We start from the raw sequence: 57,671 nt of genomic DNA on the forward strand, positions 1-57,671 counted from the left end.
GGGCGGAGGCGGGGCATGCCCCGCCTCTTACACCACATCTCTGCGCGCTACCATTTCGACTTGCCATCTGGTCTTATTAGTCCAAAATTGCTGCGACCAAATCGGTAACAGTACTCATATTTAATGTTTTTTGACCAGCAGGTCTCCCCGCCTTAGCAAATCTAAGGCAAAACGGGCTCCAGACCGCTGAATCATGCCACATAGGGCACGTCCGCAGTCCGGAACCCGGTCCAAATTGAGTTATTGTGCCGCGTTAGCCCAAGACACCCGCCAGGATCTCGATCAGACTGTCCACGTCGGCTTCCTCGCAGACAAGCGGCGGCAGGAAACGCAGCGTGTGGGCACCAGTAGCGTTAATCACGGCGCCGGCGGCCAACGCGCGGGCAACAATATCATGCGCATCGCCCGCAGCGTCATCTAAATCGCAGCCGAGCATTAAGCCGCGACCGCGTACCTCGACCACGTGCGGCAGCTTGGTGAGCTTTGCCTCCATATAAGCACCCACCTTGGCAGCATGCTCGGCATAATCGCCGCGCACGAGCGCGGAGAGCGTCGCGGCGCACGCCGCGACAGCCAAGCAGCCACCGCCAAAGGTCGAGCCGTGGTCGCCCGGCTTAAACACGTCGGCGATCTCCTTCTTTGCCACCACGGCACCCATGGGCACGCCATCGGCAATGCCCTTGGCAAGGCTCATAATGTCGGGTTCCACGCCATAGGTCTGGAATGCAAACGGCTTGCCGGAGCGGAAGATGCCACACTGGACTTCGTCGGCGATAAGAACGGCGCCTGCCTCGTGTGCCAAGTCACGCGCCGCCGCCATAAACTCCTCGGTCATGGGGTGCACACCGCTCTCGCCCTGAATCGGCTCGAGCATGACAGCGCAGACCTCGCTTCCCAGCTGCTTAAAGATCGAACGCAGTTCGTCGACATCGTTGGGCGAGCAGGCCACAAAGCCACCCGGCAGCGGACGGAAGCTGTCCTGTAGCCAATCCTGCATGGTGGCGGCAATGGTCTCGAGCGTACGGCCGTGGAAGCCGCCGCGCATGCATACGATGGTGTTGCCGCCGTTACCGGCACGCTTGGCGTACAGGCGCGCGAGCTTCATCGAGCCCTCGTTGGCCTCGGCGCCGGAGTTGGCAAAGAAGGTCTCCCACACCTGCTCGTCCGCAGCCGGGGCACCAAGAGCAGCTGCCGTGGTCTCATCGCCGGCGGCAATGGCATCGGCAAGCACGCGCGCACCATCTGCGTCGTCGTTAGCAAGCTTGGACAGCAGCGCCGCGACCTGTCCACGCTGCTCGATGTAGAAGTAATTGGAGACATGCATGAGCTTTTTGGTCTGTGCCTCGAGCGCCGAGAGCACAGCCGGGTCGCCATGACCTAGGCTGCACACGCCGATGCCGGCAAGAAAGTCGAGGTACTCACGACCATCGTCGCCGGTGAGCTTCATGCCGTGACCCTCGACAAACTCGACCGGAGAGCGGCCAAAGGTATGCATAACGTAATGGGATTCAAGCGATTGCTGAGCTGCAAGTGACATGGGATGCCTTTCGTTGAGCGCCGGACGGCGCAGGCCTATGGGTGCAGAAATGGGGCGGCTGCGGGTCAGTTAGACCGTCTGAAGCTTCTCGACCTCGTCGAGGTTCTCGGTCAGACGCGCAGCAAACGTCGAAAGCGGATGCGGATGCGTATCGAACTCGTAAGCCGTCTCGGTGGAATGGATCACGGTGCCGACGCCGGCATCGGTCAGCAGCTCCAGCAGCAGCGAATGCGGCGTGGTGCCGTTGATGATGTGAGCGCGAAATACGCCGCCGGCAAGCGCATCGACGGCCGCGCGCAGCTTGGGAATCATGCCCTTATCGACCTCGCCGCCGTAGAGCATTTCGTTAACCTCGTCGAGTGTTAGGTTGGAGATGAGTGAGTCTTTATCGCTAAAGTCCTTGTACAGGCCGTCGACGTCGGTCAAAAAGATCGCCTTGTGCGCGTGGAGCGCTGCCGCAACGGCACCGGCGGCGGTATCGGCGTTGATGTTGAAGAAACCGCCGTCCTCCCCCGCTGCGACCGTGGCGATAACGGGAATGTACTCGCTGTCGAGCAAACGCTCGATATAGTCGGTGTTGACGTGCGTGACCTTGCCTACGCGGCCGAGCTCTGGGTCGAGTGGCTCGGCGATAAGGGTACCGGCGTCGCTGCCGGACACGCCCACGGCCAGGTTGCCGTGGTGGTTGAGCGCCGCGACCAGCTCCTGATTGACCTTGCCGCCCAGTACCTCGCGCACGATATCCATGGTGGCAGGCGTGGTCACGCGCTGGCCGTTCTTAAACTCGACGGGGATGTCGTAGTGGCCGAGCGCCTCGTTGATGGCCTTGCCGCCACCGTGCACGATAACAGGGCGCATGCCGATAATCTTGAGCAGGACGATGTCGCTCATCACGTCACGGCGCAGCTGCTCGTCGACCATGGCGGCACCGCCGTACTTGATAACGACCGTCTTACCGGTCAGGTTCTTAATCCACGGCAGCGCCTCGAACAGCAGCTGCGCGGTAACTTCGTTGGATTCGCTCGAGCGACAATCGCGTGCGAACTTCATAGTCTGCCTCGTCTTTCGTGTAGCTATCGCGCCGCACCTCGTTGCCCGCGATTGCAGCGGGACGCGCGGCACATCGGGAGTCTAGGAACGGTAATCGCCGTTAATGGAGATGTACTCGTGCGTGAGGTCGCAAGTCCACACGGTGGTCGCCGCGTCCCCTGCGCCCAGGTCTGCCGAGATCACAATCTCGGGCGCCTCAAAACGTCGCAGGGCCTCGTCCTCGTCAAAGGGAACAGTCAGGCCGTCGCGACAGACAGGCATGCCCATCATGTCAATGGAAACGTCTTCCTGATTAAACTTCACGCCGCACTTGCCGAGCGCCATGGCAACGCGGCCCCAGTTACAGTCGTGGCCGGCGATGCAGGTCTTGACGAGCGGTGAGTTGGCGACGGCACGGGCGGCGATATCGGCCTCCTCGTCGTTCACGGCGCCGGTGACGTTAACCGTCACGAGCTTGGACGCGCCCTCGCCATCTGCGGCGATGTTGCGCGCCAGGCTCTCGCACACCTCATGCACGGCAAAGGCCAGCTCGTCGAAGGCGTCAGAGCCCTCGACAATAGGCTCGGCATCTGCGGCAGCGGCGCCGGATGCAAGCATGATGCAGGTGTCGTTAGTCGAGGTGTCGGAATCGACCGTTACCTTGTTGAAGGTCTGCTTGACGGTGGAGAGCAACAGGGCGTGGAGCGCCGCAGGCTCGACGGGGGCATCGGTGGTGATGACTGCGATCATGGTGGCCATGTTGGGCATGATCATGCCCGAACCTTTGCACATACCGCCCACCGTATAGGCATTGCCTGCGTGCCCCACGGCCTCGCTGCGGTAACACACGGCATACTCCTTGGAGTGCGTGTCGGTCGTCATGATAGCGCGGGCGGCGTCGGCGCCACCGTGGGCGGAGAGCGCCTCGTAGGCGGCAGGAACGGCAGTCTCAAACGTGTCGATCGGCAGAATCTGGCCAATCACGCCCGTGGAGGCGACCAGAATCTGCTGGGGCTCGCAGCCGATGACCTGCGAGGCGATGTTGCAGGTCTCGCGCGCGCAGGCAAGACCGGTCTCACCCGTGGCGGCGTTGGCATTGCCAGAGTTGACCGAAACGCCGGCGATGATACCGTAGCCCTTGTCGGCACCGCCCAGATGGGCACGGCTCACCTGCACGGGCGCCGCGCAAAAGCGATTGGTGGTAAACACGCCGGCACCGGGACAGGGTTTATCGGGCACGACGAGCGCGTAATCCAGGCGCTCGGGATTCTTGCGGAACCCAGCGTGGATGCCTGCAGCTTTAAAACCAGCCGCAGCCGTGACGCCACCCTCGACGGCGCGAATCTTGATATCGAACTGCTCTGTATTCATCGTCCTTACGACTCCTTATATCAAACAAAAAACGGGCATCGGATGGCACGCCACACCAGCCGCAATCACTAGACCAGCTTAAAAGTGGCGCCCCACTCGATGCCCGACTGCCAAATCGTCAACAATCGAATGTGCTACACCGGGCACGCCACTGTGGGCAAGCCTCGTCGCTCGTCAAAACCAAAGACGATGTTGGCGCACTGGACCGCCTGACCGGCAGCACCCTTGCACAGATTGTCGATCGCTCCCGTCGCCACCAGCACGCCCGCGCGCTTGTTGAGTACAAGGCCGATCTGGGCAGCATTGGTGCCGACGACCGAGGCCGTCTTGGGCTGCTCGCCGGCATCGAGCACGCGCACAAAGGTGCGACCGGCGTAGAGCTGCTTGTAATGGTCGACGACATCCTCAAGAGCCAGCGTGTCGAGAGCCTGCGGCGCGAGCGGCAGCGTCACCGTAGAGAGCAGACCGCGCTTGAGCGGTGCCAGGTGCGGGGTAAAGACGACGCGATCGGTTAGACCCAAGATCTGCTCGATTTCGGGCGTGTGACGATGCTTGCCCACGCCATAGGCCTCCAGGTTTTCGTCCGCGCTGCAAAAATGCGTACGGGCGTTGCAGGACTTACCGGCACCCGTTACACCGCTGATAGCGTCAACGATCACGGGGCCGCTCTGGGCAACCCAGCCGGCGCGCACGGCAGGCGCGGCGGCAAGGCTCGTTGCGGTGGGATAGCAACCGGCGCAGGCGACCAGTACGGGCTTGCCGTCGGCGTGGTCGGATGCAGCGGTCTCCAAATCCTGGCAGAATAGCTCGGGCAGACCAAAGGCGCGGCTCTTGAGTAGCTCGGGGCTCGTGTGCTCGGCGGCATACCAGGCCTCAAAGGTGGCCGGATCGCTCAGGCGATAGTCGGCCGAAAGATCAAAGCAGGAGACGCCCGATGCAAGCAGCGCGGGCACCTGTGCCATGGCAGCCGTGTGCGGCACAGCAAGAAAAACCGCATCGCAGCTCTTGAGCTCGGGGGCGTCATGCGTGGTGAAAACCAGATCGCTCACGCCAGCAAAGCTCGGATACACCGCGGACAGCAGCTGGCCGGCATCGGCGTTGGACGTAATGGCAACAAGTTCAAACTCGGGATGGCCGAGCACGAGGCGAATGAGCTCGGCTCCGGCATATCCAGCCGCGCCGACGATTCCAACCTTCAAAGACATATCAGACTCCTTGTCTGCGATTTATGCACCGATGCGCATTTCGCAGCGGTCGTTATGAAGTGGGTTGAAACTTTAGCACCAAAAGATGCATTAACACGTAAATGGCTTGCATATTCATGCATTGAAACAATCCCGACACATTCGCTTGAAGGAATTGACAAATGGAGCGGGCCCCGTATTGACCGGCGCTCCTAACGGCGCCGGGCAATACGGGGCCCGCCCATGCGAAAACCAAGTTGTTAGGATGAGCCAGCTGGCTAGAGCTCGACCGGCACCCATTCGTCGTGATTGCAGATAAAAGCCTCGGGATCCTCGACGCTAAAGAAGACGAGCGTGGGGTCGTTAGGCCCCTCATAGTGCTCGCTCAAGCGCTCAAGATGTTTCCATCCCGCCTCGCGCATATCGGGAGCGGCCTGGTCATCCAAGCCGGCACGCCCGCGCAAGATGAGCCAGCCATGGCCCGGCCACCAACTCGTGGCCTCAAAGCGCTGATTTTGCAGCAGCTCTTGCCACACGTCTTTGGTGCGCGCCGTCACAAACCACAGCTTGCCGTCCTGAATCTGTGCAAACGAGAACGGACGCACATGTGGCTGCCCGTCCACGCTCGTCGCCAGATACCACGCCGGCACCGACGTCAGATACTCCAAAACCGTATTCAATCCGTCCACGTTTCCTCCTGTCGCCTGACCAGTCTTTTTGGAATGGGTAGTCAATTTGGGAAATTAGAGCTCCAGGCGCTCCTCGCTGCCGTCGATATCACAGAAGCGCGCGGCAATGTTGCGGACCGAAAAGAAAGCAAGGCGGCCGTCGTTGGCACTCTCGTGTTCCTCGCCGATGCCCACCATGTGCTTAAAACCCGCTTGACGCACCTTGTCGCTCGCAACCGCGTCGTCCTCAAGTGCGGCCTCGCCGGTCAACACGATCCAACATTCCCCCGGCTTCCAGCCCGAGAGCTCAAACTTGGGATTCGCACTCGGCTCCGCCCACACATCCTTGTCGCGCGACGTGCAAAACCACAGCTTACCGTCATCGACCATGGCAAACGAAAACGGCCTCACGCGAGGCTGATGCCCGTCGGTCACATCGGTCGTGGCCAGATACCACGCCGGAATGCGCCTGAGATACGAACAGGCGCGCTCAAGCTGAGCCGTGCGGTCGTTGTCGGTCATAGGGGCCCCTTTCTTGCGCTCGAATCGCGCCTAAACAAATTGAAGGTTGACGACGATGACACACGCAAGCAGCAACGCCGTCACCACCACCGCCAACGCATCGCCGCGGCCAAACGCAAGCGCATGCAGACGCGTGCGGCCCTGCTCGCCATGATAGCAACGGGCATCCATGGCGGCAGACAACGTCTCGGCATGACGGAACACACCCGTGAACAGCGGAATCGCCACACTGCCAAGCATACGAACGCCGCCGAGCGGGCCTCCCGTCACGCGCGCGCCGCGGCTCGCCTGCGCATCGGCCGTCTGCTTCATCTCGGTGGCAAACTGCGGCATAAACCGCAGCGCGATACCCATGATCATGCCGAGCTCGTGCGCAGGAAGTCCCACACGCGCAAACGGCGCGAGCAGGCGCTCAAAGCCCGCGGTGAGGTCGAGCGTCGGTGTGGTGAGCGTGATAGCGCTCATGCCGGCCATCATCAAGGTCAGGCGGCACGCCATAAAGGCGGCGGAATGCAGCGAGCCCTCGCTTATCTGCAAAAAGCCGAGCTGCCACAGAATGCGCCCGCTCTGGTCGGAAAACAGGTTGAGCACCGCAACCACCACGACAATCGCCAGCAGCGGCGCCATCGACGACAGAACGCGACGAGCCGGCACCCGGGACACGACATAGATCAGCACAACGAAAATTGCGACAGGGGCCAGTCCGCGGAAGCCGCCGACGGTCAGCGTCGTGATTAAAAACACAAAGCCCAGGAGCAGCTTGGTGCGCGGATCCAGGCGATGGATCGCACTATCGCCGGGATAGTAGCTGCCAAACGAAAACGCCTCCATTAGCAGCCCTCCTCTCGCGCGACCGTCTTGGATTTAGCAATGTCCGCGACGTTAGAAGGACCGTCCGAGCGACCGATCAGCAAATCTGCCAGCTCGTCGGCCAGCGACTCAACCGTATAGAGCCCGCCGCAACGCAGCGGCACGCCCGCCTCCGCGAGCGCCAACGCCATGCGCTGAGCAGCAGGTACGCCCAAGCCGATCGACTTGAGCTCATCGGCATGCGCAAACACCTGCGCGGGGGTTCCCTCGGCAAACACCGCACCTTCGTTCATTACGACGATACGGTCGCAGCAATTGGCCAGGTCATCCATGCTGTGTGAAACCATGACGACGGTCAGGCCCCCATGGTGAAGTCGATCGATGAGCTCCAGGAAATCGCTGCGCGCCGCCGGATCGAGCCCCGCCATGGGCTCATCGAGTACCAGGACCTCGGGCTCCATGGCAAGCACGCCGGCAAACGCCACGCGCCGCTGTTGGCCACCCGAAAGCTCAAAGGGGCTCTTGTCGCCCACCGTGGCCAGGTCGAGGCCCACGCGCGCGAGCGATGACTCAACGCGGCGGGCAACCTCGACCTGCGACAAACCAAGGTTATGCGGACCAAACGCCACGTCCTGTGCCACGGTCTCGGCAAACAGCTGACGCTCTGGATACTGAAACACCACGCCGACCTTTGCCTTAACCGCGGCGGCATCTTTCTTGTTTGCCAGGTCGAGCCCCAACGCGTAAACGGAACCCTCCTGGGGACGAATCAGGCCGTTGAGATGCTGAACCAGCGTCGACTTACCCGAACCGGTATGGCCCGCAAGGCCCAGGAACTCGCCACGGCGCACCGTTAGCGATACATCACGCAGTGCCCACGGACTGCTGGGGTCGTTGCCCCAAAGGGCTTGCTTGTTCGATTTGCCCGCAACAGCTGAGCGCTTGTGCCAGCGACGACGCTCGCGGGCGCTCAGCAAATAGCTATACGAAAGGTGCGAAATCTCGATGACGGGCTCCAGCGCGTCTGCGCTATCGATTGCAGAGGAGACGTTGTCGGGAATACGAGGATCGGATGCGAAAGGCCGCCCGGCGATGTCTGTCCTACTCCGCTCGGCATAAGCCTGCGCTATATCGGCGACCATATCCGCCTCGCGCACCTGTGCGCAAATGGGCACGCCCTTCGCGCGAAGCGCCCTGCCAAGACAGCACGATGCCGGCATATCCAGGTTCAGCCGCGCGAGTTCGTCCGCCTGCGTCAAGATCTCCTCGGGCGCACCGAGCATGGCGACGCGGCCCGCTTGGAAGACGGCAACGCGATCGGCCTCAGCGGCCTCTTCCATAAAGTGCGTAATCATCACGATGGTCATACCGCGTTCGTGCAGCGCGTGGCAGGCCTTCATAAGGCCCTTGCGCCCGCGCGGATCGAGCATCGAGGACGCCTCGTCCAATATGAGCACGCGCGGCTCCATGGCGAGAACGCCGGCAAGCGCCACACGCTGCTTTTGTCCGCCCGAAAGCGCATGGGTCTCGTGGCGCTCAAAGCCCACCAGGCCCACGGCCTTCAGCGCCTCGCGAACACGCTGCGCGATCTGGGCCGATTCGACCCCTAAGTTCTCGGGACCAAACGCAACATCGTCCTCGACAAGCGTCGCCACAAGCTGGTCGTCGGGATTCTGGAACACCATGCCCGCAGTCGAACGGATGTCGTAGACCAGCTCGAGATCGGACGCGTCCATGCCGTTGACGCGCACCGTTCCCGCATCGGGCTGCAGCAGCGCGTTCAAATGCTTGGCAAACGTCGACTTGCCCGACCCGTTTCCGCCGAGAATGCAGAAAAACTCGCCATCCTCGATGTTCAGATCGATGCCATCGAGCGCCGGTGTGGCACCGTCATAACTAAAGGAAACGCCCCGACACTCAATCATGCGCGGCCTTTGACCTGGTCCTTCTTGGGTGTGATGAGGTTGGAGACCGCCTTGTACACCGCCAATGTCAACACCGAGTTGAGCACGGTCTTGATGAGGTTAAACGGCAGCACGGCAGGAATCATGAGCGGGGCGATCACATCGACCGAGCCATACCAGAACCAAACGCCGATGGTCAGATTCGCAACCATGGACAGCGCCGTGGCGGCAATAACGCCCAGCACCAGGCCAATCACGGCACCCTTATAGGTATGCATCTTTTGGTAGACGATAGCCGCAGGCAGAATATAGCCCAGCGTGGCAACCAAGTTCATAAGCGCACCGACCCAATCGCCCGTGGTAAGCGCATGGATAACGATCGCCATGGCGGCAACGGCAGTACCGGCACCAGGACCGTACGCAAACCCGCACACCATCGCCGGCACCAGCGACGGGTCATAGGTCAAAAACGGCGCCGAAGGAAGGATGGGCAGCTGCACATACATAAACAGGGCGCCCAAGGCGCACATGAGCGCCATGGTAACGAGCTGTTTGGTGCTCCACCTATTCGTGTTCTCAAAATGGATATGCTGCGACTGTTCAGACATAAGATCACCTGCCTCTTTCATCCGGACTCTAACCGTTGGTACTGGGATCTCACCAGTTCAGCCGGCATGCGAACCAACGCACACACGGGTCGCGGACTCATCGGCTCGGTCGCAGGCACTTTACCTGCGCCACGGCGCCCCTTTGACACCGCCCGATTTACCGCCAGTGGGGAATTCCACCCCGCCCTGAAACAGCGAGGAAAAGTGTAGCACGAGGGAAGACAGGTGCAAGTATGCCGAGGATAATTTATGACGGGGATCAGTTACCGCAACAACCACGTTCCCCACCCATCCCAAAGTAACGCGCCTTTCGCGCAAAGCGCGAAACAGCGACCGGGACACGTACCCCTATCAACCACGTCCTCCGCCCACGCCGACCTCAAGGCCGTAAACGCAGGGGATCCGGGGGCGTGACGGGGGTTTCTCTCCGGAACATTCCACAGGACGCAAAGAGGCTCCGCAGCGCGAAGCGCGATGCGGAGCCTCTTTGCATGTCCGAGGACGTTCCGGAGAGAAACCCCCGTCACGCCCCCGGATCCCCGGTGGGAGTTCTAGACCTTGTCGGCCTTAGTACATACCGCCGCCCTGCTGACCAGCGGTAGCAGCAGCGATAGCGTCCTCAAGCTGAGTGTTTTTGGGGACATCGGAGACGGTAGCCTCGGTGATGAGGATCAGGCTGGCGACAGAAGCAGCGTTCTGCAGGGTGACGCGGCTGACCTTGACGGGGTCGAGGACGCCCATCTCGATCATGTCGCCCCACTCGCCGTTGGCAGAGTTGAGACCCTGGCCGGCGGGCAGCTCGGCAACCTTGTCGACCACGACGGCACCCTCAAAGCCAGCGTTCTTGGCGATGGTGGCGACCGGAGCAGTCAGAGCCTTCTTGACGATGTCGACGCCGATCTTCTCCTCGGGGTCGTCAAGCTCAACGGCGCCGAGCGCAGGAGCAGCGTCCATGAAGGCGACGCCGCCGCCGGCGACAATGCCCTCCTCGACAGCAGCACGGGTAGCCTGCAGGGCGTCCTCGACGCGGTGCTTGATCTCCTTGAGCTCGGACTCGGTAGCAGCGCCGACCTTGATGACGGCAACGCCACCGGAGAGCTTGGCCAGGCGCTCCTGGAGCTTCTCACGGTCGAAGTCAGAGGTGGTGTTCTCCATCTCGCCCTTGATCTGAGCGATGCGGGCGTCGATGGCCTCCTTGGAGCCAGCGCCGCCGACGACGACGGTGTTGTCCTTGGAGATAGTGACGGACTTAGCGGTACCGAGCATATCGGCGGTGATGTCAGCGACCTTCACGCCCAGCTCGTCCAGAGCAGCCTGGCCACCGGTGAGGACGGCGATGTCCTCCAGGATGCGCTTGCGGCGATCGCCGTAGCCCGGGGCCTTGACGGCGCAGACGTTGAGGGCGCCACGAATCTTGTTGAGGACAAGGGTCGGCAGAGCCTCGCCATCGATGTCCTCAGCGATGATGAGCAGGCCACGGCCAGCGCGCTGGACAGCCTCGAGAACAGGCATGATGTCCTGGACGCTGGAGATCTTCTGGTCGGTGATGAGGATGTACGGATCCTTCATCACGGCCTCCATGCGGTCGTTATCCGTGACGAAGTAAGCGGAGACATAGCCCTTGTCGAACTGCATGCCCTCGACGGTGTCGATGGTGATGTCGAACGTCTGGGAATCCTCGACGGTGATGACGCCGTCCTTGCCCACGACCTCCATGGCCTCGGCGATCTTCTCGCCGACCTCGGGGTCACCGGCAGAGATGGTACCGACGGAAGCGATCTGCTCCTTGGTCTCGACCGGCTTGGCCTGCTTCTTCATCTCGGCGACGGCGGCGTTGACGGCCTTGTCGATGCCGCGACGGATGGCCAGCGGGTTGGCGCCAGCGGCGACGTTGCGCAGACCGTCGTTGACGATGGCTTGAGCGAGCAGGGTTGCGGTGGTGGTGCCGTCACCCACGGTGTCGTTGGTCTTGGTGGCGACCTCCTTCACCAGCTGAGCGCCCATGTTCTCGATGTTGTCCTCGAGCTCGATCTCCTTGGCGACAGAAACGCCGTCGTTGGTGATGGTCGGAGCACCGAACGTGCGCTGCAGCGCAACGTAGCGGCCCTTGGGGCCCATGGTGACGGTAACGGCGTCGGCCAGAGTGTTGACACCCTTGGCGAGCTTAGCGCGGGCATCGGTGTTGAACGTAATGTTCTTTGCCATGGTAGGTAATCCTCCAAAAGAAACGTGACTCGCGTCGCCGCTTCCGAGTCCTATGCGGCGGGCGCGTTCAAAGACGAATCAGAGATTCTGACGAGACTAGGCCTCGACAACAGCGTAGATGTCGTCGGCGCGCATCAGCAGATACTTCTCGCCGTCGACCTTGACCTCGTTGCCACCGAACTTACCGTAGATGACAACGTCACCGACCTTGACGTCCATGGGGATGCGCTCACCCTTGTCGTTGACCTTGCCGGCGCCAACGGCAACGATGGTGCCGCGCTGCGGCTTCTCCTGGGCGTTGCTGGCGATATACAGACCAGAAGCGGTCTTCTGCTCGGCCTCGTCGGGCTTGACCAGAACACGATCTGCAAGCGGCTTCAAAGACGACATGCTTGTTTCCTCCTTTTTGGGCCGCGCGGTTATGCCGCGCGAATTAACCCTTTTTGTTTGCGTACGCGTTGAATGGTACCCACGAATGGCGGGTTATACAACACGGAGTCAAAAAATCTTATTTTTTGGCACTTAGATTTTCTGAATGCCGGGGGATAACTTAGCGATGCCTCCCGTGTGGCTCCGGAGGGGCGGGGCATAAGGTTTCCTGCTCGGGCAGTCCTGCTCGCACGAAGGCCACATTAAGTGGCCTTCGGCTCGTGCGGAACTCGCGATAAACCTTATGCCCCGCCCCTCCGGAGCCACACGGGAGGCAGGTTAACTAATTCGGGCCCGGCATTCAGAAAAGTCAGTGCAGCAAAATGGCGATGCAGATGGTGCGAACAAGAAAGGGGCACGTTGCAGAAACGCGCCCCTTATAGGTGGGGTATAGGGCTAGCGCTCGTAAATCAAGTTGCCCGCCAGGTAGGTGGCCTGAACCTTGGTGGCTTGCAGCTCTTGGGGGTCGATGGTGAGCGGGTTTTGGTCCAGGACTACCAGGTCGGCGTATTTGCCGGGCTCTAGGCTGCCGAGGTTTTGCTCGTCGCCCGCTGCGTACGCGCTGCCAAGCGTGTAGCTGCGCAGGGCCGTTGCCGCGTCGATACGCTCGCTCGGCAGCCAGCCGCCCTCGGGCCAGTGGCTGCGGGGATCTTGGCGTGTGATAGCCGTGTAGAGTACGTTCATGCTGGTAACGGCCGTGATGGGGCTGTCGGTACCGAAAGCTTGACGGATACCGCGCTGCTGATAAGTTGCGAACGGCCACATGATGCGGCTGCGTTCCAGGCCCAGGTCGCGCTCCGGGCCACCCGGGTCGAGCGTGATGTGGCAAGGCTGGCTCGAGGCAATGACGTTGAGCTTGCGCAGACGATCGATGTCCTGAGGCAGCAGATTCTCCAGGTGCTCAAGCGTATTGTGGCCGTGCTGGGGCAAGCCGTAGAGCTCTGCCGCCTCCTCAAAGATATCGAGTGCGGCATGGATGGCACCGTCGCCGATAACGTGGATGCGCACGGTATGGTCACGCTCGGCTGCCGCCAAAACCAACTTGCGCATACGCTCGACAGGGACCGTCAGGCGGCCCTGGTCGCCCGGGAAGCGCGGGTTGGTATAGGGCTCAGTGAGGTATGCGGTATGCTCGCTCGACACGCCGTCGAAGAACTGTTTAAAGCCTGGCGCCGAGAGCAGCGCGTTGTTCGCGTAGCGGGTCTGGAGTTCTTCCAAGCGCGACTGGTCATCCAGCAGCGTGGGAAACAGATGGGCGCGGATGCCCAGCTTGCCGGAGGCCTGCAGCTTGTCGTAAACATCGTCGCGAATAAAGTCGCAGCCCGGCATGGGCATGAGCGACATATCGCAGATTGAGGTGATGCCTTGCTCGGCCATACGCTTCATCTGGTCGGCGTAAGCGCTCGCGATGCGGTCCTCGCCCAGCCACTCCAGGCAGCGCGGCAGCAGCTGCATAGCAGCCGCCTCGTGGGCGATACCCGTAAGCTCGCCATTTGCATCTTTGTCGTAACTGCCACCCGCCGGAGGCTCGCTGTCGCGCGTAACGCCGAGCGCCTCGAGTGCGCGGCTGTTGAGCCACAGCGTGTGCCCGTCGCCCGAGTACATAACGCAGGGACGATCGGGAAATGCCGCATCGAGGGAGGCCTTGGTAGGGTGCTCGGGCGGATCCCAGCGGTAATCGCGCCAACCCTGGGTCACGACCCAGGCGTCATCTGGCAAGCCTTTGGAAAACTCGAGCGCATGCTGCACCAATGCTGCCTCGGACGTGCCCATATCCATGAGCATGTACGGCGAGGAGCCAACCGAAGTATGGAAGAAATGCAGGTGCGCATCGTGGAAACCGGGGCAGACAAACTGCTCGCCGTAGTCGATAACCGGCGTGGCGGCAGGCGCGGCGGCAATCACGTCATCGGGCGCACCGACTGCGACGATACGGTCGCCTGCGATGGCAATCGCCAGCTCGCGGACGGTATCAATGCCGTCTTGCGCGGTAAAGACGTTCTTGGAGCGGATAATCCGATCGATATGTTGCATGGGCATCCCCATCTCTGGCAGGAAATTCAACACCCCCGAGTGTACTCCCCCGCCCTTGTAACAAAACCCCAAGCGGCAAACGGCAACTTTACCAGCCCTAGCGGCAGGTGGCATACTGGAGAGAGCCTGTACGATTTTGCGATCAACCCAGCAAGGAGCAAATCGACCATGACGAAGACCAAGGCACAGCAGATTATGGCGGCGACCGAGGCTCGCGCGGCTGACGACGTCACCGCAGCCATCAAAGATATCGCTACCGAGTTTGAACCCTATATCATCAAGCAGCGCCGGCACTTCCATAAGCACCCGGAGCTGAGCCTTGCCGAGGAGCGCACGACCTCCGACATCGCCAACCAGCTCGACGCCATGAATATCCCCTACGAGCGTCCACTCAAGACGGGCCTGGTGGCGACGCTTCGCGGTACCGCGCCGGACGCCTACCGCGAGGACGGCACGCCGCGCCGCCGCATCCTGCTGCGCGCCGACATCGACGCCCTGCCTGTCACCGAGCAGACCGGCGAGGAGTTCGCCAGCGTCAACGAGGGCTGCATGCATGCCTGCGGCCACGACTGCCACATCGCCATGATGCTCGGCACGCTGCAGATCCTGCGCCACATGACCGATGACATTCACGGCGAGGTCCGCATCGTGTTCCAGCCCAGCGAGGAAAACGGCCAGGGTGCCAAGCTCATGATCGGCACCGGCGTGCTCGATGGTGTCGATGGCGCCTATGCCGCTCACATTTGGAGCGAGGTCGACGCCGGCACCGTGAGCTGCGAGCCCGGCCCGCGCATGGCCAATACCGACTGGTTCCGCATCGACGTTCGCGGCACCTCGTGCCACGGTGCCATGCCCCAGCGCGGCCACGACGCCGTTATGGTGGCGGCAGAGATCGTCAACGCCCTGCAGACCATCGTCTCGCGCGAGATTAGCCCCTACGAACCCGCCGTCATCACCGTCGGCGAACTGCACGGCGGCACCGCGCGCAACGTTATCGCCGGCACGGCGTACCTCGCCGGCACGGTGCGCACCTATGGCGACAAGACGCATGAGGAGATGCCCGAGCTTATGCGCCGCATCGTGGAGCACACCGCAGCAGCACTAGGCGCCGAGGCCGAACTCACCGACTACACCATCGCCAACTACAAGGTCGAAAACGATGCCGCCTCGAGCGAGCGCTGCCGCCAAGCTGTGCTCAAGTGCCTGGGCCCCGCAGGCGAGGGCCATTACCGCGGCACGCTTTCGGGCGAGGATTTCTCGGAGTACCTGCGCCGTGTGCCGGGCGTGCTCGCCTTTGTTGGCACGCGCAACCCCCAGATCGGCGCCACCTATGCCCAGCACTCCTGCTTCTACAAGATCGACGAGAGCGTGCTCGCCAAGGGCTCCATGGTAGCCGCCCAGTATGCCATCGACTTTTTGGCCGAGCCCACGCAAGAAGAGCTCGACGGCCCCACGATCGCCGCGGTTGCCGAGACCAATCCCGACCTGGCCGCCAAGCTGCGCTCTGCCAAGGCAACGGCCGCCGAGGCCCGCGACGCCATGCACGACGCCCGCACCGCCCGCCATGCTGCCATCAAGGGCATCCACGATGCGCGGGCTGCTGCTCGCCACGAGGAGAAGCGCGACGAGTAGTCGATCCACGACCATCTCGCAGTCATAGCCGCATCGCGATATCAAAGCGGGGGCGGACGCTTCGGCACGTCCGTCCCCGCTTATTTGTCAAGCGCTATTTCTACCGTTTCTACCCCGTCCCCAAATGGCAGGTGGCAGGGTTACTCGTCCTGCGGGTCCTCGTCGGAGCTTGGCGCAGGCTCGGGCTCAGGCACGGGCGCGGGCTCAGGCTCAGGCTCAGGCACGGGCTCGGGCGCGGGCTCGGGCTCGGGCTCGGGCGCAGGCGCCGCAGCGGAATCGGATACGGGCGCTGCGTCGGTGCTAAAACCAGCCGGAGCAGACTTCTTCTCAAACGGCAGCACAAAGGTCAGGACGTCATCCTTATCCTCATCAGCCCATTCAGCTGCATAACGCGCTACCCAATAGCCAACGGCACGATGCTTGAGCATCTTGCCAAAGACCGTAAGGAATACCGTGACAAACGCCGTCAGCACCAAGAACAATACGAGCGTGATGCCACCGCCGGTAACAAGCGCCTCAATAGCCGAAGGACGGTAGTAGTAGCTATACATACCGACAGAGGCAATGGCGCCGAAGACGAGCGTCAGGATCCATGTGACAACGTTGGCGACCAGACCCGTCAAAAACTCGGGAAGGAACGAAGCGCAGAACAGCTTGGTCTTGTTGTGCTTAAACGCCGCCCAGACCTTGTCGAGCGAAAACGCGCTCTCGACACGACCGGTCACCGCAAAGTGCATCACGGCAATGTCGGCGAACATCTTAAAGAAGACCCCCAAGACCGCCGTGGCAATCATAGCCAGGACAAGCAGGCCAAGCGAGCCAAACAGCGCTGCCTCGAGTGCATAGGAGCCGTAATACGAATACGAGCCCGCGGCGCCAATTACCACGCTCTCCACCAGCGAAAGCACTACACCGATAACGGGAATGGCAGCGATAACCTCGAGCACGACCGAGATAACGCTCGAAAAGACTCCGAGGCCAAACGACGTGGAACGCATGAGTGGACGGTCCATGCCGTCATCGACCTTGAGCGAAAGATCACGGCCCCACTCGATACCAAAGCCGGAACCGCACACGCTCGCAATGCAAGCTGCCAAAAAGCCGATGGCAGCCGCAATGCCGCCAATAACGGGAATAAACAACACGAGCACCGACACAACGCAAATCAGCGCCGGCAAAAACGCGATTTGGCATACACGCTGAAGCACACCCGGAGTCTTGGTCATATCTTGGAACGCCTGAGCCACACAGCCCTTTGGCGCATTCGCCACGGGCGGTTGCGGAACAAACTGCTGGGGCTGAGGCTGTCCCTGGGGAGCGGGTCCAGCGGCACCGGCATTAGGAGCACCACACGCGCCGCAGAACTTGTCGTTATCGCCCATGGGGGCGCCACACTGCGAGCAGAACATAGAATCATCCCTTCGTATCTTGAGCGAATCACTTGGATCGCAAACGATGTCTTTAGCATCATTATTGCCCAATGTGGGGTCAAATACTCAAAGATGACCGATTTGCAAGGTACACGGCGCCAGCAGGCGGTTCGTTGAATACGTCTGCGTTAGTTCGTTCCGCGGAAACCCTTGCCGACAATCTCGGAGCTATCGACGATGGTGATGAAGGCGCCAGGGTCAATCTCGCGGGTATAGCGGCGCAGTTGCACTGCCTCGCGACGGCTCAGCACGCTCATGATCACCGTGACGCACTTGCCCGAGAAGGCGCCGTAGCCGCGGCTGATCGTTGCCGTGCGGTTGAGATGCTTGACGATAAACTCCTCGACCTTAAGGGGCTCGGAACAAATGACTGTGCAGACTTTGCGCAGGTGAATGCTCTCGATGGCCTTGTCGACCACGAGCGTCTTGGCAAACAGGCCGAGCACGCAGTACAGACCGACGCGCGGGCCGTACAAGAAGGCCGCGATGGTCACGATGCCGATGTCGACCAGTAGCAGGGCGCGGCCAATCTCGAGCGTCGTGCGACGTTTGAGGATCATGGCGAGAATGTCCGTGCCGCCCGTCGAGGCACCAATATCAAAGACGATAGCGCTGCCGAGCGCCGGCAGAATCACGGCAAAGCACAGGTCGAGCCACATATCGCCCGTCATCGAGACATCGGTCGGAATAAAGAGCTCAAACAGCGAAACATAGGCGGACAGCGCAAACGAGGCAAAGACACTCCACAGGATTGCCTTGCGCTCCAAAAAGATAAAGCCCAGGATGACGAGCACCGCATTGATAATCCACATAAAGACGCCGACGGGCAGGGTCGGGAACAGCGTGGACAGAATGACCGACACGCCCGAGGTGCCGCCAAAAGCAAAGTGATTAGGTGTTTTAAACGCGACGATGGCAAAGGCCGTGAGGATCAGGCCCAAATTGAGCTCGGCAAAAAAGCGCGGAAAGCCCGGCTCCTGGCTGCGCTTGCGACCAGCGCGCTCGCCCCGCTCGATAACATCGCGATCGACCACGCGCTCCATCGGCACTACGGGAGGACGATGCGCCTCCTCGGCAGCACGCGACGCCGCCTCTGCCGCGGCGGCCTCAATTGCCCATGCCTTGCTTTCTGTTTCGTGCTCGTCGGCCATTACGGCAACCCCTCGTTAACAATTTGGAAACAATGCGCCCATTAGAGTAACGCGGAACGTGGGGATTGCAACCCTTAGTTAGACGAGCGGTATGACTACATCGGGAGCGTACAGAAACGGCCGGCCACGCTTTTGCTTGCGCGGTCGGCCGTTTAACGTTTTCGCAGATAAAACCTGCCAAAACAAACCTGTCCCTTTTTGGAAGGTTATTCGTGCTGGCTGGTGCGATGCTCGTACTCCTCGGGGGTGATGACGTCCTCGATGCGCAGGTTGACGCCCGCCACCTCAAGGCCGGTCATCGCGGCAAGGCGCTCGGTGACACGCGCCTTGACATCGTCGAAGATCGCGGGCGCATAGGCGCCGTACTCGATGATGACGGAGATGTTGACGACCACGCGATTGTCGTCGGTGACCTCGACCGTCACGCCCTTGGTCAGGTTCTCGGCACCAAACTGCTCCTGCACAAAGTGCATGAGGTTACCCTTCATGCCCAGAACGTGCGGCACCTCGCGGGTGGCCATGGCGACGATTTTCTCGATCACGCCGTTGGAATAGGTGAGCGAGTCCTCGGACTCGTCCGCTTCCTCGTCATCCTCGTCCGCCTCGTCTTCGGACTCTGCCTCGACGAGCGCCTCGTCCTCGAGCGTTACGTCCTCCGCCTCGGCGGCGACGGCCTCGCTCGTCTCGAGCTCGGTATCGGCCACATCGACCTTCGTGTTAAAAGCCATGGTTCCTCCTTATGCCTGCCACGGATGCGACAGTCGAATACATATTAGCGGCCGCTAAACAGACGGCCGAAGAAGTTAACGATACCGTTCTCGCCGTCGCGAATCTGGCCGATCACGGCGCCGATCAGCACAAAGAATGCGATGACGAGCGTGTCCCACAGGCCCAACGTAAGTACCAGCACGGCGAGGATAAAGCCTGCCACGGCGCCGAGCGTAGTGTTGGGGTGGCGCACGGCGTAGCTCCAGATAGCAGCGCCCGTACCTTTGATGAGACCCATGGCCTCGTCAAAATCCGCGGCTGCCGCGTCTTGTAACTCGGTTGCCTCTGCTTTGGAATCAACAGGTTCGCTCGCCGACGTGGCGCTCTGGTCAATCGTCAGGCGCGGCGTACGAGCGGTCTTATCTTGATTGGTATCACTCACCGGAAACCTCCACGGTCTGGACGGTAGTCTTGGACGGCAAAAAACGGACACGCGCGGTCGTACCCGGCGTGCCGAGCATGGTGTCGCAGGCCTTCTCGATGCGCTGCTGCATCGAGGTGGCAAGAGCGGCAACGTCCTTATCATCGAGCGCGATGGCCTCGACCTTAAAACGGACGTGCGAATCGTCGGAGCCTTGGACGCGGGCCTCGACATGCTCGACCATCACGCGGTCGTCACGCTCGGCTGCAGCCCTGGCGCACGAAGAAAGCGCCGCAAGGGTAACCTCGATATTGCGCTCCCCCGCCGGATGCACGCAGGACGGTTCGCGACGGGCGAACATCAGGCGGAAAAAGCTTACCAGCACGCCGATCGCCACGACGCCGGCGCACGCCGTGACGACGATGCGCGGCATGGGGTCGCGCATCAGCAGCATAAAGCGGTAGGTATATGGCCCCCAAAACTGGCAGACCAACGTGCCCAGCGCCACGACGGCGGCGGCAAGATATACGATCGCTAGGGCTCGTTTGAGCACGCGCATGCGGCGCTCCCTTCAAATCTCGATCCACAGAATGCAAAACGGTTCGCATCATTATAAAAGAGCCGGGTCCGGTGCTCTACGCACGCGGATCCGGCTCATCTATTCCACGAGGCTTGCATGCTCGCTTCATTATGCCCAGATATGCACGGCTCAATCCGTGCGGGCGCTACTCCTCCTCGAGGGCAGCGATGACCTCGTCGGTCATGTCCATGGTGCTGTAGACGTCCTGGACGTCGTCGAGCTCCTCAAGACGGTCGATGAGGCGCTGGACCTTCTTGGCGTCGGTACCAGAGACCTCGGTCGGGGTGGTCGGGACCATGGTGGTCTCGGAACCCTTGACCTGGACGCCCTGCTCCTCGAGCGCCTTGGAGACAGCCATGACGTCGTTGGCAGCAGTCCAGACGATCCACTCCTCGCCGGCATCCTCGTAGTCCTCGCCACCGGCCTCGGCGATGGCCATCATGAACTCATCCTCGTCACCGGCAGCACCGTTGGCGATCATGGTCTCCTTCTTGGCGTTCTCGTCCAGGATCTCCTTGGCGACGACAATCTGGCCCTTGCGCTCAAACTGGAAGGCGACGGAGCCGGAGGTGCCCAGGTTGCCACCAGCGTGGGAGAAGGCGGAACGGACATCAGCGGCGGTACGGTTGCGGTTGTCGGTCAGGCAGTCGACGTAGACGGCGACACCGGCGGGACCGTAGCCCTCGTACACGATGTTCTCGTAGACGGCGGCGTCAGCACCCGAACCAAAAGCCTTGTCGATAGCGGACTTGATCTTGTCCTTAGGCATGGACTGAGCCTTGGCCTTGGCAACGGCAGCGGCGAGGCTGGCGTTGTTCTCGGGCAGCGGGTCACCGCCGAGACGGGCAGCAACGGTGATGTTGCGGCTGAGCTTGGAGAAGAGGGCGGAACGCTTGGCGTCCTGCGCGCCCTTACGATGCTTGGTTGTGGCCCACTTAGAGTGTCCGGACATACGTGTCTCCTATCGGTTTCGACCTAAAGCCCAGCGCAGATGCTCGGGCAATATAAACAAACGTCGTTATGATATACCTACTGGCCTGCAAGATAAACCCCAAAATGAAGGCGTCGTGATGATGGCCCCTTTGGTGCAGCAAAGAAACCTGACCCCAATGCACCAGGTTAGGACCAGAGGAAGTCACTGCGGGTGACGGTGGCGCCGATGGCGAAGGGCATGCAGGCGATGACCGGATACAGGTAGCGCATGTAGGTCGAGCCGTTGCACGGACCAATCAGGCACACGGCGAGCACGCCCAACAGCGGCACCCAGATCGCCAGCGCACGCCATGAATGACGACGCAGCAGGTAGACCACCACGGCGATCATAATCCACACATAGGTGGCCGAGCTCATGGTGAGCGAAATAAACGGGATGCGCTGCACCGCCACACGGTACAGATTGATCAGGTGGTCGCACCAGCGCACCACGTTGCTGTCAACCGGATGGAAGTCGAAGTACTTGAGGTTGTCGGGACGCGCCATGATCTCGGCACTACGCGCCGTGCTGTAGACCCAGGCATCGCGGGCACTCGGATAAAAGTAGCCGTAATAGTTATTGATGAGCGCCGAGATATAGCACTCGGGATCCTTTTTGAACATCTGCGCCCAGACCTCAAAATAGGCCTTGATGTCCTCCTGCGAGGCGTACTCGTTAAAGCAGTTCTTGACGGCATCGGACTTGTCGGGATTGTAGCGGCGGCCCAGGTTCTCGTACTTGAGCACGCGATCGATCACGACGCGCTCCTCGTCGGTCACCAAACCGTCGCAGGGTGCCTCCACGATAGTGCCGTCCTCCTTAACCGTAGGGTTGACGCCCGAGTTGAGGCCGTCGTGCTTTTGGACGAAACGAGCCGTCTGTTGGAACGGAATCGAGAGGATTTCGCGCTTGGAACCAGGCGTGATATCGTGCTCCGGCATAAAGACCTTGGTGAAGTACATATTAGAGGCAAGGCAGAGCGCGAGCACCGCGAGAACGCCAACCCAGCGGAAGCGCGGTGTGGCGCATGAGACCGCGGTGCCCGTCTGCTTAGCCGCACGACGAGCGACATGTACATCCCATGCGCAAAACGCCGCCGCGATTACACATGCCGCCAGGGGAAACACCAGGCCTCCATTGCGCAAAAACGTGGAACCCATGGCAGCCAGCGCAAGCAACAGCCAGTCGTGGCGCGCAAAGAGCACGGGGGCTTTCTCGCCCGCTCGCTCGACATTGGCATCACGACGGGGCAAGCCACATGCCACGAGCTTGACGGTCTGTATCAGCAGCACCAAAAACGCGTCGGCAAAGAGCACGTCTTTGGTGAGCAACGCCGCGTAGTTAGAGAACATCGGCATAAACGCAAAGAACAGCAGGATCGTACCGCGAACCGGCAGGCTCACGCCCAGTTTGCGCAGCGACGAAATGGAATAGGCCATGCAGGCAGCCGTGATGACAAACTGAGCGCAGGTATAGATGATGAGGCCCGCGTTAGCGCTGTTGAACAGCGAAAGCCCCAGCTGAACGCACGAGCCGATAATGGCCGTGTGCACCACGGGATGGTGCCCGTTGAGCAGCACGTTGGGGTTGAGCAGGCGCAGGTAGTCGCTCGTGCCATTGGGATAGTTGAACCACTGGCGAATCTGCGCACCCGTATCTCCCATAAAAAGGCCGGGCAGCGAAGCGATGAGCGTGGGCGCCCAGGCGATCATAAGCACCAGGAAGGGCCCGGCAAAGGGATGGACCGAGAGCACGGCGTGAGCCACACGCCATACGCGGCCAAAGTGCGCTTCGGAAAACGGAATGCGCCGAGAGCTCAGCCAATCCAGGCACTCAAAAGCCAGATAGAAGGCCACGATCGCTAGGAGCATCCAGCCCGCGCCGCCAATCCAGGCGCAGATGATGCGGGCCTTGTCGCCAAGAACAATCTCGGCCGAGTCGATAAGGTCGTAGCTGCGGCCGAACACCATGCAGATGGCGAAAAACAGCGACGGCAGAATAATCGATGGGCGCCAGGTGTCGCCACGGCCAAAGAACACGTAGCGAAACGGCAGCGTGAGCAGGCAGGCAAGCGCAAGCAGCATGACCGCGTCGGTATGGCCGGCAAACGAGAGGAGCACCTCGTAGCACACGTACAGCATGCCCGAGGCTTTGGGGTCAATCGCCAAGACTGCGTTGCTCGACACCGGGACGGGATCGATGGAAAACGCCGTGGTCGCCAACAGCGCGAGCAGAAATGCGATGAGCGTCTGCTTGGCGGGGTAGCGCTTAAACCAGACGATGCGGGCAGCGTCGCGCGCAGCCGTTGTGGAGAGATCGGAATCCTTCACAGTCCGAAAGCCTTTCTAGAAACCTATCAAACTCAGCAAAACCACCACAAAGGTGCCTGTGTCCCCTTTGTGGTGGTTAGGCGTCGAGGTAGATGCGCTGGGGACGGTTGCGGTGTCGCGCGAAGATGATGAGCGCCAGGCCGGCGATCACGAGCGGAAGACTCAGCAGCTGCCCCATCGTGATGACGCCGCCCAGCAGATAGCCAAGCTGGGCGTCGGGCACGCGCACGAACTCGACGAGGAAGCGGACGATGCCGTATCCCATCACGAACACGCCCATAAACGTACCCTGAGGCAGCAGCGGCTTTTTGCGGCTGAGCACCTGCAGAATGCAAAAGAGCACGATGCCCTCAAGAAATGCCTCGTAGAGCTGGGAGGGGTGACGCGGCATATCGCCCGCAGTCCCGCCAAAGACCACACCCCAGGGCAGATCGGTCGGCTTGCCCCACAGCTCACCGTTGACAAAGTTGGCACAACGGCCCAGGCACAAGGCCAGCGGCGCGCCGATGACGGCAAGGTCTGCCAAAGTCCATGCGTCGAGCTTATACATGCGGCACACGATGATGCCGCCGATAATGCCGCCCACCAAACCGCCATGGAAGCTCATGCCGCCCTCGTTGGTGGCAAAGATCTCGAGCGGGTGCGCCCAGTAGTAGCCATCACCGTAAAAGACGACGTAGAACAGGCGCGCACCGATAATGAGGCCAAAGACCACGCCGACCACGACACTCGTCAGGTCGTCAATCGTGATGTTAAAGCCCCAGCGACGCTGCGTGCGGTACATGACGACCGCCGTGAGCAGGGCGCCGACCACATAGGCCAGACCATACCAGTAAATCGTGATGGGCCCCGCCGAAATCGCGACGGGATCAAGCATATGGTAGAAGTCGTTGAGCATGTCGACCCTCCTACTCCCTACATACAAATGCGGCCGCGGGCCTTGCGCTCGCAGCCGCATATTTGGGCGTAACGTCTATGCGGAGTATGCCGTCCGCAGCTTTCGCATCTTAGAACGGCGCGTACTCGTCGTACAGGTCGTCGGTCTCGCCGGAGGCATTAACCTGCTCGACACGGGTAACGCCGGGCACATGCTCCTTGAGGATACGCTCGATACCCATGGACAGGGTCAGCGCGCTCATAGGGCAGCCGGCGCAGGCACCCTGCAGCTCCAGTTTGACGACGCCCTCGTCGTCAACACCCACATACTCCATATCGCCGCCGTCAGCCTGCAGGTTGGGGCGGATCTCCTCAAGAACCTTCTTAAGCAGCTCTTCGTTAACAGCCACAGGGGCTCCTTTCTCACAATAACGCGGGCACGCCCGCGGACAGGGGCTATGTTACTACAGCCATGTACCCGCTCACGAGCCATCCATGCGCGCGGACACGACTTTCACGAGCAGTCAATTTGGGACGGGGATCTTTTAGCTGTCTGTTGTTACCAGCTGGCATTGTCACGCGCTACTGCTGAGCCTGCCCCTCGGTACCGATGTGAACATCGACGATAACCTGGCGGTAGCTAATACCGCAGGAGTCGAGAATGCGGCGGCTGATGCGGCCGTCGTCGGTGTCGGCGTACTTGTTGTCCAGGTAGACAACCTCGCCCACGCCCACCTGCGCCAAAATCTTGGCGCAGTCGTGGCACGGGAACAGCGTGACGTAGACCGTGGAACCCTCAAGATCTTTGAGCGAGCCACGGTAGTTGAGCACGGCGTTTGCCTCGGCATGCACCACGTAGTTGTGCTTGTCCTGCAACGGGTCGTCGCTCGTGCCCCACGGGAAAAAGTCGTCGTTGAGCGCCGAGGGCGTACCGTTGTAGCCCACCGAAAGGATGCGGTGGTTGGTGCTGGCGATGCACGCTCCCACCTGCGTGTTGGGGTCCTTGCTGCGGCGCTGCGCGGCGATGGCCACGCTCATAAAGAACTCGTCCCAGCTAATAACGTCGCGGCGCTTGCCCGACGCGGTTTGATGAAGATCGTCCGACATGGCAGACACCTCCGCAATCGCAATAGTTTGGCCCATTGTAGCAGGTGAAAGGTAGGGGCGCTTATCCCACCAGCCCCTCGCCCTACGCGCGGCGGGGCTTTTGGTTGATGCGGTAGAGCTCGGCGAGACCCCGCAACGTCAGCGCGTCGTCTACCGTCAGGCTATGGCCGACCAGCGCCGCAAGTGCCTCGGCATCGTCGCCGGTAATGACGATGGGCACATCGCCCTCCCCCGCAGCCTTGGTCGCGCGCATCTCGGCAAGCACCATGTCGAGCATTCCGTCGATGCGGGCTACCTCGCCCAAAACCACACCCGAGCGCATGGCCTCGCGCGTGTTGCGTCCGATGACGTGCGTTGGCGCCGAGGGCTCAACCTGGGGTAGGCGCGCTGCTGCCGCCGAAAGCGAACGGGCGCCGAGGGCCAGGCCTGGCGCGATAACGCCGCCCACAAAGGTACCGTGCACGTCGATGACCTCGATATTGGTCGTCGTGCCCAGGTCAATCACGATGCACGGCGAGCCGTAGACGGCGCGGGCCGCCACGGCATCGGCGATGCGGTCGGGGCCGATCTCGGCCGGATCGTCGTAGTGCACGGGTATGCCGGTCTTAAGTCCCGGCCCCACGGTGAGCACGCGCCCCGTGCAGGTGCGGGAAAGTGCCGCCTTCCACGGGCGCTCGAGCGCCGGGACTACACAGCTCAGCACGGCCGCGGCGGGTGCAAGCACCCCGGGCACACCTGCATCGGCGGCGAGCGCGCCCATGACCTGCATAAGTCGCATGCGCGCTTCGTCGGCCGTAATGCTCGACGGCGTCGTGATCTCGCATGTCGCAAGCGGGCGCTCCTGCGCCGCGGCCGAATCCTCGGCAAACAGGCCAAAGCGAATGAACGTGTTGCCCACGTCGACCGTCAATATATATGCGCACCCATTAAGCATCGTCGGCGCTCCTTTCGTCTGCCCAGCAGTATATCGCCTACCTAAACCAGTCATCCCAAAATGACTAACTTGCGGCTATACTGGTGCGCGGTCGTGCGCGAGCTCACGCGGCGGCCCTTGGTAACCCGACTTCCCGCGCCGTATCCGTAGCGGCGCTCCCGGGGGAAGCGGATATACGCAAAGGAGTTCTATATGAGCAATCCCTCGAACCGCACCTCGATGCGCGGTCAACTCACGCTGCGCGGCGTCGTCATCGGCGTCCTTGGCTGCGTGATCATCACGGCAAGCTCGGCCTACACGGCCCTCAAGATGGGCGCCCTCCCCTGGCCGATCATTTTCGCTGCCGTCATTTCGCTGTTCTTCCTGAAACTCATGGGCAACGCCAGCCTCAACGAGGCCAACGTCACCCACACCATCATGTCTGCGGGCGCCATGGTCGCCGGCGGCCTAGCGTTTACCATCCCGGGCGCTTGGATGCTGGGCTATGCCGACCAGATCAGCTGGCTCGACATGTTTATCGTGGCGCTCGCCGGCACCATCTTGGGCCTTCTGGCGACAGCGCTCATCCACCGTCACTTTATCGTGGATGCCGCGCTGGAGTTCCCCACCGGCAACGCCGCAGCTCAGACCCTGCGCGCTACCGAGGCCGGCGGCAAGACCGGCAAGCAGCTCTTTGGCTCCATGGCCGTCGCCGGCATCTATAGCGTGCTTCGCGACGCCCTGGGCGTGGTGCCCAGCATGCTGTGCACGCTCAATATCCCCGGCGTGACTTTTGCCATCTACAACTCGCCCATGTTGCTGTCCGTCGGCTTCCTCGTGGGCTTCGCCCCGGTCGCATTCTGGTTTGCCGGCGCGCTACTGGGCAATTTTGGCATCATTGTCGGCGGCACCGCTACCGGTCTGTTTGACGTTATGACCGCACAAGGCATTGTTAAGTCCCTGGGTATGGGCCTTATGATAGGCTTTGGCGTCGCCGTCGTCCTCAAGGACATCCTGCCGCAGGTCGCCGGTATCGTCCGCGGCCTCGCCGCCGACAGCTCCACCGACACCGACGAGCAGTCGCTCATCTCGGGCTCCCTTAAGCTCGACGCCGGTATCATCGGCCTGGGCGCTGCCGCCATCGCCGTGATCATCGCCATCGTGCTCGACCTTGGCCCCGTTCCGGCCGTCATCGTCACGCTGTTCACCTTTGTCACCACCATCATGAGCGCGCAGAGCTGCGGCCAGACGGGCATCGACCCCATGGAGATCTTCGGCCTCATCGTCATGCTCATCGTTGCCGCCTTCGCGCAGCTCGCTCAGGTCAAGCTGTTCTTTATCGCCGGCATCGTGGCCGTAGCGTGCGGCCTTGCGGGCGACGTCATGAACGACTTTAAGGCCGGCGCCGTGCTGGGCACCAACCCGCGCGCACAGTGGGTCGGCCAGGCCATCGGCGGCATCGTGGGCGCCCTGGTCGCTGCCGCCGTCATGGTCGCGCTCGTCACCGCCTATGGTCCGGACGCCTTTGGTCCCGACAAGAGTTTCGTTGCCGCACAGGCAAGCGTCGTCGCCACCATGGTCTCGGGCATCCCGAGTGTGCCGTGGTTCGCAGGCGGCTTTATCGCCGGTATCGTCATGTACTGGCTCGGCATTCCAGCCATGATGATCGGCCTGGGCGTGTACCTGCCGTTCTATATGTCGCTCACGGCTTTCCTGGGCTCCTGCGTTAAGCTCGCCTACGACAAGTGGTCCGCCCACCGCGACGCCACCGCTGGTCTTTCGGACGAGGAGAAGGCTGCCAAGGACGCCGCCTTCCAGGAACAGGGCCTTGTTGTCGCCAGCGGCCTGCTCGGCGGCGAGTCCATCGTCGGCGTTATTCTGGCGTTTGTCTCTGTTGGTCTGAGCCTGCTGGGGTAGGCCGAACAACAACGCACCAGCGCAGAGCGCGGAGTCGGAATCAAACCGGCCCCGCGCTTTTTTGTCTATTTGATTCTTATGATCCTCACGGCGTTTTAGCCATGTCGATTGGCCTGACTTCCAGGTCAACAAACCTTGTCTGACACCTCGCCTAACGCGGTGTAGAGTAAAGACGACAGACGCAAGAAGCGGCTCAGAAGCTAAACGAGGTAAGCATGGAACTCGACAAACAACAGATCAAGCGGCTGCGCGAGCGTCATCATCGTCGTCACGGTATACGCCCTGCACACAGCGAGGCCATGGAGAATGCTACCCGTTTCCTTAAGCAGGCGTTCAACATTCGCGAGGGACGCGCGCCCTATCACGTGATTCGCAAGCGCTTTGTAAACGGGGCGCGCCTGACTGGCTCGCACTTATGCATCCTGATCATTGCCATGTTGATCGCGAGCATCGGCCTCGATATCGACTCGGATATCGCCATTGTAGGTGCCATGCTCATCTGCCCGCTCATGGGCTCGGTCCTTGCCATGGCATATGGCATCGCCACGCTCGACCGCGAGATTACCGTCGAGGCCATTGCCGGTCTCGCGTTGCAGATGGCCTTCTGCCTGATCACGTCCACGCTGTACTTTAAGCTCTCACCGCTCGGCACCACCACGGCCGCTATCATCGACAACTCGACACCCACCGTCTGGGATCTTGCCGTCGCGCTCGCGGGTGGCTTTGCCGGAGGCCTGGGCAACTCGCGCGACCAGGAGCCCGCGACGCTTATCGCGGGCGTGGCCGTGGCAACCGCGCTCATGCCGCCCCTGTGCGCGGCGGGTTACGGCATCGCCATCGCGAGCGGGTCGCTGTTTCTCTCGGCGCTCTACGAATTTGGCATCAACGTTGTCTTTATCGCGCTGGCGGCCGAAGCCGTATTGCTTCTTCTACGTGTACCGCTCAAGCGTGACCTCAACGGCGACGGTATTGTGACCGCCGAGGAAAACGCCGAGGTCGATGAGCTGTCACACAAGGTGCGCCGCCGCATCATCGTGGGCACGGTGATCTTTGCCATCCCCTGCATCGTTATGACCGCGGGGTCTATTGGCTCGGCGCAGGCCGGCGTGCAGGACGGCTATGGCGTCACCGAAACTACGCGCGAGCTTGCCGCGGTACTGCCGGGCTTTAAGGATTACACCGTCGCCGTCGAGACCTCGGCCACCGAAGGCGGGGAGGAGGGCCTCGTCGAGCGCGAGGTTGTCGCCCATGTGACGACAAGCGAGACACTTGGGGCGCACGACCGTCGTGTTGCCCGCAAGCTCATCGACCTCAATGTGCCCGAACTCGATCGCGTGGAGTTCGATGTGAAGTGATGCCGGCGCGGGATGAGCGCTCGCACGGACGCAAGTTATGACGAGGCGCAGACGCGATACGGACGCGAGCAAATAGCGTGGTGCAGTTCACACCCGCGCCCCGCTCGCCGTTTTATTGCCGTGAATCAACTGTCCGCATCGACATCGCCAGACTCCACCATAAACGCCGGATCGGTGCTCACCAGATAAAAACGGGTCACCTTGGTATCTCTAAATAGGTAGAGCAAGCCCTGATCGCGTCGGCGCGAAATATGCGCCACGTGGACCGTACCGAATATTTCGCCGTTTTCATTCTTTAATACCAGAATGTTGGGGTCATCCGTACGCTTAAACTGCCCGTCTGTGCAGATTCCGTCTTGGTCAACCAGCTGCCATCGACAGTTGTCCTCCTCAAGAAAAGCCAGGGTTTCCCGACTCGTTTTGTCATCCCGATAGTAGCCATCAATGGCGAAGCCTTCGGAAGCACATTCCCGCATATAGGATGTTTCTCGACTTATAGCGAACTGCCCCATAGCGCCCAGGAGCACAGCTAGGCAAACCACTGCAAGGGTTATCGAGATAGTACGGCGGCCCATATTAACCAGCCCGATACTTGTTTAACGGAGCGTGAAACATACTTGGTACCTCCGATATCAGAGCAAACGTCACCCGCAGCCCGGCGGCAGTCATATGTTTCCAACATCAAACCATATGGCAACCACTCGCGAGAGGAGTATCGGCGAACGGTGCATTTTTGCGCTCCATTGGTCAAACGTCAACGCGCGCTACAGCTCTTGCCCGATCAATTCAGATTTTGTCGCATACTACCGTAGATCCCCAACGCTTCCACCCCCAAGAGATCATTTTTAGTACGTAAAGAAGCCCTCGCCCGAGCTTTCGCCCAGCTTGCCTTCGTCGAGCATTTTCTTGAGGACGGACGCCATAGCCTTAAAGTTGTAGGGCATCATCATTTTTTTGAGCAGCGGGCTCACCAAGCCCGGCACCTTCTGATACTGCATGACGATGTTGTAGGCCGTCTGGATACCCACCGTGTCGAATACGCGAAACGGACCCTTGGGGGCACCGGTGCCACGCGTCCACGCGAGGTCGATGCTCTTGGGATCGCTCACGCCCGAAACGTACAGGTCAAGGCCCGAAAGCAGCCACGGCACCAGCATGGAATTGAGCAGGTAGCCGTTCTTTTCCTTGTTGACGGGCAGGGCAAGCATACGGATATCGTTGGCAAAGTCGACGAGCTCGTCGAAGTAGCGCTTGTCGGTTTGGTCCTGTGCCATGACCTCGGTCATGTTGTTCTTCCAGATGGAGTTGGCAAAGTGCAGCGACAAGTACTTCTCGGGACGGCCGGTGTACTTGGCAAAGGTGCTCGGCAGCAGCGTGGAGGAGTTGGTCACGACGACGGTCTTTTGCGGGAGTACCGGGGCGAGCTTCTTGTAGAAGTCAATCTTTGCCTGGGCGTCCTCGGCCATAGATTCGATGACCAGGTCAGCGTCGGCCACGGCCTTGGCAAGATCGAGCTCCAGCTTGAGTGTGGAGTAGGCACGCTCGACGGCGGCGAGCGCCGCTTCCTTGTCGAAGGGCTGGGTGCCATCGGCGATACCGGCGCACCACTCGCCCGTACCGTCCGCCATGCCCTCGATTGCCGCGATGTACTCCTTGCGCACGTGATCGATCTTGGGCTGGGTGCGGCCGATGCTGCCCTCGCTGCGCAGCCAAATCGTTACATCAAAGCCGCAGTAGGCAGCCTGAAAGGCAATCTGGCTTCCCAACACGCCGCCGCCGGCAACACAAACGGTCTTGTAGCTCATGGAACGGTCCTCTCTTACGTAATTCCATAGATGTGTATTTATTCAACCGTAAGGATGGCACGCGCAGGGGTTGGGTTCTATAAACGGGCGGTATTTCGCGGCAAACGGCTACATATGTTCATTATCTCAGGGCTTCAAGGGCAATTTATGGTGCCACCGAGACGTCATTTTCGAAAGTATGCGGCAAACTCCGGAACTCTTGAGCACATCCTGGTTTTTCACCAATAAAACCGCAGGTACAGAGCTTGGACATATCCGGTGTGCTCGGCCTATTCAGATTTTGCCGCATACTTCCGAAATCTAAGTTCGCAAAGGGTGATAGTTGGGGCGTTTACGCAACATATGTCCAGCAAAAACGGGTGGTAGCCGGCACGGCTGCCACCCGTTTGTCTCATATCTAGCCCATAGCGGGCAAGCTACTTCTTAATGCCGCGTCCCAGACGCTTGGCGACCGATGTGACGGCCTCCTCGCTGGCCGGCCCGCAGCTCACGCAGCCATCGTGGGCACGCATCTGGCCGGTGACCTCGTCCATCGCGAGCGGCGCCACCTTCTCGAGCTTAAAGCCCTTGCCGGCGCGCATGTTTTCCTTTGCCACGCTGATCATAAGCTTAATACGGTTGAGCTGGTTGACCTCGGACGCACCAGGATCATAGTCCACCGCGACGATGTTGCTCTCGGGATGCTGACGGCGCAGTTCCTTGATCACGGCCTTACCCACCACGTGGTTAGGCAGGCACGCGAAGGGCTGCGTGCAGATGATGTTGGGTGCGCCATGATCGATCAGGTCGAGCATCTCGGCCGTGAGCAGCCAGCCCTCGCCCATGTTGTTGCACACCGAAAGCACCGTACGGGCCTTGTCCGCCATGGTGCCGATGCGCTCGGGCGCCTCGAAGCGGCGGGACTTCTCGAGCATCTCCTCCACCGGCGTGCGCATCCAGTCCACAAGCTTGATGAGCGCTTGCATGCCCGCGCGTGTAGTAGCAGAGCTTCCCAGCTCGTCTTTCTGCAGCTCGGCGTTGCTCATGGAGTAGAGGAAGAAGTCGAGCAGGCCCGGTACCACGGCCTCGCAGCCCTCGCGCTCGATGACATCGACCACGTGGTTGTTTGCCGTGGGATGGAACTTGACCAAGATCTCGCCGACCACGCCCACGCGCGGCTTAGTACCCTCGCCCACGAGCGGCATGGTGTCGAACGCTCGGATGGCCTCGCGGCACAGCTTGGTGTAGTTGTGGCGGTTGAACTTGGGCGCCAACTTGCGGGCGCGCGCCATGTACTCCTCGTAGAGCGCGTTGGCGGCACCGGGCGTGGCCTCGTACGGGCGGCAGCGGTAGAGCATCTGCATCATCACGTCGCCAAAGAGCACCGCGTAGACTGCCTGCTTAAGCAGCGCCGGCGTAATCTTAAAGCCGGGGTTGTCCTCGCCCAGCGCCACGGCCGAAAGCGAGATCACCGGAATCTCGGGGTGACCGCTCTCGCGCAGGGCCTTGCGGATGAGTGCGATGTAGTTGGTGGCACGGCAGCCGCCGCCGGTCTGGCTGATGACCACGGCGGTCTTGGACAGGTCGTACCGACCGCTCTCGATGGCCTCCATAATCTGGCCCGTCACCAGAATCGACGGGTAGCAAATGTCATTGTTCACATAGCGCAGGCCAGCCTCGACGGCATCGTGGTCGGTCGAGGGCAGCAGCTCCAAGTTGTAGCCGGCACCGCGGAACACCTCTTTGACCAGGTCAAAGTGGATCGGCGCCATCTGCGGGCACAGGATGGTATAGCCCTCGTCGCGCATCTGCTCGGTAAAGGGCACCTTGGGCCACGCGGTCGAGGCGCTCTCTCGCTGCGCCTCGAACGTGTACTTGCGGCTCGCGAACGCGGGGACATCCGTGGAGGGCGCCACCGGCGCGGCGTCGCCCTGCTCGTAGGCCTCGCCCGCTGCCGTAGCCTCGGCCAAGCGCTCGGCCTCCTGGTCCTTAAGCGCGGCCATGAGCGAGCGGATGCGGATGCGCGCGGCGCCCAGGTTGGACACCTCATCGATCTTGAGCACGGTGTAGATCTTGCCGCTGGCTTCCAGAATCTCCTGCACCTGGTCGGTGGTCAGGGCGTCCAAGCCGCAGCCGAAGGAGTTGAGCTGAATCAGGTCCAAATCGTTGCGCATCGTCACAAAACGGGCGACGGCGTACAGGCGGCTGTGGTACATCCACTGATCGACGACGCGAATCGGACGCTCGGGCTTTACCAGATGCGCGAGCGAATCCTCGGTAAAGACCGCAAAACCAAAGCTTGAGATAAGCTCGGGCAGGGCGTGGTTGATCTCGGGGTCGTTATGGTAGGGACGACCGGCGAGCACGATGCCGTGACCGCCGTGGTCCTCGACCCACTTAAGAGCCTCCTCGCCCATGGTCTGGATGTCCTCGTGGAAACGCGCATCGGCCTCAAAGGCGGCGTTGACGGCGGCATCGACCTCGGAACGCGTGATCTTGGGCCCACGCACGCGACCGCGACCGGCTTGCGCATCGGCCACACGGTCGACGGCGAGCACCTGGTACAGACGGCGCTTGAGCTCGGTCTTGTCATGATAGGGCACAAACGGGTACAGGAACTCGATATTCTGCTCGCGAATCTCATCGATATTGAGCGCCAACGCCGTGGGGTAGCTCATGACGATGGGGCAGTTGTAGCAGTTACCGGCCGTCGGGTCCTCCTTGCGCTCCCAGCGCACGCACGGCATCCAGATAAAGTCGACATCGCGGTCGATGAGGTTCATAACGTGGCCGTGGCTCATCTTTGCCGGGTAGCACACGCTCTCGGACGGCATGGACTCGATGCCCGCCTGGTAGGTCTTTTTGCTCGACTGGTCGGACAGCTGCACGCTAAAGCCCAAGCGCGTAAAGAACGCGTGCCAGAAGGGGTAGTTCTCGTACATGTTGAGCGCGCGCGGGATGCCGACGGTGCCGCGCGGGGCCTCGTCGGGGCTCAGCACCTCGCGGTTAAAGAGCAGATCGTTCTTCTTTTTGAAGAGGTTGGGCGCCTCGGTCTTTTGCTTTTTGTGGCCGGCACCCTTCTCGCAGCGGTTACCGGTAATGAAGCGCCTGCCGCCGCCAAAGTCGTTGACGGTGAGCTGGCAGTTGTTGGAGCAGCGGCCGCAGCGGACATGCTTTTGCGTCACGGTGAGGTGCGCGATGTCCTCGGCCGAAAGGATGGTCGAGGTGCCGTCGGCGCCGGCGCGATCGCGGGCGAGCAGGGCCGCACCATAGGCGCCCATGCAGCCGGCGATGTCGGGACGCACGGCATGAACGCCGGTGAGCTGCTCAAACGCGCGCAACGTGGCGTCGGACATAAAGGTGCCGCCCTGAACGATCACCTGGCTGCCGATCTCCTTGGGGTCGCGCAGCTTAATGACCTTGAACAGGGCATTCTTGATGACGGAATAGGACAGGCCGGCCGCGATGTCGCCCACCGTGGCACCTTCCTTTTGCGCCTGCTTGACGCGCGAGTTCATAAAGACCGTGCAGCGACTGCCCAGGTCGACGGGGGCCTTGGCATGGATGGCGGCATCGGCAAACGCGCGCACGTCCATGTTCATAGACACGGCGAAGCTCTCGATAAAGCTGCCGCAGCCCGATGAGCAGGCCTCGTTGAGCATGATGTGCTCAATCACGCCGTCCTTAACGCGCAGACACTTCATGTCCTGGCCGCCGATGTCCAGGATGAACTCGACGCCGGGCAGGAATGCCTTGGCGCCACGCAGGTGCGCAACGGTCTCGATCTCGCCGGAGTCGGCCTTGAGGGCCTCGATGAGCAGCGCCTCGCCGTAGCCCGTGGTGGTCACGTGGCCGATGGTACAGCCGGCGGGGATGTGGTTGTAGAAATCGGCCATGATGACCTTGGCCGTGCCCAGGATGTCGCCGTTGTTGTTGCCGTACCAGGTGTGCAACAGCTGGCCGTCCTCGCCCACGAGCGCGGCCTTCATGGTGGTGGAGCCGGCGTCGATACCGATGAACACGCGGCCGGTGTAGCCGTCGAGCTTGCCCTTGGGGACGACTTCGGTGTCGTGGCGACCCTTGAACTCGGCAAAGTCCTCGACGGTGGCAAAGAGCGGGTCCAGGCGCTCGACCTCGGCGCCCTGCGTGTCACCCAGGGCATCGATGGCCTCGATGAGCCGCGGGAACGTGCTGAGCTTGTTGGACTCATGCGCCATGGCGGCACCGCTCGCCACAAACAGGTGGGCATTTTGGGGCACGATACGGTGCTCCTCGTCCAGGTTGAGCGTGAGGTAGAAGCGGTGGCGCAGCTCGGAGAGGTACTGCAGCGGGCCGCCCAGGAAGGCGACGTTGCCGCGGATGGGGCGGCCGCACGCCAGGCCCGAGATGGTCTGGGTCACGACGGCCTGGAAGATGGAGGCAGCCACGTCCTCGGGGCGGGCACCTTCGTTGAGCAGCGGCTGCACGTCGGTCTTGGCAAAAACGCCGCAGCGGCTGGCGATGGGATAGATGGTGGTGGCGTTGGCCGCGAGCTTGTTGAGGCCGCTCGCGTCGGTGTGCAGCAGGGTTGCCATCTGGTCGATGAAGGCGCCCGTACCGCCGGCGCAGGTGCCGTTCATGCGCTGCTCGATGCCGTTGTCGAAGTAGATGATCTTGGCGTCCTCGCCGCCCAGCTCGATGGCGACGTCGGTGGCCGGGATGAGGGTCTCGACGGCGCGTTTGCTGGCGATGACCTCCTGGACAAACTCCAGGTCGAGCCACTGGGACAGCAGCAGGCCGCCCGAGCCGGTAATGGCGCAGGTCATCTGGGCCGTCGGCAGCACGGTCGCGGCACCCTCGAACAGGTCGCGGGCGCAGGCACGGACGTCGGTGTGATGGCGCTGGTACTTGGCGTAGACGATCTGGTTGTCGTCGTTGAGCACGGCGAGCTTAACGGTGGTGGAGCCCACGTCGATGCCCAGGTGCAGGTTGCCACGAGCGTTCTCGGGGTTGAAGATTGCATCTTCGGGGGCGTGGGCGGCGGCTACGGGCTCAGCGGCGGTAGCGGGCTCACCAGTGACGGACGCCTCCCCTGCCGCGTTCTTGGCATCGGCAACTGCCTCGGCAACTTTCTCGGCTGCCGCGGTCGCGGCCTTCTGCGCAGCGTCCACCACGGCGGGCGCGGCCTCGCGTGCGGCAGCAACCATGCGGTCCTTGATGCCCTCGACGAGTTTGCTCATTGTCTCTCCTCTTAGTTGTTGGACTCGACGGTTGCGGCGGTGTCGACCGCGTCCTCGAGCTGCAAATTCAAAAGCTTCATGCCGTATTCCGGCACGTTGATATCGATGGGTTGGCCATACAGGTCGCCGGGGCGCACAAAGGCGATAACCGTCATAATGCGCGCCATGGCCTCGGGCGATTCGGTGAGCCCACGCTCAAACCAGCGCTGAATCATGCCGACCTCGGCGCTCACGACGTAGGTGACGTAGTAGTCAAAGAACGTGCCCAGCGCCAGGCCCAAAATGCCCGTCTGCGCACGCGGCACCACAGCCTCACGCGCGGTGTCGATAATCCTTTTAATAAAGGCCTGGTCGCCGCCCGGACCCAGCAGCGCACCGATTAAGTCGCGGTTGGCCGCAAGATAACGCAGCAGCTCAACCGAACCGGGCGCCGGCTCGAGCTCGTCAATGTTACGGTAAAGATCGGGCAGCTGAGCTGAGGTGATGAGCTCAATGCGCTCACGGATCTCGGCCAGCAAGCCGTCCTCGATTTGATTGATAAAGTCGGGAATATCGCGATAGTGCGAATAGAACGTGCGGCGCGTAAGGCCAGCACGCTCGGTGAGCGACGCGACATTAATGCGCGAAAGGTCGCCGCTTTCGGCAAGCTCGCTGGCAAGTGCCTGGCGAAGGGCACGCTGCGAGCGAAGGGACCGGCGATCGCATTTCTCGAGCTGGGACAAGCGTCCTCCTTGTTACTCAGCCTGTGCGCTATTGCACAGTGCGAGTATTATTGCACACCGTGTGTATCAACACGTAAAGGCAATATTTGGGATGTGACAAAGGGACAGTCCCTTTGTCCCTTATTCGATGACGGTGCGGGAGTTTTGCTTGCGCATGGTGGCGAGCATGTGTTTGGGGACGGCGTGGACCATGCAGCTGCCGATAGTTGCGCTCGCGGCGACCTTGGCTGCATCGCTGCCGTTTTTGGTCGCGTAGCTGTGGCGGAAACGCTTGAGCATGGCGATGTCGTTGCCGCCGTCTCCATAGACCGCGACCTCGTCCTCGGCAATACCGTAGTAGCCCGCCAGCCAGGCCACGCTCTCGCCCTTGTTGCATGCCACGTCCGTGATCTCGAACATCACCGGATCGAACGGCGCGTTGACCACATGGTCCGAGCGCTCGGCAAGATATGCCTTAAGGTCACGCTCCAGCTCGGGCGAGGTCACGCGGCAGTTGATCTTGCACACATCGTGGCGCAGGATGTCACCGATCGACTGGTCAAAATACTGTTCCTCGTGATACCCGCCGCGTGCACGCATGCCGCGCATCACAATACGCTTGATGGGGCTGTCCTTTTTAAAGCCCGCCTGATGCATCTCGAACGAACCGCTCGAGTACATGCCATCGGGCGTGGAGCAATCAAAGCAAATGTCCGGAAACGCCTTGAGCAGTTCCTCAGTGACTTGCGGATCGATGGTCCAGGTCTTGAGCACCTCACCATGGCTGTCGCGCACGATGGACCCATTGGAGCAGCAGGCGTCAAGCGCCAGGCCCGTAAAGCCATGCTCGCCAATCGGCAACGTTGAGCGTCCAGTCGCGGGAACCACATGCAAGCCAGCCTCGGTCAGCTCGCGGATGGCACGGCGGATGGTCCCATCCGCCTCATGCAGTGCGTTCAGCAGCGTTCCGTCTAAATCACTCGCGAACATCTTGATCATGGGCGTGCCTCTCCTTCGTCTACACGATATTGTAGACGAGAACGGGCGTGCCCCAAGAGAGGCACGCCCGTCAGGCGAAAGATTGTCCTACACCGCGGCGGGGCCGTGCTCGCCGGTGCGGATGCGGATGACTTCTTCGACCGGCTCGACCCAGATCGTGCCATCTCCAACGGTGCCGTAATCTTGGAAACGGCGCGGCAACGGACGCGAAACCAACGGGAAATACGCGAGCAAGGAAGCCGTGAGTGCGTCCGTCCCAGCTAGCGCCGGAACAGCTCGCGGGCTCGGTCGCGAAGGTCGGTGGCTCGGATGACGCCCTCGTAGCGGTTGATGCGCAAGCGCGGGAAGGCATTAAAGAAGCGCAGGTCGCGACGGCTGAGCGACACGCTCGGCACCGGACGGCTCATGCGCTTGCCGGCAAGGCGACGACTGAGTGACGGACGCGGCATGCTCGGCGCGGCATCGGCCACGCGGCGGGCAGCGAGTGCCAGGCCGCGAGCACCATCCGCGATAAACGTCGGCATCGAAGCCTTCTCGCGCAGGGCATCGAGCGCGGCGTCACCCAGCTCGGCCAGCCACGCGTTAACGGCACGGCTGCGGATGTGCGTCTGTGTCACCGAGTCAATCGTCGATTCGGGAATGCGCTCGAGCATTGAGTCCGAGGCATCGGCAAGCGACTCGTTGATGCGGTCGGCAAGGTCGGCCCGGACGCGCTCCAGCTGATCGGACAGACGCCGCCAGCTCGCCAACGAGCACACCGCGTCAACCATCATCGCGACCGCGACGACAAAGGCGGACAGCCGCACAATCAGCACCGGCAGATGGCCAAGCAGCCCCAGCAATGCCGGCTCCACTAAACGGCAAATGCACAACGCACCCAGGCCAAACGCGCAGGCCCAGTACAGGCAGATGCGCCCGTGCAGGTTAAACGGCAGATGCGAATAGTCCCAAAAGCGAGCGCCCGTTGTTTTTTCCAACAGCACACCAACACTGTATTCGATCACGCTGCATACGAGCGCTGCAGCGACAAACTGGCTCGAGGCATCCGGAATCCCGCGCAACAGCAGCCAGCAGGCAATGCCGCCCGCGCCATAGATGGGGCAGCACGGCCCCAGCAAAAAGCCACTGTTGGCAAATCGTCCGTGGTTGAGCATGGCGCAGACTGTCGACTCCCACACCCAGCCGCAAAAACCGTAGAAGGCAAACGAGAGCACCAGCGCCGAGAGCGGACAGGCGGCAAGCGTCGCGCCGTCAAATGCCATGTCGATCGCGGTTTCCACCGTCTACCCTCTCCTCTTTTCGCTCGAATCTTTGCTCGAACCGTCACTCGTGCCCTCGTTCAAATCGTTCGCGCCGCCTTTGCGCGGCAGACGGCCGGCAATCGTCTCGCGCAGTGCGCACCATTTATCCGCCAGGCACACAATCCATGCCTCACGACACGTCGGCGGCACCGGTACCAGCGGAAACATATGCCGTACGATAATATTCCGCTCGCGCGGCGTCAGCTCAAAATCTTCCTCCGCACGCGCCAAGGCAAAAAACGGGTGACGAAAGCCATGCAGTCGATGGCTTGGGTCGGGATCGTGCCAGTCATAGAGAAAGTAATCGTGCAGCAGGGCCCCGCGCAGCAGCGATAAGCGGTCGACGGAGATACCGACGCGGCCCAGGCGCTCGGCAAAGGACAGACTTGCCCGCGCTACCGAGGTCACATGCGTATAGACCGTCACATCGCCATGTTGGATAAACTCATGCATCAGGTCCAAGCGGCCCGCCTGGGCAAGCTGACGGGCGGCATCGTCGACCTCGCGCGCGATTTTCTCGGCACGAACGGTATCGGACATGCGGCCTCCTTCCGGCGGCGCTCGGCGGCAAGCCGCGGCCTGCGCGCAATGAATAAAATCATCATCGAATTTACCAGTATGGCATCGGACAAAACGTTTTGCCCCACCAGTTGGCGAATTACCGCGCCGCCGTCACATATCAAACGCCAAAATGTGCGAGACTGTCTTGTGCAATTGTGCCGGCCGAGGGAGTGCCGGCGCACGATTCGCATGGAGTAACCCACAACGATGCTGCTTACGCAAACGACAACGCCCGAGGACGTCAAGGCTCTCGATCGCGCCGAGCTTCCGCTGCTCTGCGGCGAGATCCGCCACGCCATCCTCGAAAGCTCCGCCGCCGTCGGCGGGCACGTTGCCCCCAACCTGGGCGTCGTTGAGCTTACGGTTGCGCTCCATCGCGTGTTTAACTCCCCCATCGACAAGATTGTCTTTGATGTTTCGCACCAGACCTACGCCCACAAGGCGCTGACTGGGCGCGCGTACACTTATATCGACCCGGCACGCTACGGCGAGGCCTCTGGTTTTGCCAATCCTGACGAGTCCGAGCACGACCTGTTCGCCATGGGCCACACCTCCACGTCGGTGAGCCTGGGCTGCGGCTTGGCGCACGCTCGTGACCTGGCGGGCGATGCGTACAACGTCATCACCATCATTGGCGACGGTTCGCTTTCGGGCGGTCTGGCGTTTGAGGGCTTTAACAATGCCGCCGAGCTCGACAGCAACCTGATCATCATCGTCAACGATAACGACCAGTCCATCGCCGAAAACCACGGTGGCCTGTATCGCAATCTGGCCGAGCTACGCGCCAGCAACGGCACCTGTGAGCGCAACGTTTTCCGCGCGATGGGGCTCGACTACTGCTATCTGGACACCGGCAACGATGTGTTGGCCCTGGTCGACACGCTGCAGGAGCTGCGCGATATCGATCATCCCATCGTGCTGCACGTCTCCACCGCAAAGGGCAAGGGCTTTGAGCCAGCCCAGAGCGACCCCGAGCGCTGGCATCATGTGGGTCCGTTTGACATGGCGACTGGGCGCAAGCTCTGCCCGGGCCATCCGAGCGAGCCTGCGCCGCGCACCTATGCCGACATTACGGGCGAGGCGCTCAGCGCCGCCATCGAGCGCGATCCGCAGGTCGTGGGCATCACGGCCGCCACGCCCTACATTATGGGCTTTACACCCGAGCTTCGCGCTGCCGCCGGCAAACAGTTCGTCGATGCGGGCATTGCCGAGGAGCACGCTGTGACCTTTGCCACCGCGCTTGCACGCTCGGACGCCAAGCCAGTCTTTGGTGTGTACGGCACGTTTTTGCAGCGCGCCTACGACGAGCTGTGGCACGACCTGTGCCTCAACGACGCCCCGGCAACCATCCTGGTGTTTGGCGCGTCGATCTTTGGCACCACATCCGAGACGCACCTCTCGTTCTTCGATATTTCCATGCTGGGCGCTCTTCCCAACATGCACTACTTGGCGCCGGCCTGCATGGAGGAATATCTGTCCATGCTGAGCTGGTCGCTCGACCACCGCGAGCATCCCGTGGCGATCCGCGTACCGGGCATTGGCCTGGTGAGCCGTCCCGACCTTGCGCCCGCCGAAGGCACCGACTACAGCGCCGTTCGCTACAACGTGGTGCGCCAGGGTCGCGACGTAGCAGTGCTCGCGCTCGGCGATTTCTTTGAGCTGGGCGAGCGCGTGGCAAACCGCTTGGCTGCCGAGTACGGTATCGAGGCCACGCTCGTCAACCCGCGCTTTGCAACCGAGCTTGACCGTGAGTTCCTCGACAGCCTTGTCGCTGAGCATCGCGTTGTCGTCACCCTCGAGGACGGCATCTTGGACGGTGGCTGGGGCGAGCGCGTGGCATGTTATCTGGCCTGCACGCCGCTGCGCACGCGCACCTTTGGCATCGCCAAGGGCTTCCCCGACCGCTACGACCCCAACGAGTTGCTCGCTCAGAACGGCATGACGGTCGAGAACATGGCCGCCGAAGCCGTAAGGCTACTCAACGAGTAAGAAAACCTCCGCAAGGGAAGCACCCCTGCGGAGGTTTTTGTTTTCACGACACGATTATCTCAATCTGTAACATCTAGGGCCCGAATTTCCGTCTACCTGTTACAGATTGAGATAAGACATCTTAGTCCCAGACCTTTGTCTCAATCTGTAACAGATAGGGACCTTTTGGCCGTCCAGATGTTACAGATTGAGACATTCGAATTCCCCTGAAGAGAAAATCTCGATCTGTAACAGTTACTCGGCAAAAACGGCTGCAGATGTTACAGATTGAGACAAAGCAGCGAGACAGGCCACCACATCTGCAAGAACCACCACAAAGGTGCCTGTCCCTTTTTGGTAGGTACAATAACCCATAAGGTAAGTATGTTTCTGAGTTATTTCGTGTTGACCCATTTGAGCGCGATGGGGTATAACTCTACTCAACCGCTAGGGATTTTATTGAGAAAGGTGTTCTCCCATGAGCAAGAACCTCTCCCAGCAGGTCGTTCTCGACCGCCGCGGCTTCGTTGCCGCCACCTTCGCAACCGTCGCCGGCCTTGGTCTTGCCGGCTGCTCCGACACCAGCGCCGAGGCCGACAAGGGTTCCGCCGCCGGCTCCTCCAAGAGCTCCGAGGATACCGAGGCTTCCACCACGCTCGACGCCAAGACGTTCGACAAACTTGTCGACAACGGCCCCAAGGCCGATGACGACGCCATCGCCGCCAGCACCTGGGCCACGGCCGTCAAGGATGCCGGCGTCTTTACGATCGGTGGCGTCCAGACCTCCACGCTCTTCTCCCTCCTCAACGAGAAGGACGGTCAGACCCGCGGCTTCGACGCCGGTATCGCACAGCTCCTGTCCAACTACATTCTGGGCGAGAACAAGGTCGAGATCACCCAGGTGACCTCTGACACGCGTGAGTCCGTCCTGCAGAACGGCCAGGTCGACGCCGTCTTTGCCACCTACACCATCACTGACGAGCGCAAGAAGCTCGTCTCCTTTGCCGGTCCCTATTACTACACGCAGCAGACCATCCTGGTACTCGCCGATAACGACGACATCAAGAGCGTCGACGACCTGGCCGACAAGAACGTCGCCGTCCAGTCCGGCTCCAACGGCCCCGCCATCCTGGAGGAGCTCGCTCCCAAGGCCAGCCAGCAGGAGTTCAAGACCGACGAGGAGGCCCGCCAGGCACTCCAGCAGGGTCGCGTTGACGCCTACGTCATCGACAACAACATGCAGCAGAGCGCCCTGGTCCGCGAGCCCGGTAAGTACAAGATTGCCGGCAAGCCCTTCGGCAGCAAGGAGCCCTATGGCATCGGCCTGCCGCTCGATTCCGACGGCGTCGCCTTCGTCAACGACTTCCTTAAGAAGATTGAGGACGACGGCACCTGGACCGAGCTGTGGCAGATCTGCATCGGCGACCGCACGGGCGACACCAATGTTCCCGAGCTGCCCGAGATCGGCGCCTAGGCAGCGAGCCTGGTAACGACCGCAATGAAACCATACGGAAACGCATGATGCGCTTTATTGCGGTAAACTGTTTCCTCACTGAGTTGTCGGGGCTTCCGTACACACGGGAGCCCCTTTCCTTACCGGCGGGAGGTCCGCATGAGTCTCTCCGAGCTCTGGTCGCTCTATGGCCAGAACTATATCGACGCGCTGCTAGCAACCTGGGGCATGACGCTTGAGTCGTTTGCCATCGCCATGGTGCTGGCCGTCGCCGTCACCGTGATGCGCGTGTCGCCGCTCAAGCCGCTGCGCGTCTTTGGCGACCTGTATGTCCAGGTCTTCCGTAACATCCCCGGCATCGCGCTGCTCATTATCGTCGTCTATGCGCTGCCCCCGCTCAAGGTCGTCCTGCCCTACCGCACCTGCGTCATCGTCGCCACAGTGCTCTTGGGTTCTGCCTTTGGCTCCGAGAACTTTATGAGCGGCATCAACACCGTCGGTGTCGGCCAGGTGGAAGCCGCCCGCTCGCTGGGCATGAGCTTCAGCCGTATCCTCGCCAAGATCGTGATTCCGCAGGCGCTGCGCTCGAGCGTGCTGCCCATGACCAACCTCTTTATCGCCGTCATGCTCACCACCGCGCTCGGCAGTCAGGTGCCGCTTAAACCGCAGGAGCTCACCGGCGTGGTGAGCTACATCAACACGCGCTCGCTCGGCGGCGTCGCCGCGTTCTTTATCTCGGCGCTCGGCTACCTGGGCACGGCCTTTGTGGTGAGCCACATTGGCAACTATATCGATAAGAAGGTGAGGATCCTCCGATGAGCAAGCACTCCACCTCCGCGCTCACCATGCGCGATGCGCTCTACGAGGCTCCCGGCCCCAAGATGCGCGCCAAGATTCGCGTCGGCACCGCCATCTCACTTGTTGCCGTGGCCGCGCTCATCGCTCTGGTACTGCAGCGCTTTTATGTGACCGGCCAGCTTTCGGTCCATTACTGGTACTTCTTTACGCACCTCACCACCTGGAAGTTCCTGCTTGCCGGTTTTGAGGGCACAGTAAAGGTCGCGCTCACCGCCGGCGCCATCGCGCTGGTACTGGGCTTAGCCCTCATGCTCGGCCGTACCAGCGACATCAAGCCGCTGCAGCTGGTCTGCCGCGTGCTCACCGATTTCTTCCGTGGCGTGCCGAGCCTGCTATTCATCTACTTCTTCTTTTTGGTGCTGCCCCAGTACAAGATCGCGCTGCCGTCGTTTTGGATGCTCACGCTTCCCGTCGCGCTCGCCGCAGCCGGCGTACTCGCCGAGATCTTCCGCGCCGGCGTCAATGCCGTGCCGCGCGGCCAGGTCGAGGCAGCCCAGGCGCTCGGTCTCTCCAAGGCTAAAATCACCTTTAAAATCGTGCTGCCGCAGGCCATTCGGTTTATCATTCCGTCGTTGATTTCGCAGCTTGTGGTCGTCGTCAAAGACACCACCGTCGCCTACGTGGTGAGCTACCCCGACCTTATGCAAAACGCCCGCGTGCTCATTACCAACTACGACGCCCTCGTGTCGGTCTACCTGGTGATCGCGGTCATCTATATCCTCATCAACGTCGCAATCAACAAGGCCGCTGTCTACGTTTCGCACAAGACCGGCGCGACCATCATTCGCTAACGATTTACCATTTCGAGTCATAAGGAGCCGAGCACCATGGCACAGAGCACTTCTTCTACCGGTAATCAGCCGCTGATCGAGCTCAAGCACGTCGATAAGCACTATGGCGATCTGCACGTCCTCAACGACATCAATCTCTCGGTCGACCGCGGCGAAGTCGTCGTCGTGATCGGCCCCTCGGGCTCGGGCAAGTCGACCATGTGCCGAACCATCAACCGCCTGGAAACCATCGACTCGGGCGAGATCCTCATCGAGGGCGAGCCTCTGCCGCAGGAAGGCAAGGATCTTGCCCGCATGCGCGCCGAGCTGGGCATGGTGTTTCAGCAGTTCAACCTGTTCGCGCATATGACGGTGCTGCAGAACGTCATGCTGGGGCCGGTCGACGTGCTGGGCGTGTCCAAGGAGGAAGCTCGTGAGCGCGCCATGGACCTGCTGAGCCGCGTGGGCGTTGCCGAACAGGCCGACAAGGTGCCCGCTCAGCTCTCGGGCGGCCAGCAGCAGCGCGTGGCCATTGCCCGCTCGCTCGCCATGCAGCCCAAGGCCATGCTCTTCGACGAGCCCACGAGTGCCCTTGACCCCGAGATGATCAACGAGGTGCTCGAGGTCATGGTCCGCCTGGCCCAGCAGGGCATGACGATGATCGTCATTACGCACGAGATGAACTTCGCCCGCCGCGTTGCCGACCGCGTCGTGTTTATGGCCGACGGCCAGATCGTGGAAACCGGCACGCCCGACGAGTTCTTTGACCACCCCCAGACCAAGCGCGCCCAAGACTTCCTCAACTCCATCAAGGGCCACTAGCCCAATTGCCATATCTGCTCGCCATGACCATCCAAACTCGAAAGCAACACCTATGATCGGAACTCACACTTCATCGTCATACACCCCGCACGTCGACGTCGATCCCGCCGACCGCCCGCTCATCCTCGTCGCACCGCGCTGGGAAGAGGCGAAGCCGTTTTTAAGCGAGACGCTCTCCCCCAACGAGGAAATCGCAAGTGTCTTTGTCGATGCCATCCTTGCCGCCGGCGGCCTGCCGCTGCAGATGTCCATCACCGAGGACATTGAGGTCATCCGCCATTACGTCGATATCGCCGACGGTATCGCTATTCCCGGCGGCCCGGATGTCAACCCCAAACGTTGGGGCGATGATCGACCCTACGACCCCACGCTGTGCTGTGAGATCCGCGATAGCTTTGAATTTAAGCTGGTCGGCGAGGTACTCCGCGCCAAAAAGCCGCTCTTTACCACCTGCCGCGGCACGCAGTTGCTCAATGTCGCCACTGGCGGCACCCTGTGCATGGACGTGCCGAGCCTGGGCGCTCGCGAGGGCCGCACGCAGTGGCGCCATACCCACGTGCTCAACGACCCCGTACATCCCGTCGAGGTCGTGCCGGGCTCGCTGCTGGAGCGCGCGCTTGGCGGGCACAGGCTGATCCAGACCAACTCGGCACATCACTGCTGCGTCGACCGTCTGGGTAAGAGCACGCGTTTGGTCGCCAAGGCAACCGACGGTGTTCCCGAGTGCATCGAGGTCGAAGGCCAACCATTCTGTCTAGGCGTGCAATGGCATCCCGAGTACACGTGGAAGACGCTCGAAACCGACTTTAACCTGTGGAAGTCGTTTGTCGAGGCGGCGGCAAAGGTAAAGCAGGCCCGCTAGCTCGCGAACCACTCAGGTTAAAGCCTCCTAAGCCGGGGGGGGCGGACACCAGCTACGGTGCCCGCCCCCCTGTATTTGATATGCTCGGTATGATTATCCCTCACAAACAATCAGAGAAATCTTGACCGCAATCGGTCGACAGTAAAGCAAATGATAAAAACGCTTGCTACGTTTATGAGGCAGTCAATTAAAATCGAGATGCATTGACCATTCCCCAACGGGGTCACGCCGCAAATCCACATGAGCATCGAGGCTGGAAGCGGAAGCATGGAATTGGCCCCGATCTGTATGTAGATCGCTACGACGTTGACAAGCAACAGCATGCCAATCGGACCGAAGCCGGACCCAAAATAGGAAACAACGATTACGCAAGAAACCACGTATGCAAGGCAGGCAGCGGCAGCAAGAACAAGTCGATAGCAAAATACATGCAGGTTGAAATACTGCTGAGCATCCGAAACGATTGCACAGTTAAGACAGTACAAAACGACACTCGACAGGACAAACGCGCCCAAAAGGGCAAAAGAAGATAGCACCACTCGCGCAACGATAGCGCACACACGCTTCCCTCCCCGAGCCTCCGACAACCCCCACGGTTCCTCAATAAAGCCCGAACTGACAAAGCGCGGTACAATGCAAGCCGCGATGAACGGAAAGAACAATGCATGAGCCAACGGGGCTACGTTGAACAGCAGACCACGAAAAACCTCTGCATTACCAAATAGAAGGACATCCTCCGCCGATAGCCGAAGCGTCGGGTCTGGGAAAAAACCCAAGAAACTGTTCTCACGGAGGCTACAGAACCACATCGGGAAAGAAGTAAGCTGCAATATCACCATGTACGCATAAATTACCAGGATTAAGGCGTACGCCCATTTGCTCACATGCTTCAATTCTGACTGGAGAAGTCTTTTAATCTGACGAGCCATTGAGCACACCCCCAGCGCGAAAGCTCAAGAGAGCGTAAATCAATACCGATAGACAGCTGGCTGCCACGCCATATCCCAGAAGCGTCAGCTGCCCCATATCGCTATACCCAAGGGCACATCCGACTCCAAGGTACGGCCCCGGAAGGAAGAAGATCCATCGCAAGGATGGTATAGGTGCCTGAAGGAAAGCTCCGTAGAGCGTCAAGCTCATGACAAATCCAACTATCACCACGGCCCCGCTCAATACAGCGCTGCCCGTTATCCGATAGATGGTCACCGTCTCCAGCGCAACCGATATCACCAATACGGCGTTGACTATCATTGCGGGCAAAAATGCAGTCAGCATGCTATGCGCATAGTTTTGCCCTCCACGTGTTATCGCTATTACAAACAGAAGAAGGCAAAGCGCACTATATGCTGCGCCGATTATTAAAGCAGACGAAAGTACATGTGCCAGAACCCCGTTAAAGCGGGCAAGACCTCTTGCTGAAGAAATTCGGCATCCCTCTTCATAGCCGCGCTCCTGTAAAATCGCCAGGCAAACGATGAGCGGAACGAACAGAGAGGTGCCGGCAAAAGCACTGCGCACAAGGGACTCATCAGGCGCAGAAGAGTCGATTACATTCCAAAAGAATCCAATATCCTCCCCGCAAACGCTATTGCCAAAGGCTAGCAACGTTGTTCCGCTTTTTAGAAAGACACCGAAGAGAAGGCCGAACGCCAGCATAAGCGCAAGACAAAACTGCGCCGGAAACATCCTGTGTAAACGCATCATGTCCGCCTTTATGGGATGGATCGCCCGCTTCATAGCGAGACCGCCTTCATCAAGCGCCTGTAATACTCTTTTAGGGATGGCGCCTCATCCCTTATGACGTCCATCGGTTCCTTTTTCAGCAGTTCGCCGTCATGAAGAAACAGGCAGCTTGTTGCAACCGATGCCAACTCATCCAAATCATGACTAGAGATGAGCATGGTCTTACCCTGCTCTCGATTCAATCGACCGATAAGGGCCCATATACTCTCGATGCCCAACGGATCCAATCCATTTGCCGGCTCATCGAAAATTAGTACGTCGGTGTCGCCCAATAAAGCCGTAGCTATATCCAGCCGCCGTTTCATTCCCAAAGAAAAACTGCTCACGCTCTTTTTCTCTTCGACGTCCAGCCCGACTAGGCTCAAAACGCGAGGAATCTCACAATTCGCATCAAGCCCCCATTCCGAACATCGGATTTGGAGATTCTCAACCGCACTGAGGGATTGGTATGCTCCGCTGGAATCTGGCACATAGCCGACACGCGTCCGCATCAGGCCAAGCTCTCTTTTTGATTTGCCTCCAAAGAGCTCCACGCTCCCCGACGATGGCTCGCAGAGGCCCAAGACGATTTTAATAAGCGTGCTTTTGCCCGCACCGTTTGCACCGACAAGGGCACAGAGCTCAGACTGATGCACCTCGAAAGAAACGTCATGCAAAACGCGCCGTTTCCCGTAGCGCTTTGATACTTTTGATAGCTTTATCGCTGATGCGTTCATTGGCCTCCCGTTCTGCTTGATAGCAAAACCGCTCATATCGTTCCTTCTTTCCTTTATCGTTTTCCATGGTTGTTATTGTTTTTCGATAACTCATATTTGTCAAGATAATCTAAAAGAAGGGACCCGTGTTAGACACAGGTCCCTTCACGCTGATACTTCGTTTTAGTTGTTTGCCTTAAGCTACTCGTCACTCAAATCGACAGCGAAGACTGATGTCGGAAGCGATACCTCATTGCCTCCGCCGTCCCGCATCTGTCTCACGACATTTTTTGCGCGCTCGACAATAAGCTCCTCAAGCTCTTTCTCGCTCACGCGCTGAATAATATCTCCCGGTTGACAATCAAGCTCATCACAGATATCGAGAAGCGTCTTTAGGCGAATAGCTTTTATCTTTCCGTTTCTAAGCTTTGAAATATTAGCCGGAGTATGCCCCGTCGCCCGAATCAGATCAGCGCTGGTCTTTCCGGTCTTAAGCAGCTGCGTCTCAAGCTCGATGATGAGATAGCTCATGTTTCCTCCTACACAAGCTCGTCAGACTGCTCTTGGAGCAGCGAGGCATAACTCCAGATCGCCGAGATAAACAAACAGACAACTGCGCCGATAAACGACCCCGCATCAAAGGTAGCGCCTTGGCAAATCTCAATAACGAAGGAATGAGGCACGATGTAAAGCTCCAGTCCGCCAATGGTGAGATTGACCGATCCATAGGCACCAACAAGCGAAACCGCGGCGTTAACAGCAAAGGCAAGCGCGAGAACACGGATAAGCCGCACATGCGTCTTGGTAAAGGGCGAGACGCCCCGAGAGATGTTATGGCTGATTCCGCACAAAACGACAAGCGAAACACCCACGACGAGTGCCAGGCACAGCCCGCTTGGGATAACGATGCTCCCGCCATCGAGAAGCGTCACGACACCGAAAGAATCGACAGAAACAACGTTTGCAACCGCATACCAGATCACGTAAACAACCAACGCGGCAAAAGCGACGAGCATTCCCGCAAAAACGACCGCCATGCAAAAGCCAAGCTTCCTTACAGTCTCGCCCGCCTTGGCCATACGCTGAACGCTGTTGGACATACACTCACCCTCATCGAATCTATCGTTATCCGAATAGTTTATCGAACAACGATATGGATTGCATGCGGAAAGCCCCGCCAGTGCGCATAGGCCATTCACCAATCAGAAGGGGTGAGAGTGGATTTTTGGACACGTATCGAACGAGAGTGGATAATCTCCCACTTTGAGGTCGCCACCGGGCCTAAAACGGGAGATTATCCACTCTCATAGCCATCAAAGCTCGCGAGCTCTTACTCGGCCACCTCGCGCAGGGCCGACATCGTAGCCGCATATTGCTGCTGCAACGCATGCATTCCCGCGCGAGCGCCGTCAACGGCATCGGCGCCGCGCAGCGCCTCGGTCACCACGACCGCCGGCTCGTACAGATTATCGAATCCCAGGTTCTGGCTCACGCCCTTGAGCGTGTGAGCTGCCATAAACGCTTCCTTGGCGTCTCCTGCCGCCATGGCGGCCTCCAGCTTGTCCATGCTCTCGTCATCCAAAAACTTGAGGGCAAAGCGGGCAAGCATCTCCTCGCCCATCAGCCGAGTGCAAGCGTCATCATAATTGGCGCCGATCTTCTCATACGCTTCACGCATGGAAATCATGGATTCAAACTCCTTTGGTCAAACTAAATCGTAGGAAGCGCAACGACCTCGGCAGGGCGCGCCAATGTTTCGGCAATACGGTCTTGCACCTCGAGCAGACAGTCGAGCAGCAGCGGGTTAAAGGTGCCGCACTTACCGTCCAGGATCATCTGGATCGCCTCCTCGTGCGGGATGGCATCCTTGTACACGCGCACGCTCGTCAGCGCATCGTATACGTCGGCCACCGAAACCACCTGTGCGGCGATGGGGATATCGTCGCCCTTAAGGCCATCGGGATAACCCTTGCCGTCCCAGCGCTCGTGGTGCCAACGCGCAATCTGGTACGCATATTCCATAAGCGCATTACCGGCGTGATGGCTACCCAGCTCAAGCAGCATGTCGGCGCCGATCGTGGTATGCGTCTTCATAATCTCGAACTCATCGGGCGTAAGGCGTCCGGGCTTGTTGAGGATCGCATCGTCAATCGACATCTTGCCGATATCGTGCAGCGCCGAAGCCAGGGCGATCGTGGAGCGTTCCTCATTGTCGAGGGAGATCGTGCCGCTACGCTGGACCAGATAGCCAAGCAGCAGCTCGGTCAGCTTTTCGATGTTCGTAACGTGCCTGCCGCTCTCGCCGTTGCGAAGCTCCATGACGCCGGCCATGATGTCGATGAGCATGCGACTGTTCTTGACGCGCTCGTTGTACTGTTGGGACAGCAGGTTCGTCAGGCGGCGCTGTTTGGCGTACAGGCGGATGGTGTTGCTTACGCGGCGGCGCACGACACGGGAGTCAAACGGGCGGTTGATATAGTCCGAGGCGCCCAGCTCGTACGCGCGCAGAACCGCATCATCGGAATCTTCGCTCGAAATCATGATGACAGGCAGATTATCGATACCCGATCGGCGCGACAGATCGGCCAGCACCTCAAAGCCGCTTATGCCCGGCATCACAATGTCCAACAGCACGAGCGACAACTCATCGCCATAGCGGTCGACCATGTCGAGCGCCGCACGACCGTTATCGGCCTCGAGGATGCAATGCTCGTCCTTGAGCATCTCGCTGAGAATGGCTCGGTTCATCTCGGAGTCATCGGCGATAAGCACCAAAGGCTTTTCGCTTTGGAAGGCCTCGATGGAATCGGCATCGGTCACGACCGTACCGGCTTTTGCCTTAGCGCGGCTCAGTAACTGAGCAGCGCGGCCAACGCCCTCATCGACCGTCTCGCCATGAATGCGAACGCCACCAACACATGCCGTCAAGCTCACGTACTCATGGCCCGGAATAATCGTGGAATGAACGGCATCGGACACCTGATGCAGGCGACGGGTGAAGTCATCGGAGGGAATATTGGGCATGACAACCACAAACTTGTCGCAGCCATAGCGCACAAGCTCGTCAGTCGAACGAATTCCGCTGCGTATGGCTGTCGCCACAGCACCGAGCGCAAGGTCGCCGGCATGACGGCCACACGTATCGTTGAAGGCCCTAAAATCATCAACGTCGATCATCGCAACGCCGGCATTCATGCGGGCGCTGCGAAGCTTTTCCTCGTAATATCGGCGATTGCGCACGCTCGTCAGCACGTCGGTGTAGACAAGGTCCTCTTCCGCGGCCTCTTGCTCATCAATCGGACGCACCATCAGCAAGACGTGAGGCTCGCCCTCGACCTTCAGAGGGCGTAGACGGGCGCGGTACTCAGTGCCATCATTGAGCAGTTGCTCCGACACCTCATCGGAGTCTGCCAAAGCCTCAAGACTCGACTGACGCAGACAAGGGCAGCGATCGCCGGCGAGCAAGCAGTTAGGCTCGCTCTTAATCTGATCGGCCGACAGCAAACGCACCACGGGGTAGTTCTTCGCGACACGGGCGACCTCAGCGGCAGCCTCCTCGTCGGTTAGATTGACCTCGTGATTATTGAGCATATGGGGCCCTTTCGATAGTTTCGCATGGTAGCGGTGGGTTCCAAATGCTACAAGGGTAACACCTTGTCGATGCAGGTAAGTACGTGAATGCTGTTACATTTTTATGAGTTGGCAGGCGGCGCGATTGAAGTCGCAGACGTGAGGTTTTGAGCACATTTGTTAACACGGCCGAAACGTTTGCGGGTGAAGCCTGCTTTGGCCATTGCGGGTGTTAGAGCCCCAGGATGCCACGGACAGCCCGGGCAGCCGCTGCCGGGCGATCGCGCAGACCGTTATGCGCGCCCGGGATCGTCACGAGAGGGCAATCGAGATATTCGGCAGCCGCTCGCGTGCCAGCCTCGCGGGGCGTGCCAATCGAGAGCTCGCCCAGGAGCACGGCGGCCACCGTTTTTGACGCGCGAACGCTATCCCAATCGGGAACGCAGGTCATAGTAATCCCGTATTCATTGGCCATGAAGCAACGACCATTGCGCAGGGCATGTTTGGCTTCCGCTTCGGTCGTTCCAGGAGCCTCGGGGTCCAAGTCGCCGAGGGCTCCCAAGAAAAGCCGGAGCGCCCTTGAAACCTTTCCAGCCGCAATCATATCGAGCAAAACCGGGGCTGCGCCCATGCCGACGCCTTCGGCCGACACAGCCGGCTCATGCAGAATCGCACGGGCGACGAGATGGGGTTCGGTACGAAGAAGCTCCAGCGCCACCAACGTACCGGCGCTGTGCGCAAGCACATTTGTCGGAGCGCCAACGTGTTCGATCACGGCTTGCAGATCGGCGGCCTGAGCGGCAAGATCATAGCTGCCGTCTGCCGCATCGCTGCTGCCACCACAGCCGCGGCGGTCGTAGGCAATTACGCGGTAGTTGCGACTGAGCTCACAAGCGATGCCGTCGAAAAATGTGCCGTCGACACAAGCGCCGTGCACGCACACCAAGGCAGGAGCATCAGGCGACACATCCGGGTCGGCATATTCGCGACAGGCAATCGTGGTGCCCGCATTCTCGACCGTAAAATCCATGTTGTGCCCCCATCATCAATGCTCATCCAGTTGCACGTCAGCACGGTTGGATGGACCCGCATTGCTTTACACCTTGTTAACAGATTAACTTTACCCGACCCGAGGCTTTTCATGGCACGGCATCATGAGCGACGTGAAAAAACGAAACTTGTAAAGCAAGAGCCCACACCTTGCTTTGGAGCCGATGCTATGCTTAGGCACAATTGTCTTGAGGAGCATATGCCTATGTCTACGTTTTTGAATGCCAGCCCCATCTTTGGGCCCGTTCGCAGCCGTCGCCTTGGTCTCTCGCTCGGCGTCAACATGATGCCGGCCAGCGGCAAAATCTGCACGTTCGACTGCATCTACTGCGAGAACGGCCTCAACGCCGAGCGCCCCTGCCATGAGCCGTATAACACGGCTGCCGTGGTACTCGAAGCGCTCGAGGCAAAGCTGCGCGAGATGGCAGCCGAGGGCGAGCTCCCCGATGTAATCACCTTCGCAGGCAACGGCGAGCCCACCGCCGCACCGGAGTTTCCACGGGCCATCGCCGGCGCCGTCGCACTGCGCGACGAGCTTGCCCCAAACTCCAAGATCGCCGTGCTCTCCAACGGCACACGCGCCGACCGCCCCGAGGTGCACGACGCGCTCATGATGGTCGACGACAACATTCTTAAGCTCGATACCGTCGACCCGGCGTTTATCCAGCTGCTCGACCAGCCTGTTGGCCCCTACAACGTCGAACACCAGATCGAGACGTTCGCAAGCTTTGACGGTCACGTTATTATCCAGACGATCTTTTTGACCGGCGAGTATCAGGGCAAGCTCATCGACAATACCGGCGAGGAGTATGTTGCCCCCTGGCTCGCGGCGCTTGAGCGCATTCGTCCGCAGGAGGCGACCATCTACACGGTCGCGCGCGAGACACCAGTCGCCGGCCTTGCCAAAGCAGCGCCCGAGGTGCTCGACGCCATTGCCGCGCGCGTCCAAGCCCTCGGCATCCCCTGCCAGGTGAGCTACTAGCAAAACCACGCAGCAGCTAGTGTCAGCCATCCCGCTCCATCAGTTGCGGTGATATAGTTCCTATTTGTGCTGTTAAACCGCTTAAATCGGAACTATATCACCGAAACTTTTATGGACGCGTGGGTGGGCTATACTAGCTGCGAACGAAAGGAAGCTAGCCATGTATGACAAAGGACCCGTGCCCGGCCGCAACGACGCTTGCTGGTGCGGCAGCGGCAAGAAATACAAGAAATGCCATAGCGTCTTTGATGAGCGCCTCGAACGCTTGTGGGAAGAGGGCTGGGAGGTTCTGCCCCGCACGCTCTACAAGACGCCCGCCGATATCGAGGGCATCAAGCGCTCCGCCGCCATCAACGTGGGCGTGCTCGACTACGTAGGCGAGCACATCGCCGCGGGCATGACCACCAATCAGATCGACCAGATGATCTACGACTACACCGTCGAGCACGGTGGCACGCCGGCCGACCTCAACTACGAGGGCTATCCCAAGAGCGTGTGCACCTCGATCAACGACGTGGTCTGCCACGGTATCCCCTGCGATACGGACGTGCTGCACGAGGGCGACATTATCAACGTGGACTGCTCCACGATCTTGGACGGCTACTTTAGCGACTCGAGCCGTATGTTCTGCATCGGCAAGGTCTCTGCCGAGCGCCAGCGTCTGGTCGACGTCACTCGCGCCAGCGTGGAAGCGGGTCTAGCCGCCGTCAAGCCATGGCTACCGCTGTCCGTGATGGCCGAGGCAGTGCAAAAGACGGTCGAGGACGCCGGTTTTAGCGTGGTGCGCGAGTACGGCGGACACGGCATTGGCAAGGAGTTCCACGAGGACCCGTTTGTAGGCTTTACCACCGAGGCGCCCGATGTGGACACCATCATGGCTCCGGGCATGGTCTTTACCATCGAGCCCATGGTCAATGCCGGAGCGCCCGACATCAAGATTAGCAAGGGTGACGGTTGGTGCGTGCGCACCAAGGACGGCAGCGATTCGGCCCAGTGCGAGGTACAGCTCGTAGTGACCGAGGACGGCTACGAGCTGCTGAGCTGGTAGCCGCACGGACGCCGGGCGCTCATGGACTTATAACCGTCCATGAGCGCCCGGCGCTTTATTTAAGCGTTTTGCCTGATAAAACCTGCCAAAATAAACCTGTCCCTTTTTGGCAGGTTGAGTGGAGAGGACTGCTTGTGAACATCCTGGTTTTGCTGCCCGTCAACGATCGTCACCGCGCGATCCTCGAGTCGAGCGCTCCGGGCGAAGATTTTATCTACACGAGCGCCGACGCCGTCACGCGCGAGCAGGTCGCTGACGCCGACGTGATTCTGGGCAACGTTGACCCCGCCATGCTCCCCGCATGCCAGCACCTCCAGCTGCTGCAACTGCAGACCGCGGGCTATGACGACTACCTTGCCGCCGGCACCGTGCCGGCCGAGGCTAAACTGTCTTGCTCGATCGGCGCCTACGGTCAGGCCGTAAGCGAGCACATGTTTGCCATGGTGCTGTCAATGATGAAGCACCTGCCCGGCTACCAGGACCTGCAACGCGAACATCGCTGGGAGGATTTGGGGCCAGTTACCTCGCTCAAAAACGCCAACGTGCTGGTGCTGGGCGCGGGCGATATCGGCGGTCACTTTGCCACGCTCTGCCGCGGCATGGGCGCGCACGTCCGCGGCATCAAGCGCCATCCACTCGTCTACCCCATTGTGTTTGAGGACATGGACGGCATGGACGCCCTACCTGAGCGCCTGGCAGAGGCCGACATCGTCGCATCCTTTATGCCGAGCACGCCCGAGACCCGCGGTCTGGCGAACGCCGAGTTCTTTGCCGCGATGAAACCAGGTGCCTTCTTTGCCAACGGCGGCCGCGGCGACCTTGTGGTCACCGATGACTTGGTTGCCGTTCTGGAGTCGGGACATCTCGCCGGCGCCGCGGTCGACGTCACCGACCCCGAACCGCTGCCCGCGACAAGCCCCCTGTGGGATGCGCCCAACATGCTCATCACGCCGCACGTCTCCGGCTGGTTCCACCTGGCAGCCACGCTCAACAACGTCGTCGACATCGCCGCGGAGAATCTGCGTCACCTGCAGGCCGGCGAGACCCTGCGCTGCTGGATCGAGCACTAATTGTTCCGGCGTTTTGCCAAACGCCGGAACCCCTCGACGCTGCGAGCCCGCCAGAGCGGCAATCTGACGTTCAATCGTCGGGCATGGCCAAAAGGCCTATGCCCTCCTCTTTCACGTCACCTTGCTCACTCTGGCGGGCTCTCGCTGGCGTTTGCTCAACCTGCAGGGTCTTCAAATTGCTAGAGCGTTGCTAAGTAATTCTTTGCGTCTTCTACGCTCATTGCTGCAACGGGTGCGTGTGAACAGAGTTTGACATCGTTGGTGACCAGTAGATCTGCTTGAGCGCGTATCGCTGCCGCAATGATTAAATCGTCTTCGTAATCGCTATGGAGCTCACGCTGTCTGCTCGCCATCCAGATGTCGCTCAGGTCACAGGGCACTGGCGTGGCAAGCTGCGACAGCACGCTAAGACAATCCCATGCAAGCGAAGTCGCTACCGTAGCGGCATACTGGGAAAGCGAACCGTGCTCTCGCCGATACCATGCCTTATGTTCGCTTGAAATCAAATAAAACAGGTCTTT

52 protein-coding genes and 1 riboswitch (1 of these 53 running past the window's edge) are annotated in these 57,671 nt (G+C 60.5%); of the genes, 12 read left to right on the plus strand and 40 right to left on the minus strand.

What is annotated here, in order from left to right:
- Positions 1-253: 253 nt before the first annotated feature.
- The 12 genes from DW754_RS03335 to DW754_RS03390 all read right to left on the minus strand — a co-directional run bounded on the left by DW754_RS03335 (position 254) and on the right by DW754_RS03390 (position 14,301).
- The gene (locus tag DW754_RS03335) at positions 254-1,537 is read right to left on the minus strand and encodes an aminotransferase class III-fold pyridoxal phosphate-dependent enzyme (RefSeq protein ID WP_117758411.1); all 1,284 of its coding nucleotides are present in this window, start codon (positions 1,535-1,537) and stop codon (positions 254-256) included.
- Between the two features lie 69 nt (positions 1,538-1,606).
- Entirely contained in the window at positions 1,607-2,587 is a 981-nt protein-coding gene (argB, locus tag DW754_RS03340; RefSeq protein WP_117758410.1) for an acetylglutamate kinase, read from the minus strand.
- Between the two features lie 81 nt (positions 2,588-2,668).
- Entirely contained in the window at positions 2,669-3,937 is a 1,269-nt protein-coding gene (gene argJ, locus DW754_RS03345; protein ID WP_117758409.1) for a bifunctional glutamate N-acetyltransferase/amino-acid acetyltransferase ArgJ, read from the minus strand.
- Positions 3,938-4,071: 134 nt separating this feature from the next.
- On the minus strand, positions 4,072-5,142 hold the full coding sequence (argC, locus tag DW754_RS03350; protein WP_117758408.1) for an N-acetyl-gamma-glutamyl-phosphate reductase: 1,071 nt from the start codon (positions 5,140-5,142) through the stop codon (positions 4,072-4,074).
- Positions 5,143-5,399: 257 nt separating this feature from the next.
- Positions 5,400-5,810 carry a pyridoxamine 5'-phosphate oxidase family protein gene (locus DW754_RS03355; protein WP_117758407.1) on the minus strand — a complete coding sequence of 137 codons (411 nt, stop codon included), beginning with the start codon at positions 5,808-5,810 and terminating at the stop codon, positions 5,400-5,402.
- 54 nt (positions 5,811-5,864) lie between these two features.
- Entirely contained in the window at positions 5,865-6,311 is a 447-nt protein-coding gene (locus DW754_RS03360; RefSeq protein ID WP_118071992.1) for a pyridoxamine 5'-phosphate oxidase family protein, read from the minus strand.
- 30 nt (positions 6,312-6,341) lie between these two features.
- The gene (locus tag DW754_RS03365; RefSeq protein ID WP_117758406.1) at positions 6,342-7,142 is read right to left on the minus strand and encodes an energy-coupling factor transporter transmembrane protein EcfT; all 801 of its coding nucleotides are present in this window, start codon (positions 7,140-7,142) and stop codon (positions 6,342-6,344) included.
- Positions 7,142-9,046, minus strand: a complete 1,905-nt coding sequence (locus DW754_RS03370; RefSeq protein WP_117758405.1) for an energy-coupling factor transporter ATPase — start codon at positions 9,044-9,046, stop codon at positions 7,142-7,144. Before DW754_RS03370 ends, DW754_RS03365 begins: the two co-directional genes overlap by 1 nt.
- Complete coding sequence (locus DW754_RS03375; RefSeq protein WP_055252299.1) at positions 9,043-9,633, minus strand: ECF transporter S component; 591 nt, start codon at positions 9,631-9,633, stop codon at positions 9,043-9,045. Before DW754_RS03375 ends, DW754_RS03370 begins: the two co-directional genes overlap by 4 nt.
- A gap of 5 nt (positions 9,634-9,638) precedes the next feature.
- Positions 9,639-9,831, minus strand: a riboswitch (FMN riboswitch).
- A 369-nt stretch (positions 9,832-10,200) separates the two neighbouring features.
- The gene (groL, locus tag DW754_RS03380) at positions 10,201-11,838 is read right to left on the minus strand and encodes a chaperonin GroEL (protein ID WP_117758404.1); all 1,638 of its coding nucleotides are present in this window, start codon (positions 11,836-11,838) and stop codon (positions 10,201-10,203) included.
- A gap of 96 nt (positions 11,839-11,934) precedes the next feature.
- Positions 11,935-12,228 (minus strand): co-chaperone GroES, encoded by a 294-nt coding sequence (groES, locus tag DW754_RS03385; RefSeq protein ID WP_022094351.1) that lies wholly within the window; start codon positions 12,226-12,228, stop codon positions 11,935-11,937.
- 435 nt (positions 12,229-12,663) lie between these two features.
- Positions 12,664-14,301, minus strand: coding sequence for an amidohydrolase (locus DW754_RS03390; RefSeq protein ID WP_233508853.1), 1,638 nt, complete (start codon positions 14,299-14,301; stop codon positions 12,664-12,666).
- Between the two features lie 168 nt (positions 14,302-14,469).
- On the opposite strand from DW754_RS03390, the gene DW754_RS03395 reads away from it, so the two are divergent.
- On the plus strand, positions 14,470-15,933 hold the full coding sequence (locus DW754_RS03395; RefSeq protein WP_117758403.1) for a M20 family metallopeptidase: 1,464 nt from the start codon (positions 14,470-14,472) through the stop codon (positions 15,931-15,933).
- A 140-nt stretch (positions 15,934-16,073) separates the two neighbouring features.
- On the opposite strand, the gene DW754_RS03400 is transcribed toward DW754_RS03395, so the two are convergent.
- From DW754_RS03400 to DW754_RS03445, 11 genes are all read right to left on the minus strand, one after another.
- The gene (locus DW754_RS03400; RefSeq protein ID WP_117758402.1) at positions 16,074-17,342 is read right to left on the minus strand and encodes a zinc-ribbon domain-containing protein; all 1,269 of its coding nucleotides are present in this window, start codon (positions 17,340-17,342) and stop codon (positions 16,074-16,076) included.
- A 149-nt stretch (positions 17,343-17,491) separates the two neighbouring features.
- Positions 17,492-18,514: a YitT family protein gene (locus tag DW754_RS03405; protein ID WP_117758401.1), complete on the minus strand. Its 1,023-nt coding sequence runs from the start codon at positions 18,512-18,514 to the stop codon at positions 17,492-17,494.
- Between the two features lie 206 nt (positions 18,515-18,720).
- Positions 18,721-19,242 carry an Asp23/Gls24 family envelope stress response protein gene (locus DW754_RS03410; protein WP_117758400.1) on the minus strand — a complete coding sequence of 174 codons (522 nt, stop codon included), beginning with the start codon at positions 19,240-19,242 and terminating at the stop codon, positions 18,721-18,723.
- Between the two features lie 44 nt (positions 19,243-19,286).
- On the minus strand, positions 19,287-19,664 hold the full coding sequence (locus DW754_RS03415) for a DUF2273 domain-containing protein (RefSeq protein ID WP_231500738.1): 378 nt from the start codon (positions 19,662-19,664) through the stop codon (positions 19,287-19,289).
- A complete protein-coding gene (locus tag DW754_RS11140) occupies positions 19,657-20,202 on the minus strand; it encodes an alkaline shock response membrane anchor protein AmaP (protein ID WP_233508855.1) in 546 nt (181 codons plus the stop codon). The genes DW754_RS03415 and DW754_RS11140 overlap by 8 nt, the downstream gene beginning before the upstream one ends.
- Before the next feature lie 166 nt (positions 20,203-20,368).
- On the minus strand, positions 20,369-21,175 hold the full coding sequence (locus DW754_RS03420) for a YebC/PmpR family DNA-binding transcriptional regulator (RefSeq protein ID WP_055251993.1): 807 nt from the start codon (positions 21,173-21,175) through the stop codon (positions 20,369-20,371).
- Positions 21,176-21,342: 167 nt separating this feature from the next.
- Positions 21,343-23,526 (minus strand): DUF6020 family protein, encoded by a 2,184-nt coding sequence (locus tag DW754_RS03425; protein WP_233508857.1) that lies wholly within the window; start codon positions 23,524-23,526, stop codon positions 21,343-21,345.
- Positions 23,527-23,602: 76 nt separating this feature from the next.
- Positions 23,603-24,424 (minus strand): prolipoprotein diacylglyceryl transferase, encoded by an 822-nt coding sequence (gene lgt, locus DW754_RS03430; RefSeq protein WP_055251991.1) that lies wholly within the window; start codon positions 24,422-24,424, stop codon positions 23,603-23,605.
- A gap of 109 nt (positions 24,425-24,533) precedes the next feature.
- Positions 24,534-24,812: a NifU family protein gene (locus DW754_RS03435; protein ID WP_117637654.1), complete on the minus strand. Its 279-nt coding sequence runs from the start codon at positions 24,810-24,812 to the stop codon at positions 24,534-24,536.
- A 172-nt stretch (positions 24,813-24,984) separates the two neighbouring features.
- On the minus strand, positions 24,985-25,509 hold the full coding sequence (locus tag DW754_RS03440; protein WP_117756880.1) for a dCMP deaminase family protein: 525 nt from the start codon (positions 25,507-25,509) through the stop codon (positions 24,985-24,987).
- A gap of 82 nt (positions 25,510-25,591) precedes the next feature.
- Positions 25,592-26,443: a type III pantothenate kinase gene (locus DW754_RS03445; protein WP_117758398.1), complete on the minus strand. Its 852-nt coding sequence runs from the start codon at positions 26,441-26,443 to the stop codon at positions 25,592-25,594.
- 192 nt (positions 26,444-26,635) lie between these two features.
- Between DW754_RS03445 and DW754_RS03450 the strand changes: the two genes are divergently transcribed.
- A complete protein-coding gene (locus tag DW754_RS03450) occupies positions 26,636-28,339 on the plus strand; it encodes an OPT/YSL family transporter (protein WP_117758397.1) in 1,704 nt (567 codons plus the stop codon).
- A gap of 215 nt (positions 28,340-28,554) precedes the next feature.
- A complete protein-coding gene (locus DW754_RS03455) occupies positions 28,555-29,694 on the plus strand; it encodes a DUF389 domain-containing protein (protein WP_117758396.1) in 1,140 nt (379 codons plus the stop codon).
- A 125-nt stretch (positions 29,695-29,819) separates the two neighbouring features.
- On the opposite strand, the gene DW754_RS03460 is transcribed toward DW754_RS03455, so the two are convergent.
- The 8 genes from DW754_RS03460 to DW754_RS03495 form a co-directional block, all read right to left on the minus strand.
- On the minus strand, positions 29,820-30,206 hold the full coding sequence (locus tag DW754_RS03460) for a hypothetical protein (protein WP_147336367.1): 387 nt from the start codon (positions 30,204-30,206) through the stop codon (positions 29,820-29,822).
- A 333-nt stretch (positions 30,207-30,539) separates the two neighbouring features.
- Positions 30,540-31,499 carry a 3-hydroxyacyl-CoA dehydrogenase gene (locus DW754_RS03465; RefSeq protein WP_117758394.1) on the minus strand — a complete coding sequence of 320 codons (960 nt, stop codon included), beginning with the start codon at positions 31,497-31,499 and terminating at the stop codon, positions 30,540-30,542.
- Positions 31,500-31,915: 416 nt separating this feature from the next.
- The gene (locus DW754_RS03470) at positions 31,916-36,697 is read right to left on the minus strand and encodes a 2-hydroxyacyl-CoA dehydratase (protein WP_117758393.1); all 4,782 of its coding nucleotides are present in this window, start codon (positions 36,695-36,697) and stop codon (positions 31,916-31,918) included.
- Between the two features lie 11 nt (positions 36,698-36,708).
- Positions 36,709-37,419, minus strand: coding sequence for a TetR/AcrR family transcriptional regulator (locus tag DW754_RS03475; RefSeq protein ID WP_117758392.1), 711 nt, complete (start codon positions 37,417-37,419; stop codon positions 36,709-36,711).
- A 120-nt stretch (positions 37,420-37,539) separates the two neighbouring features.
- Entirely contained in the window at positions 37,540-38,397 is an 858-nt protein-coding gene (locus DW754_RS03480) for an HAD-IIB family hydrolase (RefSeq protein ID WP_117758391.1), read from the minus strand.
- Between the two features lie 87 nt (positions 38,398-38,484).
- Complete coding sequence (locus DW754_RS03485; protein WP_369832193.1) at positions 38,485-38,631, minus strand: P-II family nitrogen regulator; 147 nt, start codon at positions 38,629-38,631, stop codon at positions 38,485-38,487.
- A gap of 26 nt (positions 38,632-38,657) precedes the next feature.
- A complete protein-coding gene (locus DW754_RS03490) occupies positions 38,658-39,677 on the minus strand; it encodes a putative ABC transporter permease (protein WP_233508858.1) in 1,020 nt (339 codons plus the stop codon).
- A 3-nt stretch (positions 39,678-39,680) separates the two neighbouring features.
- Positions 39,681-40,238 (minus strand): HD domain-containing protein, encoded by a 558-nt coding sequence (locus tag DW754_RS03495; RefSeq protein ID WP_117758390.1) that lies wholly within the window; start codon positions 40,236-40,238, stop codon positions 39,681-39,683.
- Positions 40,239-40,466: 228 nt separating this feature from the next.
- On the opposite strand from DW754_RS03495, the gene DW754_RS03500 reads away from it, so the two are divergent.
- From DW754_RS03500 to DW754_RS03525, 6 genes are all read left to right on the plus strand, one after another.
- Complete coding sequence (locus tag DW754_RS03500) at positions 40,467-42,248, plus strand: 1-deoxy-D-xylulose-5-phosphate synthase (RefSeq protein WP_117758389.1); 1,782 nt, start codon at positions 40,467-40,469, stop codon at positions 42,246-42,248.
- Positions 42,249-42,705: 457 nt separating this feature from the next.
- On the plus strand, positions 42,706-43,701 hold the full coding sequence (locus DW754_RS03505; protein WP_117758388.1) for a glutamate ABC transporter substrate-binding protein: 996 nt from the start codon (positions 42,706-42,708) through the stop codon (positions 43,699-43,701).
- 138 nt (positions 43,702-43,839) lie between these two features.
- Positions 43,840-44,499 carry an amino acid ABC transporter permease gene (locus tag DW754_RS03510; protein ID WP_022094657.1) on the plus strand — a complete coding sequence of 220 codons (660 nt, stop codon included), beginning with the start codon at positions 43,840-43,842 and terminating at the stop codon, positions 44,497-44,499.
- The gene (locus DW754_RS03515; RefSeq protein WP_117758387.1) at positions 44,496-45,329 is read left to right on the plus strand and encodes an amino acid ABC transporter permease; all 834 of its coding nucleotides are present in this window, start codon (positions 44,496-44,498) and stop codon (positions 45,327-45,329) included. Before DW754_RS03510 ends, DW754_RS03515 begins: the two co-directional genes overlap by 4 nt.
- A 36-nt stretch (positions 45,330-45,365) precedes the next feature.
- Positions 45,366-46,130 (plus strand): amino acid ABC transporter ATP-binding protein, encoded by a 765-nt coding sequence (locus DW754_RS03520; protein WP_089572310.1) that lies wholly within the window; start codon positions 45,366-45,368, stop codon positions 46,128-46,130.
- Between the two features lie 52 nt (positions 46,131-46,182).
- On the plus strand, positions 46,183-46,992 hold the full coding sequence (locus DW754_RS03525; protein WP_117758386.1) for a gamma-glutamyl-gamma-aminobutyrate hydrolase family protein: 810 nt from the start codon (positions 46,183-46,185) through the stop codon (positions 46,990-46,992).
- Between the two features lie 110 nt (positions 46,993-47,102).
- On the opposite strand, the gene DW754_RS03530 is transcribed toward DW754_RS03525, so the two are convergent.
- The 8 genes from DW754_RS03530 to DW754_RS03565 all read right to left on the minus strand — a co-directional run bounded on the left by DW754_RS03530 (position 47,103) and on the right by DW754_RS03565 (position 54,030).
- A complete protein-coding gene (locus DW754_RS03530) occupies positions 47,103-47,921 on the minus strand; it encodes a hypothetical protein (protein WP_117758385.1) in 819 nt (272 codons plus the stop codon).
- The gene (locus DW754_RS03535; RefSeq protein WP_117758384.1) at positions 47,905-48,729 is read right to left on the minus strand and encodes a hypothetical protein; all 825 of its coding nucleotides are present in this window, start codon (positions 48,727-48,729) and stop codon (positions 47,905-47,907) included. The genes DW754_RS03530 and DW754_RS03535 overlap by 17 nt, the downstream gene beginning before the upstream one ends.
- The gene (locus tag DW754_RS03540; protein WP_117758383.1) at positions 48,726-49,487 is read right to left on the minus strand and encodes an ABC transporter ATP-binding protein; all 762 of its coding nucleotides are present in this window, start codon (positions 49,485-49,487) and stop codon (positions 48,726-48,728) included. The genes DW754_RS03535 and DW754_RS03540 overlap by 4 nt, the downstream gene beginning before the upstream one ends.
- Positions 49,488-49,631: 144 nt before the next feature.
- Positions 49,632-49,961 (minus strand): helix-turn-helix transcriptional regulator, encoded by a 330-nt coding sequence (locus DW754_RS03545; protein ID WP_117758382.1) that lies wholly within the window; start codon positions 49,959-49,961, stop codon positions 49,632-49,634.
- Positions 49,962-49,969: 8 nt separating this feature from the next.
- Positions 49,970-50,530: a hypothetical protein gene (locus tag DW754_RS03550; protein WP_117758381.1), complete on the minus strand. Its 561-nt coding sequence runs from the start codon at positions 50,528-50,530 to the stop codon at positions 49,970-49,972.
- 230 nt (positions 50,531-50,760) lie between these two features.
- Positions 50,761-51,117: an Hpt domain-containing protein gene (locus DW754_RS03555; RefSeq protein WP_117758380.1), complete on the minus strand. Its 357-nt coding sequence runs from the start codon at positions 51,115-51,117 to the stop codon at positions 50,761-50,763.
- Positions 51,118-51,140: 23 nt separating this feature from the next.
- Entirely contained in the window at positions 51,141-53,021 is a 1,881-nt protein-coding gene (locus DW754_RS03560; protein WP_117758379.1) for a diguanylate cyclase, read from the minus strand.
- A 211-nt stretch (positions 53,022-53,232) separates the two neighbouring features.
- A complete protein-coding gene (locus DW754_RS03565) occupies positions 53,233-54,030 on the minus strand; it encodes an alpha/beta fold hydrolase (protein ID WP_117758378.1) in 798 nt (265 codons plus the stop codon).
- A gap of 225 nt (positions 54,031-54,255) precedes the next feature.
- Between DW754_RS03565 and DW754_RS03570 the strand changes: the two genes are divergently transcribed.
- From DW754_RS03570 to DW754_RS03580, 3 genes are all read left to right on the plus strand, one after another.
- Complete coding sequence (locus tag DW754_RS03570) at positions 54,256-55,032, plus strand: radical SAM protein (RefSeq protein WP_117758377.1); 777 nt, start codon at positions 54,256-54,258, stop codon at positions 55,030-55,032.
- 160 nt (positions 55,033-55,192) lie between these two features.
- On the plus strand, positions 55,193-56,080 hold the full coding sequence (gene map / locus DW754_RS03575) for a type I methionyl aminopeptidase (RefSeq protein WP_117758376.1): 888 nt from the start codon (positions 55,193-55,195) through the stop codon (positions 56,078-56,080).
- Between the two features lie 134 nt (positions 56,081-56,214).
- Positions 56,215-57,150, plus strand: a complete 936-nt coding sequence (locus DW754_RS03580; protein ID WP_117758375.1) for a D-2-hydroxyacid dehydrogenase — start codon at positions 56,215-56,217, stop codon at positions 57,148-57,150.
- Positions 57,151-57,329: 179 nt separating this feature from the next.
- Here DW754_RS03580 and DW754_RS03585 read toward each other — a convergent pair whose 3' ends face one another.
- Positions 57,330-57,671, minus strand: partial view of a PIN domain-containing protein gene (locus DW754_RS03585; protein WP_117629925.1) — the 3' portion only. 150 nt of this gene lie beyond the right edge of the window; the window shows 342 of its 492 coding nt (coding positions 151-492); the start codon falls outside the window, past its right edge — the gene reads right to left on this strand; its stop codon occupies positions 57,330-57,332.

The sequence above is a fragment of the Collinsella sp. AM29-10AC genome (assembly GCF_003469085.1).
Taxonomy (GTDB): domain Bacteria; phylum Actinomycetota; class Coriobacteriia; order Coriobacteriales; family Coriobacteriaceae; genus Collinsella.

What these genes read in the sequence shown, in the direction of transcription:
- DW754_RS03335 (WP_117758411.1), bottom strand. Translation starts at nt 1,537, where the DNA reads ATGTCACTTGCAGCTCAGCAATCGCTTGAATCCCATTACGTTATGCAT.
- argB (WP_117758410.1), bottom strand. Translation starts at nt 2,587, where the DNA reads ATGAAGTTCGCACGCGATTGTCGCTCGAGCGAATCCAACGAAGTTACC.
- argJ (WP_117758409.1), bottom strand. Translation starts at nt 3,937, where the DNA reads ATGAATACAGAGCAGTTCGATATCAAGATTCGCGCCGTCGAGGGTGGC.
- argC (WP_117758408.1), bottom strand. Translation starts at nt 5,142, where the DNA reads ATGTCTTTGAAGGTTGGAATCGTCGGCGCGGCTGGATATGCCGGAGCC.
- DW754_RS03360 (WP_118071992.1), bottom strand. Translation starts at nt 6,311, where the DNA reads ATGACCGACAACGACCGCACGGCTCAGCTTGAGCGCGCCTGTTCGTAT.
- DW754_RS03365 (WP_117758406.1), bottom strand. Translation starts at nt 7,142, where the DNA reads ATGGAGGCGTTTTCGTTTGGCAGCTACTATCCCGGCGATAGTGCGATC.
- DW754_RS03370 (WP_117758405.1), bottom strand. Translation starts at nt 9,046, where the DNA reads ATGATTGAGTGTCGGGGCGTTTCCTTTAGTTATGACGGTGCCACACCG.
- DW754_RS03375 (WP_055252299.1), bottom strand. Translation starts at nt 9,633, where the DNA reads ATGTCTGAACAGTCGCAGCATATCCATTTTGAGAACACGAATAGGTGG.
- groL (WP_117758404.1), bottom strand. Translation starts at nt 11,838, where the DNA reads ATGGCAAAGAACATTACGTTCAACACCGATGCCCGCGCTAAGCTCGCC.
- groES (WP_022094351.1), bottom strand. Translation starts at nt 12,228, where the DNA reads ATGTCGTCTTTGAAGCCGCTTGCAGATCGTGTTCTGGTCAAGCCCGAC.
- DW754_RS03390 (WP_233508853.1), bottom strand. Translation starts at nt 14,301, where the DNA reads ATGCAACATATCGATCGGATTATCCGCTCCAAGAACGTCTTTACCGCG.
- DW754_RS03395 (WP_117758403.1), top strand. Translation starts at nt 14,470, where the DNA reads ATGACGAAGACCAAGGCACAGCAGATTATGGCGGCGACCGAGGCTCGC.
- DW754_RS03400 (WP_117758402.1), bottom strand. Translation starts at nt 17,342, where the DNA reads ATGTTCTGCTCGCAGTGTGGCGCCCCCATGGGCGATAACGACAAGTTC.
- DW754_RS03405 (WP_117758401.1), bottom strand. Translation starts at nt 18,514, where the DNA reads ATGGCCGACGAGCACGAAACAGAAAGCAAGGCATGGGCAATTGAGGCC.
- DW754_RS03410 (WP_117758400.1), bottom strand. Translation starts at nt 19,242, where the DNA reads ATGGCTTTTAACACGAAGGTCGATGTGGCCGATACCGAGCTCGAGACG.
- DW754_RS11140 (WP_233508855.1), bottom strand. Translation starts at nt 20,202, where the DNA reads ATGCGCGTGCTCAAACGAGCCCTAGCGATCGTATATCTTGCCGCCGCC.
- DW754_RS03420 (WP_055251993.1), bottom strand. Translation starts at nt 21,175, where the DNA reads ATGTCCGGACACTCTAAGTGGGCCACAACCAAGCATCGTAAGGGCGCG.
- lgt (WP_055251991.1), bottom strand. Translation starts at nt 24,424, where the DNA reads ATGCTCAACGACTTCTACCATATGCTTGATCCCGTCGCGATTTCGGCG.
- DW754_RS03440 (WP_117756880.1), bottom strand. Translation starts at nt 25,509, where the DNA reads ATGTCGGACGATCTTCATCAAACCGCGTCGGGCAAGCGCCGCGACGTT.
- DW754_RS03445 (WP_117758398.1), bottom strand. Translation starts at nt 26,443, where the DNA reads ATGCTTAATGGGTGCGCATATATATTGACGGTCGACGTGGGCAACACG.
- DW754_RS03450 (WP_117758397.1), top strand. Translation starts at nt 26,636, where the DNA reads ATGAGCAATCCCTCGAACCGCACCTCGATGCGCGGTCAACTCACGCTG.
- DW754_RS03455 (WP_117758396.1), top strand. Translation starts at nt 28,555, where the DNA reads ATGGAACTCGACAAACAACAGATCAAGCGGCTGCGCGAGCGTCATCAT.
- DW754_RS03460 (WP_147336367.1), bottom strand. Translation starts at nt 30,206, where the DNA reads ATGGGGCAGTTCGCTATAAGTCGAGAAACATCCTATATGCGGGAATGT.
- DW754_RS03465 (WP_117758394.1), bottom strand. Translation starts at nt 31,499, where the DNA reads ATGAGCTACAAGACCGTTTGTGTTGCCGGCGGCGGCGTGTTGGGAAGC.
- DW754_RS03470 (WP_117758393.1), bottom strand. Translation starts at nt 36,697, where the DNA reads ATGAGCAAACTCGTCGAGGGCATCAAGGACCGCATGGTTGCTGCCGCA.
- DW754_RS03480 (WP_117758391.1), bottom strand. Translation starts at nt 38,397, where the DNA reads ATGATCAAGATGTTCGCGAGTGATTTAGACGGAACGCTGCTGAACGCA.
- DW754_RS03495 (WP_117758390.1), bottom strand. Translation starts at nt 40,238, where the DNA reads ATGTCCGATACCGTTCGTGCCGAGAAAATCGCGCGCGAGGTCGACGAT.
- DW754_RS03500 (WP_117758389.1), top strand. Translation starts at nt 40,467, where the DNA reads ATGCTGCTTACGCAAACGACAACGCCCGAGGACGTCAAGGCTCTCGAT.
- DW754_RS03505 (WP_117758388.1), top strand. Translation starts at nt 42,706, where the DNA reads ATGAGCAAGAACCTCTCCCAGCAGGTCGTTCTCGACCGCCGCGGCTTC.
- DW754_RS03510 (WP_022094657.1), top strand. Translation starts at nt 43,840, where the DNA reads ATGAGTCTCTCCGAGCTCTGGTCGCTCTATGGCCAGAACTATATCGAC.
- DW754_RS03515 (WP_117758387.1), top strand. Translation starts at nt 44,496, where the DNA reads ATGAGCAAGCACTCCACCTCCGCGCTCACCATGCGCGATGCGCTCTAC.
- DW754_RS03520 (WP_089572310.1), top strand. Translation starts at nt 45,366, where the DNA reads ATGGCACAGAGCACTTCTTCTACCGGTAATCAGCCGCTGATCGAGCTC.
- DW754_RS03525 (WP_117758386.1), top strand. Translation starts at nt 46,183, where the DNA reads ATGATCGGAACTCACACTTCATCGTCATACACCCCGCACGTCGACGTC.
- DW754_RS03530 (WP_117758385.1), bottom strand. Translation starts at nt 47,921, where the DNA reads ATGGCTCGTCAGATTAAAAGACTTCTCCAGTCAGAATTGAAGCATGTG.
- DW754_RS03535 (WP_117758384.1), bottom strand. Translation starts at nt 48,729, where the DNA reads ATGAAGCGGGCGATCCATCCCATAAAGGCGGACATGATGCGTTTACAC.
- DW754_RS03540 (WP_117758383.1), bottom strand. Translation starts at nt 49,487, where the DNA reads ATGAGCGGTTTTGCTATCAAGCAGAACGGGAGGCCAATGAACGCATCA.
- DW754_RS03545 (WP_117758382.1), bottom strand. Translation starts at nt 49,961, where the DNA reads ATGAGCTATCTCATCATCGAGCTTGAGACGCAGCTGCTTAAGACCGGA.
- DW754_RS03550 (WP_117758381.1), bottom strand. Translation starts at nt 50,530, where the DNA reads ATGTCCAACAGCGTTCAGCGTATGGCCAAGGCGGGCGAGACTGTAAGG.
- DW754_RS03555 (WP_117758380.1), bottom strand. Translation starts at nt 51,117, where the DNA reads ATGATTTCCATGCGTGAAGCGTATGAGAAGATCGGCGCCAATTATGAT.
- DW754_RS03560 (WP_117758379.1), bottom strand. Translation starts at nt 53,021, where the DNA reads ATGCTCAATAATCACGAGGTCAATCTAACCGACGAGGAGGCTGCCGCT.
- DW754_RS03565 (WP_117758378.1), bottom strand. Translation starts at nt 54,030, where the DNA reads ATGGATTTTACGGTCGAGAATGCGGGCACCACGATTGCCTGTCGCGAA.
- DW754_RS03570 (WP_117758377.1), top strand. Translation starts at nt 54,256, where the DNA reads ATGTCTACGTTTTTGAATGCCAGCCCCATCTTTGGGCCCGTTCGCAGC.
- map (WP_117758376.1), top strand. Translation starts at nt 55,193, where the DNA reads ATGTATGACAAAGGACCCGTGCCCGGCCGCAACGACGCTTGCTGGTGC.